Source organism: Chryseobacterium sp. FH1, from assembly GCF_000735135.1.
Taxonomy (GTDB): domain Bacteria; phylum Bacteroidota; class Bacteroidia; order Flavobacteriales; family Weeksellaceae; genus Epilithonimonas.
Window position 1 is genome coordinate 1,787,818 of the sequence record NZ_JPLZ01000006.1, and the last position, 57,671, is coordinate 1,845,488.

53 protein-coding genes (2 of these 53 only partly in view) are annotated in these 57,671 nt (G+C 37.2%); 41 read left to right on the plus strand and 12 right to left on the minus strand.

The features are described from left to right. On the plus strand, positions 1–439 hold the 3' portion of the coding sequence (locus IO90_RS15035) for a glucose 1-dehydrogenase (protein WP_034968285.1). It extends 353 nt beyond the left edge of the window; only the last 439 of its 792 coding nucleotides appear in the window; its start codon lies off the left edge, out of view; it ends in the stop codon at positions 437–439. Between the two features lie 253 nt (positions 440–692). Here IO90_RS15035 and IO90_RS15040 read toward each other — a convergent pair whose 3' ends face one another. After that, complete coding sequence (locus IO90_RS15040) at positions 693–2,297, minus strand: ice-binding family protein (RefSeq protein ID WP_081871830.1); 1,605 nt, start codon at positions 2,295–2,297, stop codon at positions 693–695. Positions 2,298–2,613: 316 nt separating this feature from the next. Between IO90_RS15040 and IO90_RS15045 the strand changes: the two genes are divergently transcribed. Next, positions 2,614–3,252 (plus strand): hypothetical protein, encoded by a 639-nt coding sequence (locus tag IO90_RS15045; RefSeq protein WP_034968288.1) that lies wholly within the window; start codon positions 2,614–2,616, stop codon positions 3,250–3,252. Positions 3,253–3,359: 107 nt separating this feature from the next. On the opposite strand, the gene IO90_RS15050 is transcribed toward IO90_RS15045, so the two are convergent. Next, on the minus strand, positions 3,360–3,905 hold the full coding sequence (locus IO90_RS15050; protein ID WP_034968290.1) for a hypothetical protein: 546 nt from the start codon (positions 3,903–3,905) through the stop codon (positions 3,360–3,362). A gap of 1,127 nt (positions 3,906–5,032) precedes the next feature. On the opposite strand from IO90_RS15050, the gene IO90_RS15055 reads away from it, so the two are divergent. The 18 genes from IO90_RS15055 (at position 5,033) to IO90_RS15145 (ending at position 24,309) form a co-directional block, all read left to right on the plus strand. Next, the gene (locus tag IO90_RS15055) at positions 5,033–5,596 is read left to right on the plus strand and encodes a metallophosphoesterase family protein (protein ID WP_034968293.1); all 564 of its coding nucleotides are present in this window, start codon (positions 5,033–5,035) and stop codon (positions 5,594–5,596) included. A 1,071-nt stretch (positions 5,597–6,667) separates the two neighbouring features. Then, positions 6,668–7,765 carry a slipin family protein gene (locus tag IO90_RS15065; RefSeq protein ID WP_034968297.1) on the plus strand — a complete coding sequence of 366 codons (1,098 nt, stop codon included), beginning with the start codon at positions 6,668–6,670 and terminating at the stop codon, positions 7,763–7,765. 200 nt (positions 7,766–7,965) lie between these two features. Next, positions 7,966–8,898, plus strand: coding sequence for a ring-cleaving dioxygenase (locus IO90_RS15070; RefSeq protein ID WP_034968300.1), 933 nt, complete (start codon positions 7,966–7,968; stop codon positions 8,896–8,898). A gap of 56 nt (positions 8,899–8,954) precedes the next feature. Beyond that, complete coding sequence (locus tag IO90_RS15075) at positions 8,955–9,248, plus strand: GNAT family N-acetyltransferase (protein ID WP_034968303.1); 294 nt, start codon at positions 8,955–8,957, stop codon at positions 9,246–9,248. Between the two features lie 26 nt (positions 9,249–9,274). Further along, positions 9,275–10,228: a VOC family protein gene (locus IO90_RS15080; protein WP_034969344.1), complete on the plus strand. Its 954-nt coding sequence runs from the start codon at positions 9,275–9,277 to the stop codon at positions 10,226–10,228. A gap of 1 nt (position 10,229) precedes the next feature. Continuing rightward, positions 10,230–10,850, plus strand: coding sequence for an alpha/beta hydrolase (locus IO90_RS15085; protein ID WP_034969347.1), 621 nt, complete (start codon positions 10,230–10,232; stop codon positions 10,848–10,850). 66 nt (positions 10,851–10,916) lie between these two features. Then, complete coding sequence (locus tag IO90_RS15090; protein WP_034968307.1) at positions 10,917–11,264, plus strand: hypothetical protein; 348 nt, start codon at positions 10,917–10,919, stop codon at positions 11,262–11,264. A gap of 114 nt (positions 11,265–11,378) precedes the next feature. Beyond that, the gene (locus IO90_RS15095) at positions 11,379–12,989 is read left to right on the plus strand and encodes a Na+/H+ antiporter (protein WP_034968310.1); all 1,611 of its coding nucleotides are present in this window, start codon (positions 11,379–11,381) and stop codon (positions 12,987–12,989) included. A 134-nt stretch (positions 12,990–13,123) separates the two neighbouring features. Continuing rightward, the gene (locus IO90_RS15100) at positions 13,124–13,435 is read left to right on the plus strand and encodes a hypothetical protein (RefSeq protein WP_034968312.1); all 312 of its coding nucleotides are present in this window, start codon (positions 13,124–13,126) and stop codon (positions 13,433–13,435) included. A 9-nt stretch (positions 13,436–13,444) separates the two neighbouring features. Continuing rightward, positions 13,445–14,029 carry a Crp/Fnr family transcriptional regulator gene (locus IO90_RS15105; RefSeq protein ID WP_034968314.1) on the plus strand — a complete coding sequence of 195 codons (585 nt, stop codon included), beginning with the start codon at positions 13,445–13,447 and terminating at the stop codon, positions 14,027–14,029. Positions 14,030–14,280: 251 nt separating this feature from the next. Next, a complete protein-coding gene (locus IO90_RS15110) occupies positions 14,281–15,156 on the plus strand; it encodes a pirin family protein (RefSeq protein ID WP_034968316.1) in 876 nt (291 codons plus the stop codon). Positions 15,157–15,301: 145 nt separating this feature from the next. Further along, positions 15,302–16,720, plus strand: a complete 1,419-nt coding sequence (gene gndA, locus IO90_RS15115; protein ID WP_034968318.1) for an NADP-dependent phosphogluconate dehydrogenase — start codon at positions 15,302–15,304, stop codon at positions 16,718–16,720. A gap of 10 nt (positions 16,721–16,730) precedes the next feature. After that, the gene (gene zwf, locus IO90_RS15120) at positions 16,731–18,212 is read left to right on the plus strand and encodes a glucose-6-phosphate dehydrogenase (protein WP_034969350.1); all 1,482 of its coding nucleotides are present in this window, start codon (positions 16,731–16,733) and stop codon (positions 18,210–18,212) included. Between the two features lie 18 nt (positions 18,213–18,230). After that, positions 18,231–18,947, plus strand: coding sequence for a 6-phosphogluconolactonase (pgl, locus tag IO90_RS15125; protein ID WP_034968320.1), 717 nt, complete (start codon positions 18,231–18,233; stop codon positions 18,945–18,947). Between the two features lie 496 nt (positions 18,948–19,443). Further along, a complete protein-coding gene (locus IO90_RS15130; RefSeq protein WP_034968322.1) occupies positions 19,444–20,133 on the plus strand; it encodes a hydrolase in 690 nt (229 codons plus the stop codon). Between the two features lie 68 nt (positions 20,134–20,201). After that, positions 20,202–21,974, plus strand: coding sequence for an amidohydrolase (locus IO90_RS15135; RefSeq protein ID WP_034968324.1), 1,773 nt, complete (start codon positions 20,202–20,204; stop codon positions 21,972–21,974). Between the two features lie 36 nt (positions 21,975–22,010). Continuing rightward, positions 22,011–23,381 carry an alginate export family protein gene (locus tag IO90_RS15140; protein WP_034968327.1) on the plus strand — a complete coding sequence of 457 codons (1,371 nt, stop codon included), beginning with the start codon at positions 22,011–22,013 and terminating at the stop codon, positions 23,379–23,381. A 184-nt stretch (positions 23,382–23,565) separates the two neighbouring features. Next, entirely contained in the window at positions 23,566–24,309 is a 744-nt protein-coding gene (locus IO90_RS15145; protein ID WP_034968330.1) for a M17 family peptidase N-terminal domain-containing protein, read from the plus strand. 100 nt (positions 24,310–24,409) lie between these two features. Here the strand turns inward: IO90_RS15145 and IO90_RS15150 are convergent, their stop codons facing one another. Together IO90_RS15150 and IO90_RS15155 are read right to left on the minus strand one after the other, a co-directional pair. After that, on the minus strand, positions 24,410–25,030 hold the full coding sequence (locus tag IO90_RS15150) for a methyltransferase family protein (RefSeq protein ID WP_034968333.1): 621 nt from the start codon (positions 25,028–25,030) through the stop codon (positions 24,410–24,412). 65 nt (positions 25,031–25,095) lie between these two features. Further along, positions 25,096–25,695, minus strand: a complete 600-nt coding sequence (locus IO90_RS15155; protein ID WP_034968336.1) for a Crp/Fnr family transcriptional regulator — start codon at positions 25,693–25,695, stop codon at positions 25,096–25,098. A 422-nt stretch (positions 25,696–26,117) separates the two neighbouring features. Between IO90_RS15155 and IO90_RS15160 the strand changes: the two genes are divergently transcribed. From IO90_RS15160 to IO90_RS15185, 6 genes are all read left to right on the plus strand, one after another. After that, entirely contained in the window at positions 26,118–26,984 is an 867-nt protein-coding gene (locus IO90_RS15160) for a helix-turn-helix domain-containing protein (protein WP_051878742.1), read from the plus strand. 128 nt (positions 26,985–27,112) lie between these two features. Next, positions 27,113–27,805 (plus strand): NAD(P)H-dependent oxidoreductase, encoded by a 693-nt coding sequence (locus IO90_RS15165; protein WP_081871831.1) that lies wholly within the window; start codon positions 27,113–27,115, stop codon positions 27,803–27,805. A 37-nt stretch (positions 27,806–27,842) separates the two neighbouring features. Beyond that, positions 27,843–28,448: an NAD(P)H-dependent oxidoreductase gene (locus tag IO90_RS15170; protein WP_034968338.1), complete on the plus strand. Its 606-nt coding sequence runs from the start codon at positions 27,843–27,845 to the stop codon at positions 28,446–28,448. Positions 28,449–28,534: 86 nt separating this feature from the next. Further along, entirely contained in the window at positions 28,535–29,512 is a 978-nt protein-coding gene (locus tag IO90_RS15175) for an SDR family oxidoreductase (protein ID WP_228374693.1), read from the plus strand. A gap of 68 nt (positions 29,513–29,580) precedes the next feature. Beyond that, the gene (locus tag IO90_RS15180; RefSeq protein WP_034968341.1) at positions 29,581–29,940 is read left to right on the plus strand and encodes a hypothetical protein; all 360 of its coding nucleotides are present in this window, start codon (positions 29,581–29,583) and stop codon (positions 29,938–29,940) included. 1 nt (position 29,941) lies between these two features. Then, on the plus strand, positions 29,942–30,841 hold the full coding sequence (locus IO90_RS15185) for a helix-turn-helix domain-containing protein (protein WP_034968343.1): 900 nt from the start codon (positions 29,942–29,944) through the stop codon (positions 30,839–30,841). Between the two features lie 67 nt (positions 30,842–30,908). On the opposite strand, the gene IO90_RS15190 is transcribed toward IO90_RS15185, so the two are convergent. The 3 genes from IO90_RS15190 to IO90_RS15200 all read right to left on the minus strand — a co-directional run bounded on the left by IO90_RS15190 (position 30,909) and on the right by IO90_RS15200 (position 33,261). Next, complete coding sequence (locus IO90_RS15190) at positions 30,909–31,667, minus strand: SDR family NAD(P)-dependent oxidoreductase (RefSeq protein ID WP_034968345.1); 759 nt, start codon at positions 31,665–31,667, stop codon at positions 30,909–30,911. An 83-nt stretch (positions 31,668–31,750) separates the two neighbouring features. Beyond that, positions 31,751–32,692, minus strand: coding sequence for a helix-turn-helix domain-containing protein (locus IO90_RS15195; RefSeq protein WP_034968347.1), 942 nt, complete (start codon positions 32,690–32,692; stop codon positions 31,751–31,753). 284 nt (positions 32,693–32,976) lie between these two features. Continuing rightward, entirely contained in the window at positions 32,977–33,261 is a 285-nt protein-coding gene (locus tag IO90_RS15200; protein ID WP_034968349.1) for a DUF3817 domain-containing protein, read from the minus strand. Positions 33,262–33,669: 408 nt separating this feature from the next. Between IO90_RS15200 and IO90_RS15205 the strand changes: the two genes are divergently transcribed. The 7 genes from IO90_RS15205 (at position 33,670) to IO90_RS15235 (ending at position 41,564) form a co-directional block, all read left to right on the plus strand. Then, the gene (locus tag IO90_RS15205; RefSeq protein WP_034968351.1) at positions 33,670–36,003 is read left to right on the plus strand and encodes a TonB-dependent receptor domain-containing protein; all 2,334 of its coding nucleotides are present in this window, start codon (positions 33,670–33,672) and stop codon (positions 36,001–36,003) included. Between the two features lie 2 nt (positions 36,004–36,005). Continuing rightward, positions 36,006–36,812, plus strand: coding sequence for a DUF4249 domain-containing protein (locus IO90_RS15210; protein ID WP_034968352.1), 807 nt, complete (start codon positions 36,006–36,008; stop codon positions 36,810–36,812). A gap of 348 nt (positions 36,813–37,160) precedes the next feature. Continuing rightward, positions 37,161–38,387: a hypothetical protein gene (locus IO90_RS15215; protein WP_034968355.1), complete on the plus strand. Its 1,227-nt coding sequence runs from the start codon at positions 37,161–37,163 to the stop codon at positions 38,385–38,387. A gap of 24 nt (positions 38,388–38,411) precedes the next feature. Continuing rightward, the gene (locus IO90_RS15220; RefSeq protein ID WP_034968358.1) at positions 38,412–38,972 is read left to right on the plus strand and encodes a LemA family protein; all 561 of its coding nucleotides are present in this window, start codon (positions 38,412–38,414) and stop codon (positions 38,970–38,972) included. Next, entirely contained in the window at positions 38,956–39,336 is a 381-nt protein-coding gene (locus tag IO90_RS15225) for a hypothetical protein (RefSeq protein ID WP_034968361.1), read from the plus strand. The genes IO90_RS15220 and IO90_RS15225 overlap by 17 nt, the downstream gene beginning before the upstream one ends. A 36-nt stretch (positions 39,337–39,372) precedes the next feature. Beyond that, on the plus strand, positions 39,373–40,542 hold the full coding sequence (locus IO90_RS15230) for a hypothetical protein (protein WP_034968363.1): 1,170 nt from the start codon (positions 39,373–39,375) through the stop codon (positions 40,540–40,542). Between the two features lie 320 nt (positions 40,543–40,862). Next, positions 40,863–41,564: a CoA transferase subunit A gene (locus tag IO90_RS15235; RefSeq protein ID WP_034968365.1), complete on the plus strand. Its 702-nt coding sequence runs from the start codon at positions 40,863–40,865 to the stop codon at positions 41,562–41,564. Positions 41,565–41,611: 47 nt separating this feature from the next. Here the strand turns inward: IO90_RS15235 and IO90_RS15240 are convergent, their stop codons facing one another. The 3 genes from IO90_RS15240 to IO90_RS15250 all read right to left on the minus strand — a co-directional run bounded on the left by IO90_RS15240 (position 41,612) and on the right by IO90_RS15250 (position 44,236). Beyond that, positions 41,612–41,818, minus strand: coding sequence for a type II toxin-antitoxin system YoeB family toxin (locus tag IO90_RS15240; RefSeq protein WP_262483379.1), 207 nt, complete (start codon positions 41,816–41,818; stop codon positions 41,612–41,614). Between the two features lie 47 nt (positions 41,819–41,865). Continuing rightward, complete coding sequence (locus tag IO90_RS15245; RefSeq protein ID WP_034968369.1) at positions 41,866–42,366, minus strand: hypothetical protein; 501 nt, start codon at positions 42,364–42,366, stop codon at positions 41,866–41,868. 82 nt (positions 42,367–42,448) lie between these two features. Beyond that, positions 42,449–44,236 carry an ABC transporter ATP-binding protein gene (locus tag IO90_RS15250; RefSeq protein WP_034968371.1) on the minus strand — a complete coding sequence of 596 codons (1,788 nt, stop codon included), beginning with the start codon at positions 44,234–44,236 and terminating at the stop codon, positions 42,449–42,451. Between the two features lie 87 nt (positions 44,237–44,323). On the opposite strand from IO90_RS15250, the gene IO90_RS15255 reads away from it, so the two are divergent. Then, positions 44,324–44,977, plus strand: a complete 654-nt coding sequence (locus IO90_RS15255; RefSeq protein ID WP_034968373.1) for a CoA transferase subunit B — start codon at positions 44,324–44,326, stop codon at positions 44,975–44,977. Between the two features lie 95 nt (positions 44,978–45,072). Here the strand turns inward: IO90_RS15255 and mgtE are convergent, their stop codons facing one another. Beyond that, the gene (gene mgtE / locus IO90_RS15260; protein WP_034968375.1) at positions 45,073–46,392 is read right to left on the minus strand and encodes a magnesium transporter; all 1,320 of its coding nucleotides are present in this window, start codon (positions 46,390–46,392) and stop codon (positions 45,073–45,075) included. Positions 46,393–46,504: 112 nt separating this feature from the next. Here mgtE and IO90_RS15265 point away from each other — a divergent pair, with 112 nt between their 5' ends. After that, the gene (locus tag IO90_RS15265) at positions 46,505–47,089 is read left to right on the plus strand and encodes a zeta toxin family protein (protein WP_034968378.1); all 585 of its coding nucleotides are present in this window, start codon (positions 46,505–46,507) and stop codon (positions 47,087–47,089) included. A 148-nt stretch (positions 47,090–47,237) separates the two neighbouring features. Here the strand turns inward: IO90_RS15265 and IO90_RS15270 are convergent, their stop codons facing one another. After that, complete coding sequence (locus tag IO90_RS15270; protein ID WP_034968381.1) at positions 47,238–47,792, minus strand: hypothetical protein; 555 nt, start codon at positions 47,790–47,792, stop codon at positions 47,238–47,240. Between the two features lie 131 nt (positions 47,793–47,923). Here IO90_RS15270 and polA point away from each other — a divergent pair, with 131 nt between their 5' ends. The 6 genes from polA to IO90_RS15300 form a co-directional block, all read left to right on the plus strand. Then, positions 47,924–50,758, plus strand: a complete 2,835-nt coding sequence (polA, locus tag IO90_RS15275) for a DNA polymerase I (protein WP_034968384.1) — start codon at positions 47,924–47,926, stop codon at positions 50,756–50,758. Between the two features lie 40 nt (positions 50,759–50,798). Beyond that, positions 50,799–51,068 carry a YciI family protein gene (locus IO90_RS15280; protein ID WP_034968387.1) on the plus strand — a complete coding sequence of 90 codons (270 nt, stop codon included), beginning with the start codon at positions 50,799–50,801 and terminating at the stop codon, positions 51,066–51,068. 583 nt (positions 51,069–51,651) lie between these two features. Then, on the plus strand, positions 51,652–52,377 hold the full coding sequence (locus IO90_RS15285) for an NUDIX hydrolase (RefSeq protein ID WP_034968390.1): 726 nt from the start codon (positions 51,652–51,654) through the stop codon (positions 52,375–52,377). 12 nt (positions 52,378–52,389) lie between these two features. Next, on the plus strand, positions 52,390–53,874 hold the full coding sequence (locus tag IO90_RS15290; RefSeq protein ID WP_034968393.1) for a xylulokinase: 1,485 nt from the start codon (positions 52,390–52,392) through the stop codon (positions 53,872–53,874). A gap of 112 nt (positions 53,875–53,986) precedes the next feature. Further along, positions 53,987–55,315, plus strand: a complete 1,329-nt coding sequence (gene xylA / locus IO90_RS15295; protein WP_034968396.1) for a xylose isomerase — start codon at positions 53,987–53,989, stop codon at positions 55,313–55,315. Positions 55,316–55,397: 82 nt separating this feature from the next. After that, positions 55,398–57,671, plus strand: the 5' portion of a protein-coding gene (locus tag IO90_RS15300) for a SusC/RagA family TonB-linked outer membrane protein (RefSeq protein ID WP_034968399.1). The gene runs 594 nt beyond the window's last position; only the first 2,274 of its 2,868 coding nucleotides appear in the window; its start codon is at positions 55,398–55,400; its stop codon lies off the right edge, out of view.

Here is a 57,671-nt window from a genome sequence, read left to right on the forward strand (position 1 = left end):
TCTTGGTGTTTATTATGGAATGAAATACATCATCCCGGAACTTAAGAAAAACGGAGGCGGAAGAATCGTAAATGTTGCTTCAGTTGGTGGGATCCGTGGTGTTGCAAATCAAACGGCTTATGTCGCTACAAAACATGCTGTAGCTGGAATGACGAAAAACGCCGCTTTGGAATATGGAAAATATAATATCCTCACCAATGCAATTGCACCTGGAGCTATTTTGACTCCGATGGTTGCAGAAGCTTTCAATCAAGTAAATCCACAGGACCCAAAAGCGGCGGAAGCAGAATACGCATCCAGAAACCCAACTAGAAAATTGGGTGATCCAAAAGATGTTGGAAATCTCGTAGCATATCTTTTAAGTGATGAAAACGGATACGTTTCCGGTCAAGTTATCGCAATTGACGGAGGTGAATCTAATATGTATGGTAATCCTTAGAATGGCTTTCAACTTTAATCTAAATATGATGTCTGCAGAATGTGGGCATCTTTGTTTGAAGTAGATCTTTATCAAACAAAAAAAGTCACGGATTTTAATCCGTGACTTTATATTAATTCATAAAGCAGTTTTACAACTCACTTAGTTTTTTTGATTTGTATTCCGTAGTAAACAATAAGAATAATGGCGGAAACAAATAATGCAAGATCGACTTCTGCTAATTGTACCAACATCGTTTGCTTAAGTCTGCTTTCTATGGTTTAGCTATAAGTTTACCAGTCTGTTGTTTACCATTTTTACCCTTCAATTGGTAGAAATAAGTTCCTGCAGGCAGTTTTGTCTGTATTGAATTTGTCTTACCAGTTAACTGCTTTTGTAAAACTATCGACCCGACTCCGTTATATATTGTCAAAGTAGAACCAGTTTCCATATCATTAGTATTGATATTCAGGACGGATGAGAATGGATTTGGATAAAAATTAGCTTGCTTGTTCGTACTAGAAGAACCAACTGCTAAGGTTGCTGGGTCACATCCTGCAGTCATAGTTGCATTGATGCTTGCCGTTGCCACAGCTCCAGTTGTGCTAAGAACACGACCTTCTATCACTGTACCTGTGTTAAGATTGATTGCGCCATTATTGCCAATTATAGTTCCTTTGAAACTTGCATAATCATTAAGACTGATAGCACCATCTACTTTCCAGAAGACATTTTTCGCAAGAGCACCGTTTATCAATTCAACAGAAGCGTAAGTGCTGGTTGATAATGCACCAACAATTTTGATTACAAACACTGCATCTGCATTTCCTTGAGCATCCAATATTACTTTTCCGTTTAGAACTGTTGCAGCATTTAAAAGATAAGTATGTGGTGTAAGCACAAGGTCTTGTCCGAATGCTGCTGGATAAAGCAACTCAATATCCGTAGGTAAGGTATTAAGATAAGTATAAACCGTGTTAAGGTCTAGTGCACATACTGCTGTCGCCTGATCTGGATTTGAGTGAATTGTTCCAGTCACGTTAAGCGCTTGAAAGCCAGTCGTCAATCCTACGTTAGATCCAATATCGCCTACAACCGTAGATACTCCGGTGTTTGTTACTGTGCCACTTCCGGTGAAAATGGTGAAACAGGCTACAGATCCCAGTGCTGGTGCTACTGGACCTGTTAATTCAGGAGATCCGCATCCAATTGGTTTTCTTATAGTCACACCAGAAACTGTCACTGCGCCAGTTGTTGAAAATGCACGCCCTTCCAGAGATACACCACTGTTTAGGACTATTGCTGCATTATTTGCGATTACAGTCCCCTTCATTTCTGTATTGGTTGCAAGATCTACAAGACCTTCTATTTTCCAAAAGACGTTACATGCGACTGCTCCGTTTGTAAGAATCACCTTTGATCCGGAAGTAGAGGAGAACGCACCTTGAATTTGGAAGATAAATACGGCATTTGGATTTCCTTGACCATCAAGTGTCAGCGTGTTGTCAAGTGAAGCGCCTTGTCCGATAGAGTAGGTTCCCGCCGTAAGTGTTTGCCCATTCCCCAAAAGCGGCGCGGGGAAAAAATTGGGTATCGCAGCGTTAAGTTGATTATAAGCGATGGTCAGCGCGGCGGCCGCACTTGCAGTTGAGCCATTAGCATCATTCATTACGCCATCTACATTTCCAAAATTGGTACTGGAGCCGTTGTTTGTCCCCACGTTTCCAGTGATGTGAGATAATCCGGTGTTGCTAACAGCGCCATTTGAGGAGAAAATTGCAAATTCGGATGACACTCCTAGTACAGGCGCTTGTGCTGTAAGTTGCGAAGTGAAAAAAATCGAGGTAGACATAACTACCATGCGTAAAAGTTTTTGCATAAAAACATTATTTAGATATAAAATTTAATTATTTCATATTTAAATTACTATGTTATAATCGTGCCAATATATTTTTATTGTTATTTTATTTGTAAGTAAATATGTTAATTGTTTGGTATAATTAATAGGAAATGTGTTTATTTTTACAAATAATTAAAATAAAATATCTGTTTAATTATTTAAATTTGTTAAATAAATTCAAATATTTATATAAATTTTTAAAAAAAAATGATATTAATGAGTGGTAGTCAATTTCTTACTGAAGTTTTCTCGCACGTTTTTTGTTATCTAGGATAATTATGTAGTATTCAATTTTATGAAAAAACTGATTTTAATGTGTGGTCTGTCTATCACTTTTTCCTGCCAAAAGGAGATCGATAAAAAAACGGATGTATCTTCGGATCTCATTACTTCGAAAGTCAATTCACATTCACTTAATTTAAATAAGGATTTATCAACGGTTGATGGTATCAAGCAAGAATATAATTTGGTCAATGCTCAACTGCTGGAGAGAAAGCTAGATTCTGTAGGTTTCAAATATGAATGCGCAGAGAAATCTGGCAGTGTGGTTTATTATTCTGAAAAAGGAAATTTGAAATTGATCAAGCATTTCCAAGCGGACAGCCATTTTTCTTCTACGGAGAATTATTTTATTAATGATGAGAAGCCTTATTTTATTTTCAAAGATGAAACAGTTTGGAGTTTTGCTGGCGGAACTGCCGATAAACCAGACACGAAAGATGATGTGACGGAAAAGCGTTTTTATCTTGTCGATAATAAAGCCATCCAATGTCTTGATAAAAAATATACTTTGAGATCCAATTCTTCAGACAATCCAAAATCAGAAAATGTTCCGAATAGGGAAATGAAAAATTGCTCAATTGCTGATTTGCAGAAAACTTTTGATTTGTTGGTGAAAAATAAGGATAAGAGAGGTGTTGGGAAATGTCTATGAGTAATTATCTCAAAAATTAATATTAATTTAAGATTAAATGGGTGAAATAACTAAGCAGTCTTGGGAAAGAGCAAAAAAATAATTCAACATTACTGCTATTCCTCATATTATTTTACCTTTTCCAATAGATAGAGCTTGCCTCCAGAGAAGGCTTGCTTTGGCATCAAACTGCCCTCCAAAACCATTGTTTTGCTATTGATGTCGATGATGGAAATGTAGTTGCTGGAGTTGAACTCGAGGTAGTTTTCTTTTTCTTTGGTCAAAGGATTTTTACCAAATTCGAAATCATATTTTTCCCAACTTTCTTTTTCTGTGTTGCAATGCACTGGCTTGTATTTGGATCGTTTGGAGTTGAAGATGATCTGGTCAAAACCGTCCACACAGTCACTATTGAAAGAGCTTTCGGGATTCTGATCCTGACTGAACTGTTCGAAAGAGCCATGATAAACGCCCACAATCTTCCAGGTACCATCTATTCTGTCCTTATCTATTTTTCCGTTGGCCTTGCTTACCGCCCAACTCACACCTTTTACAGTTCCCTTCACGGCTTTGTAACCCAATTTTGCAACGCCTGTCACAGCTTTTGTAGCAGTTGTGACGATACAGGATTGCAGAACAACTACAGCACAAACAGAAACTATTATTTTTCTCATAACATCAGCTTTTATGGTACGAATATAAGGTTTTAATTGGATTTTCAATACTAAATAATGAAGCGACAATGCTGATTTTCTTTAGCTTATGATGCATTTTAGTTTTTGCTTCACTCATTTTTTAGTAATAGTATTATCAACCTTTGAATCAGCTGGATACAACCCAAATTATCAAAATTATAAAAACTTGTATTATCTTTGCGCCAGTAAAATTATGACAATACACAGCACACATATCAATTCAAATCTATGCGACAGCCCTTCAGCAAAGGGACTATTTGGTCGTGAATTGATAATCTGGAATGAGTGAAAGGTGCTTGCTTTGAAAATTATTTACTGTAAACTCGTAAAAATTTATTCAAAATAATGCAGAAACGCCTCGATTATCGAGGCGTTTTTTGTGTTTTTAAAGCGGAATTATTTAGAATAAAAAAAAATAACTAAAGAATTGAAAATAATTTAATCAACAATGAAACAATAAGTAGATAATTAAGCGTGATAGGAAAACCAATGAGAGACAGTCATTTAGGGAATCAAGTATCTGTAGAATATTACGGACAGGAATTCTTTGTTCTAAAACTAAAATATAAGATGCTTATTATCAATAACTTAATAAAAAAATAAATTTGCGAGTTCAAAAAAAACATAATTACTTTGCAACCGAAAATTAAAAGCAACTGGTTTTTAAGATTCAACAAAAATATTAGTAAAACAAGAATAATAAAATGAAATATTCACAACACATATCTGATCAGTTTTCAAGACTACACGGACAAGATCCGAAAGGATGCGAATGTCTTCTTGCGAACGGGACTGTGGAGAAAAGGTGCTTATATCAATGGGTCAGCTAATGAACTGACACGTCAAAATATATCCAGCGCCTTCCAAAAGAGGTGCTTTTTTTATGGTCTATAACCACATCTCTTTTATTAGTGAATTTCGACAACTCAAATAACTCAAATGAGATGAGTTCCGAAGAAAAAACAACAGTCTGTCCAGCGCAGAAGTTCTTTATTTAAAACAAAAATACAGACAGACTTAGTTTTTCTTCATCAAGTTAAATGGAATTAGTTCGCGGAAATTCCATTATTATCTAGTCAAAATTTAAATTAATTAAAATCAAAACAATGAAAACAAATATATTCTTTACTGCAGACCATCATTTCGGTCACGCCAATATTATAAAATTCTCAGAAAGGTCTTTTGAGTCAATCGAGGAAATGAATGAAGAACTCATCAAACGATGGAATGAGAAAATCGGTAAGGATGATACCGTCTATCATTTGGGCGATATGAGTTTGGGAAAACCTGATTTCACCAAGGAGATTCTGAATCAAGTCAATGGGAAAATCCATCTGATAAAAGGCAATCACGAATATGCCGCACTTCGCGTTCCCGAAAGATTCGAGTGGATCAAGGATTATCACGAGTTGTATGTCGAAGATGAAGATGCGAATCTGGGCAAGCAAAAAATTACGCTTTTGCATTATGCAATGCGGACCTGGAATGGCTCACATCACGGAACTTGGCAACTCTACGGCCATTCGCACGGTACTTTGCCAGATGATGAATTAAGTTTGAGTATCGATGTCGGCGTTGATTGCCATAATTTTTATCCGATTTCTTATGAAGAAGTTAAGGAAATTATGAAATGTAAAAAGTGGACTCCGCCATTTGTACCGAGACATTAATTAAATATTTAAAATAATTTCATCTACGCAAATTGATTGCGCACTACCGCTTTTACTTTGCATCATCAATTAGAAATAATGCTAAAATCCAGCAACGGATTTTAGTCAAAATATCAGACAGGTCACGTTGAGCGTTTCGGTATATCGCCATTGCAGAAGGGTTTGTTGAGAAACATTAGCCATTTCTGTTCAGCTTGATTTGAAGGTTTTGAAGTTTGCCAAAAAACTTCCCATTTTCTATGTATGAAGGTTCGAATCCTTCCTGTTTTTGAACAGTAGCTAAACGGTATAGCAATAGATTTTTATGCGAGGGTTCGATTCCCTCTCTCAATTTAGGTTTGAGATAGCTCAGTTGGTCAGAGCCCTACGCTTTTAACGTAGGTTTTTGGAAATAGACTCAAAATCTGTATCCGACAGTCGAGTTTTTAAATGTTTTCTCATTAATAAAAACATTTACCACAGGAAAGTTCTGAAGTTTTTTCGGTTGTTAAATCAACAATTTGAAGAAGCTTGCAGGAAAAGATGATTTTGGAAAGACGAAGTTTTAGTTAGATAAACAATCGATTGTTGAATCTATATTTTTAAACTGAGATTTTAAAGTGAATAAATAGTTTTCTGCTCTTTAGCATTAATAAAGTTGACACCAAAAATCTGAGAGTTAGAAATCAAATTCAATATCAGGTTTTGAAGCAAATGAAGTTTTTCTGAACCGCTTTTCTTCCGCCATTTTTTGGATGAGAGAATTTCAGAATTTCCTTTTTTAATTAGAAATTTATAGTATATGAAAAAAAATAAACGCAAAGATTTAATTTAAAAACTGCACAAATTCAAGCGAGCAAAGACGGATGAATTCTTCATTGATGAAGCTAATAAATGAATTTTTTGAAATTCCTGAAATGCATTTAATAATTTCACGCTTCATCAAATCAATTTATTGATTTCTCTTCGCAGGCCTTAATTAAAGAGAGCTTAATTCAGTCTTTGCGTTTTAATTTTGCAGCGTAAAAAAAATATTAGTAAGAAATTTCATGCAATAAAATAAAAAAAAATAACACTAAAAAATAAAATGTGATGATAAGAAATGTACAAATTAAAGCATACCAAATCGGTTTGGTCTTCAAAAACCGAAACTTGACCGAAATTTTAAAAGAAGGTAACTACTGGATTTTCGGAAACAAATCTGTAGAGATTTTTGAAATGAAAACTCAGTTTAAAGCAGGAGAAGATTTGAATCTTTTGTTGAAAAATGAAAACTTTGCTTCAATGATTGAAGTCGTAGAAGTGAAAGACGGCGAAATCGTTTTAGTTTACGAAAACGAAATTTTCAAAGAAGTTTTGAATGTTGGTCAATACGCTTTCTGGAAAGGAATTTTGAACAGAGAATTTCAAAAAGTGGATTTGACGAAAGTGGAGATTACGGAGAATATTTCTAGAACAATTTTGGAGAATATCAAGTTGAAAACATTTGTCAGAAAGTTTGTCATCACCAATCAATACAAAAGTTTGTTGTTGATTGATGGTAAATTGACCCAGGTTTTGGAAGCTGGAACTTACTACTTTTGGAACAACGAAACTTCTGTCGAAGTCAAAGCCATCGATACGAGAATGCAACAAATGGAAATTGCAGGACAAGAACTTTTGACGAAAGATAAAGCGATGTTGCGAATCAATTTTTACGTGCGTTACCAAGTGGAAAACGTCGTAAAAGCCTTGATGAACAACAAAGAATACGACAAGCAATTGTATATTTTGATGCAGTTGGCGTTGCGGGAATTCGTTGGAGCCTTGACTTTGGATGAATTGTTGGTGAAGAAAGATTCTGTCGGCAAGGAAATTTTGGAAAACCTTGGTGCAAAAGCGGACGACTTAGGCTTGAAAGCTTCTGATGCGGGAATTCGAGATGTAATTTTGACTGGCGAAATGAAAGAAATCATGAACCAAGTCTTGATTGCCGAGAAAAAAGCACAGGCCAACAGCATTATGCGTCGTGAAGAAACGGCTTCCACAAGAAGTTTGCTCAACACCGCAAAATTGATGGAGGAAAACGATACATTATGGAAATTAAAAGAAATGGAATACATGGAGAAAATTGCCGATAAAATCGGTGATATCACAGTTTCCGGAAACAGCAACATCGTTTCTCAGTTGAAGGATATTTTCGCAAGATAGATTTGGTGAAAATGTGCAATTAATAAATTTAAAGACCAACTCGTCATTGAGTTGGTTTTTTGTTTTTAGCATCAAACTATTTGTGAATAATAGTTGAAAGAAAATAAATATTACAATTTTTCTCATTTATTAAACTAGTTAAATGTCCAGCATTTTCCATCGTCCTAAATTTGTCATATCAAAATTAAAAAATAGACAAAATGGAAAATAGAATCTTAGGATTGCACCACATCACAGCAATCGCAAACAATGCAAAAAGTAATCTTGATTTTTACACACAGGTCTTAGGATTGAGACTTGTCAAAAAAACCGTCAACTTCGATGACCCTGGAACTTATCATTTCTACTTCGGAAACGAAGAAGGAACACCTGGAACAATTTTGACTTTCTTTCCGTGGGAAGGCATCGGAAAAGGAACAAACGGTTCCGGTTTGGCAACTCACATCGGATATTCCGTTCCAAAAGGTAGCCTGGAATTTTGGACAAACAGATTGAAACAATTCAATATCAATGTTGAAGAAAGCGAAATATTTGGTGAAAAATTGATTTCATTCAAAGACCTGGATGGTCTGCAATTACAGTTCATCGAATCTTCGACTCCCGATGACAGAAAGATCTGGACAACCGATGACATCAAGGATGAAAATGGACTGAAAGGTTTCCATAATGTAACATTGACTCTGAAAAGAGCGGAACCGACTATCAAAGTCTTGACTGATATTCTTGGATATGATCTTCAAAAACAAGACGGACAGCGATACAGATTTGCAACTGATGCGATAGAAACCGCAAAACTGATCGATATTATTGAAGATGACAAACTTTCTGTAGGTAGAAATGCAGCCGGAACAAATCATCACATTGCTTTTCGTGTAGCAAATGATGAGATCTTGATGGAATATCGTGAAAAAGTAATGTCAGCTGGACTGAACATCACTCCGAAGATCGACAGAGATTATTTCTACTCTTTATATTTCCGTGAGCCAGGTGGCATTCTATTCGAAATTGCAACTGAAAATCCTGGATTTACCGTAGACGAACCATTGAATGAATTGGGGCAAAACCTGAAACTTCCCAAACAATACGAAGCAATTCGAGCAAAAGTAGAAGAAGCGTTACCTAAGTTATCATAGGTCATTACAAAATTTTAAGAAACAAAATATCTTAGCACTAATTAATAAATTATAATATGGAAACAACGAAAGTGGTCTTAGGAAATGCACGAGGGGAGATTCAGCTTTTCTCAGATGGCAACAAAGCCGGGAAAATGGATATTTCGATCATCAAAGATAGATTGACAGTCTACCACACGGAGGTCGATGATGAATATGCAGGAAATGGTTTTGCAAAACTATTATTGGAAAAACTTGTTTCATACGCAAGAGAAAATGATTTGAAAATTGTGCCCTTATGCCCATATGTTCACGCACAATTCAAACGCAGTCCGGAAGAATACGCCGACGTTTGGTTAAAAGAAAATTAAAACCTTCTAATACAAATAAAAAAATTATGGCACTTATCACAGGATTGCATCACGTTACCGCGATCACAGGCGACGCGCAGGAAAATATAGACTTTTACACAGGATTTCTAGGACTTCGATTGATAAAGAAGACCGTCAACTTTGATAATTCGGATGTATACCATTTTTATTTCGGGGACGAAGTTGGAACTCCCGGAACAATTATGACAACATTCCCTTATGGAAAAGGTTTGGCGAACGGCAGACACGGCAAAGGAATGCTGAATACTACCGCCTTTTCAATTTCAATGGATGCTTTAGATTATTGGCTGGAACGATTAGACAAATTTAAGATTCCTTACAAACAAGCACAGCAGAGGTTTTCGGGAGAGGTCTTTATCTATTTGGAAGATTTTGACGGATTGGGTTTGGAATTGGTTTTCAATGAAAAAGACGACCGAAAAGGTTATGATAATGGATTTATTCCACAGGATTTTGCCATCAAAGGTTTCCATCACGTTGAGATTTGGGTTGATGCTTATGAAAGAACTGCCGCACTTTTGACCACGCAGATGGACCATCAATTAATTGCTGAAAGCTCTGACAGATTCAGATTTGGCACGGAAGACAAACCCGGAAAATATGTCGATTTGCTTTGCACTCCCAATTCTCTGAAAGGTTTGGCGGGGAGAGGAACGGTGCATCACGTTGCTTTTGCCACTCCCGATGCACAGTCACAATTGGAGATGATTGAAAGACTAGACAAGTTCGGTTTGCAGCATACGGAAGTTAAGGATCGAAAATATTTCACTTCCATTTATTTCAAAGAGCCCGGCGGTGTTTTGTTTGAAATTGCTACTTCAGGACCTGGTTTTGACATTGATGAAGAATTGGCTTCATTAGGTGAAGATTTGATGTTGCCGGAACAGTTTGAAGAAAACAGAGGACACTTGATAAATGTTCTTCCAAAAATTAATTATCCAACAGAAAAATTTAGATAAAATGAGTCATACTTTAGATATAAAAACAGGTGGAAAATCATTGAATGAAGTTGAAAAAGTTTTGATAATGATTCACGGCAGGGGCGGAAGCGCACAGGATATTCTGAGCTTATCTCAACATTTGAATGTAGATGGTTATGCTTTGTTAGTGCCACAGGCAACGAATGGAAGTTGGTATCCCTTATCATTCATCGCTCCGGTTGAGCAAAATGAGCCTTGGTTATCATCAGCCATTGAAACAATCGGAAAAACAGTTAAGACTGCTTTGGATGCAGGAATTAAAGCTGAAAATATTTACTTTTTCGGATTTTCCCAGGGTGCGTGTTTGACATTGGAATTTTTAGCAAGAAATGCTCAAAGATTTGGTGGGGCAGTGGCAATTATTGGTGGTGTGATTGGCGATAAAATCAACCGTGAAAATTACAAAGGCGATTTTGCTCAAACCCCGATTTTCCTGGGAACAAGCAATCCTGATTTCCACGTTCCGGTTGAAAGAGTGTATGCAACAGCGAATATTCTGAAAGAAATGAATGCTGATGTCACAGAAAAAGTTTACTTAAATTTCGGACATTCCATCAATGAGGAAGAAATTGAATTGGCGAATTCTATTATTTTTAAATAATTTATAGACACGAATACACGAATAAAAATTGAATAAATATTTGTGCATTCGTGGCAAAAAAAAAGTATGAAAATCACAAAAATATTCAGCGACGAAAACGGCGAATCTCATTTCGAAGACATCGAAATTCCGTTAATCAATCAAGGCGAAATTGGATTTTTATCCGAAGATATCAATGTCAGAAAACTGCAATTCAGAAAAGTTTCCGCTGATTATGATTACGATTTTCATCACGCTCCGCAAAAGCAATATATCATACTTCTGGACGGAGGCGTGGAAATAGAAACTTCACTTGGAGAAATCCGGAAATTCCAGACAGGAGAAATTCTTTTGGTAGAAGATATTTCAGGAAAAGGCCACAAAACCAAAAACCTTGAAGAAAAGGAAAGAACTTCACTCTTTATACATTTATAAAAGATAAAAGATAAAAGATAAAAGATAAAAGATAAAAGATTTTTAGTAATCCCCAATTGGAAAGTCCTACATCCAGCATCTGACACCTGACATTCAACCTCTAAAAAAATAACTATGCACGAAGATTTACTACTCATACTTGGACTCCTGTTGGTCGTAATGCTACTGGTAATGCTGGCGCAACGCATCAAAATTGCTTATCCCATATTTTTGGTACTGGCAGGATTGGGAATCAGCTTAATTCCAGGTGTTCCTGTTTTGAAACTAGATCCGGAAATTATTTTCCTCATCTTTTTACCGCCATTATTATACGAAGCCGCTTGGTATACCTCTTGGAACGATTTCTGGAAATGGAAACGCACCATCGGATTACTGGCTTTTGGATTGGTTTTCCTGACTTCTATTGTCGTAGCTTTTGCTTCACAGGCGTTGATTCCGGGATTCACTTTGGCAATGGGATTTTTGTTGGGCGGCATTGTTTCGCCACCAGATGCGATTGCAGCGACCACTGTTTTGAAAGGTTTGAAAGTTCCCAAGCGAACGATTGCAATGCTGGAAGGCGAAAGTCTCATCAATGATGCTTCGTCACTGATTGTTTTCAGGTTTGCTTTGGCAGCCGTGATGACCGGCGTATTTTCTATGCAGGAAGCGACGGGACAATTTTTCTTAGTTGCAGGAATGGGTGTTGTGGTCGGAATTGCAGGTGCTCATATTTTCTACGCTATCCACAGATTTTTGCCGACAACACCAGCAATTGATGCAGCTTTGACGGTGATGACGCCGTATATTTTATTTCTTTCCGCAGAACATTTTCATTTTTCAGGAGTAATGGCGGTGGTGAGTGGCGGACTGTTTATGTCGTTCCGTTCGCACGAAATCTTCAAAACAGGAACCACCAGAATCAATATGACGGGCGTCTGGAATACACTGATTTTTGTGATGAATGCCTTGGTTTTTGTCTTAATTGGATTGGAACTTCCCGACATTGTCGATAGATTGGGCGAGACTTCTTTAATGGATGGAATTAAGTATGGCTTAATTATCAGCTTAATAGTCATTGTGGTTCGTATGTTGTGGATTTATCCTGTGGCACACATTCCGAGATGGTTGAGCAAAAAAGTGCGTAAAGACCCAAGTCCGGGTTGGAAAAACCCGTTGATAATTGGTTGGGCAGGAATGCGAGGCGTGGTTTCTCTGGCAACGGCTTTATCGATTCCGGTGATGATGAATGAGCAGTCAGAATTTCCGCAAAGGAATTTGATTATCTTTATTACGTTTGTGGTGATTTTTGTGACTTTGGTTTTTCAAGGTTTGACGTTGCCTTTGATTATTAAATTGACCAAGATTGGTGAGATTGATAATATTTTGCCTTCCCACGAGCAACAGGCGAGTATTCAAATCAGGCTGGATAATCTTGCGGTGAACCGACTGAATGAAAAATACCAGTCCAATCTGGAAACGAACAGCCTGGTGGAAAATTTTAAACATACCATAGAAAACGATATTTCGCAACAGCAAAGTCATCTTGAGTCTTTGGAAATGTGCACCAACAGACGAAATGATTTAAATGAATACCACGAAATTATGCTGGATATTTTCGCGTTGCAGAGAAAAGAATTGTTCAAAATAAAACGTGAAAACCAGTTCAGTGAAGATGAGGTCAGAAAAGCAGAATCACAACTTGACCTTAATGAACTGAAAATTACGGGTACCAAACATTTATAATGCAGACCAAATCCCTAGCCCCGATAGGAACGGCATCTTTTTTTTGCGGTTGGGGAATTGGCGGCGGAAAAAAAAGATACAGTGGATAGCGGGATTAAGCTCCTGAAAATTAACTTCAATACAACAAATATCAAATGGAAAGCTTAAATTTTTTAGTCATTGGGAAAAATCAGGAAATCCTTGATACCTTAAAAAGAATTATCGAAAATAATGAAGGCTGGAAAGCAGAAATCAAAAATGATGAGACGGTCTGTTATGATTATATTAAAGAAAATCAGGTAGATATTGTGCTTTTGAGTTCCGGTTTAGATGAGGAATTTGAAAATGAAATAAAGATATTTTGCCAGAATCTGGACAAAGATGTGAAGGTTATCGACCATTACGGCGGTGGAAGTGGGCTTTTGAAGAATGAAGTTTACAGTCTTTTTCCTAATTTGCAACCGTAAAATAAATCTATGTTCCAGAATATCATTAAAAACCTCTCCAGATTTGTCATATTGACACCAGAAGAGGAAAAAATCTATGAAGATCTATTAACACTCCAAAAGTTTCCAAAGAAAACGCTATTGTTGCGAGAGGGTGAGATCTGTCAATTCGAAGGATTTATAAAAGAAGGCTGTGTGCGTACCTACTATGTGGATGAGAACGGTTTTGAAGTGACGCTTTTGTTTGCTGTGGAGGACTGGTGGATCACCGATCTTGCATCGTTCAATAGTCAGACGCCATCCAGGGTCTTTATCGAGACTTTGGAAGATACAGAGATCTACATTCTCAATCCGTCAAGCAAGGAGGAATTGATGCAGAAGGTTCCTAAGTTTGAAAGAGCATTCCGTCTGATGATGCAGAAATATGTGGTAACCCTTCAAAATCGCCTGATCAACACGATCTCTCAACCGGCCACTGATCGCTATCTCGATTTCATAAAGGTCTATCCGACCATTCCTCAACGTGTTGCACAATACTACATCGCCTCATATCTTGGTGTCTCGAAAGAGTTTGTGAGCACGATCAGAAAACGTCTGGCGACGAAAGAAAAATAAAATACATACTCAAAATTCCCCTCCAATGGAGGGGTGGCGAAAATTCAAAGAATTTTTGACGGGGTGGTTTGTACATAGCGTGTAAACTACCCCGTCTTTTTGTTTCACAAAAATCCACCCCTTCAGAGAAGGGGGAATTTTCGCTCCATATTTTTTTTGCTTTAAATGTATTTATTAAACTAGTTAAATGCACAGCAATTTCCATCACCATAAATTTGTCCTATCAATAACGAATAAATAACAAAACAGATATGGACAGAAAAGATTTTTTAAAGAAAGGATTACTCGGAACAGGAATGTTTGTAGCAACCGCATCATTGGGAAATACAATGAAAAATGAGATTGACGAAATCGAACCTTTGGAACCAATCGGATACAATCATTTACCGAATACCGATTCAAAAATTAAAGACAATTCTGTGATTCACAAAGCGGATTCCAGAGGGAAGGCAGACCACGGCTGGTTGGTGAGCAATCACACGTTCAGTTTTGCGAATTATCACAATCCGGAGAGAATGCACTTCGGTGTTCTCCGAGTTTTGAATGATGATAAAGTGGAGGCGGGAAGAGGCTTTGGAACACATCCGCACGACAATATGGAGATTATCAGCATTCCGTTGGAAGGCGATTTGGAGCACAAAGACAGTATGGGAAATTCTGCGATTATCAAGAGTGGAGATATCCAGGTTATGAGTGCCGGAACAGGAATTATGCACAGCGAATTCAATAAAAATAATGACAGTTTGGTGAAGTTTCTTCAAATTTGGGTTTATCCAAATAAAAGAAACGTGACACCCCGATATGACCAAATTACTTTAGACAAATCAAAAGGACAGAACCAGTTCCAGCAGATTCTTTCTCCAAATGCTGATGACGAAGGCGTTTGGATTCATCAGGATGCTTGGTTTCACTTAGGAAACTTCGAAAATAATGTTGAAACCAATTATCAAATCAAGAAAAAAGGAAACGGTGTGTATGCTTTTATTTTAAAAGGAAGCGCAGAAATCGAAGGACAAAATGTTGAAACAAGAGATGGTTTCGGAGTTTGGGATATTGCAGATCTTAATATCAAATCAACATCAGAAGGCACAAAAATTTTATTGATGGAAGTTCCGATGACGATGTAGTATAAATAAAATATTCTCAATTATTTATCGGTTTTCGGTTGATGATGACTAAGCTATCGATTGAAAGAAAATTTCGCATAATTTTTTTACTGCTATTCATTTCCGTAAATTTGATCTATAAAAATAAAATAAATCTTAAGTAAGAATGGAAAAGTATAATTATGGAGTCATCGGTCTCGGAGTCATGGGTAGAAATCTGCTTTATAATATTGCTGATAATGGTTTTTCTACAGCAGGATTCGATTTGGATGAGGAGAAGGTAAGAGAGCTTCACAATGGAGCAACTCCAGGAACTTCTGTTACAGGAACAGCTTCTTTGGAAGATTTTGTGTCAGCATTGGAGAGCCCTAGAAAAATTATTTTAATGGTTCCCGCAGGCAAACCGGTAGATGCTGTTTTAGAAAGCATTATACCATTACTTAGCCCAAAAGACATTGTAATTGACGCAGGGAATTCTTATTTCAAGGATACCGAAAGACGTATTGCTGATTTGGCATCTAAAAACCTTCATTTTATGGGAATGGGTGTTTCAGGTGGTGAACAAGGTGCGAGAAGAGGCCCAAGCATAATGCCTGGAGGTGATTTGGAAGCTTTTAAATTAATACAGCCCATGCTGGAATTAATTTCAGCAAAAGTTAATGGTGAAGCCTGCACAGCTTACATGGGCAAAGGTTCTGCCGGAAACTATGTGAAAATGGTTCACAACGGTATCGAATATGCCATTATGCAATTAATTAGTGAGGCTTACGATCTGTTGAGAAAGGGGGCAAAACTAAGCACTGATCAGTTATACGAAGTTTTTAAAAAATGGAACGAAGGAGAAATGAATTCTTTCCTCATTGAAATCACCAGAGATATTTTCAAACAAAAAGATGATTTGACAGATGGTTTTCTTGTCGATCAAATTTTAGATAGAGCCGGAGCAAAAGGAACAGGAAAATGGACCTCTGAGCAGGCAATGGAAATCGGTGTCTCAATCCCGACAATCGACATTGCTGTAACTTCAAGAATTTTATCTGCTTATAAAGATGAGCGTATTAAGGCGTCTCAATTATATATCAAAGAAGAAGTTGCCACTCCTGAAAACATAGAATTGTTTATTAAAGAAGTTGGCGATGCATTATATTTGGCAACTTTGATCAGTTATGCTCAAGGTCTTGCATTGCTGGTGAAAGCTTCTGAAGAATACAAGTTTGATATTCCTTTAAAAGACGTTGTCAAAATCTGGAGAGGCGGTTGTATTATACGTTCTGTCTTGTTGGAAAAATTCTACACAGCTTATACTGAAAATCCAAACTTGTCTAATATTTTATTGAATAGAGAAATTTCTGAAATCGTAAAATCTAAAGTTAAACCGTTGCGAAATACTGCGTCGTTTGCTGTTTCAAACGGAATCCCAAGTTTAGGAATCCAATCAGCTTTAGGCTATTTTGATGCATACTCAACAGATACTTTGCCGGTAAATCTTATTCAGGCTCAGCGTGATTATTTTGGGGCTCACACGTATCAACGGATTGACCAGGAAGGTATTTTTCACACATTATGGAACACCGAAAATATTTAAATTTCAGAAAATGAGCGACAATACAATCTTGCACCCAACGACTATCGTAATTTTTGGTGCGACTGGAGATTTGGCCAAAAGAAAGCTTTTTCCTGCGTTTTATAATTTATATGTGGATGGCAGAATGCCAAAAGGCTTCAATATTCTAGCTTTGGGAAGAGCTGAGAATACAGATGAAAAATTTAGATCCTATGTCAAAGAAAATTTGGAGAGCTTTTCGAGAAGAACTGTAACATCCGAAGACTGGGCTGGCTTCCAGGCACACATCACCTATTTTCAACATCAGTTGGATGATGTGGACTCTTATCAGAATTTGTATGAGAAACTGGGAGATTTTGATAAAGTTTATGGCGTGAGAGGAAATAGACTTTTCTATCTGTCGATCGCTCCTAATTTTGTTTCGGTAATTTCAAATCATCTTAAAAATACAGCCATAGCTTCTGACTCGGATAAAGACCGAATTATCATAGAGAAACCTTTCGGACATGATAAAGCATCTGCCATCGAACTGAATGATCTGCTCTCACAGACCTTTGAGGAAGAACAGATCTACCGGATCGACCATTATTTAGGAAAAGAAACCGTTCAGAATATTTTGGCATTCAGATTTGGAAATTCCATTTTTGAACCTTTATGGAATCATAGACATATAGAATCTGTTCAAATTACCGTTGCGGAAGAGGTCGGCGTAGAGACGAGAGCCAGTTTTTACGAACAGACCGGCGCTTTGCGTGATATGATCCAGAACCATCTTTTGCAGATACTTTGCATGGTTGCAATGGAACCGCCCATTTCATTGGAGTCTGGCGAAATTAGAGATCGTAAGGTTGATGTTTTAAAATCAATCCGTAGAATCTCACCCGACAAAGTTGACCATTATGCAGTGAGAGGTCAGTATGGAAAAGGAAAGGTAAATGGTGCCAAAGTAAATGGTTACAGGCAGGAAGAAGGCATTGCACCTGATTCAAACACAGAAACCTTTGTCGCTATCAAATTTTATTTAGATAATGAAAGATGGGAAAATGTTCCTTTCTACGTTCGTACCGGAAAGAAGATGAAAGAAAAGCATTCTTACATTACAATCCAATTCAAACCGCTTCCTCATTCTACATTTTCAGAAAGTAAATCTCTTCTGTCAGCTAATAGATTGGTGATCAATATTCAGCCACAAATGGATATCAGGCTACAGTTCATGTCAAAAAAACCTGGACTTTCATTGGAATTGAAACCTGTCGAAATGATCTTTGACAATTTTGCCTGTCAGACAGATACACCCGAAGCTTACGAAACGCTTTTATTGGAAGCTCTTGTTGGAGATCTTACCTTGTTTATGCGTTCGGATCAGGTAGAAGAGGCGTGGGATGTTGTGAAAACGATTCAGGAAACTTGGGAAAAAATCACAGATTCTTCTTTTCCGAATTATGAAGCAGGAAGCTGGGGACCTGACGACAGCGACGCTTTGGTGGAAAGACAAGGTCATGAATGGGTTTAAAATCTAATAAAAATTAAAATGAATATTACAATATTTGATACTCTGGAAACTTTGTACAAAAAGTCAGCAGATACTTTTGTAGAGCTTTCAGAAAAAGCCATCCGAAAACAAGACAAATTTGTGGTTGCATTAAGTGGCGGTTCTTCGCCGAAAGCCATTTTCAACTTATTGGCGACTGAGGAATATGCGAATAAAATAGAGTGGAGCAAAGTATTTTTTTTCTGGGTAGATGAAAGATGGGTTTCTCTCGATGATGAAAAAAGTAATTTTAAAATGACTTTAGAAACGCTTTTGGATAAAGTTCCAGTAAACAAAAACCAGGTTTTTCCGATGTATAAAGCCGGAACGGAACCTGAGGATTATGCCAAGGAATATGAAGATCAAATCAGAAATGTTTTAGGAGCTGACGGTATTTTCGATTTTATTCTTTTGGGAATGGGTGATGATGGTCACACAGCTTCACTATTTCCAGGCGAAGCAGTTTTAAAGGAAAAAGAAAAATGGGTCTCAGCTTACTATCTGAAATCTCAGGAAATGTTTAGAATCACACTCACAGAACCAGTCATTAATAAAGCGGAGAATATTTTGGTTATTACATTCGGTAAATCAAAAAAACACGCTTTAAATGAAGTTTTAAATGGAGAATACAATCCCCAATTGTATCCGCTTCAGTTAATTGAAAGGAAAGAAGGATTTCAACTTTTTACTGATAAAGAGACAAGTGTTGAACTATAGATTGTTTGTTTAAAATGAATTGTTAAACTAGTTAAACGCTAGATATACTTTTTCATCATAAATTTGTCATATCATTATTTTAAAAAAAAATAAAAATTATTAGAAAAAGTGATCAACAATTATAATATATAAAAATTAAACAGTCACTTTTACGAGAGTGAAATATTTATAAAAATAGGCTTGGATTTTATTATCTGAGCCTATTTTTTTTGTTTTAGACTAAATCTTATTTTAAGTTTTTATTTAATTTAAATAATTGATTATTAATATTTTAATGTACTGTTTGAATTATTTTTTATCGATTTGAAATATCTGTCTATAATGAACAATAGAAAAGATTAAAATTTTTTTCCAGAAATGTAATTTATTAAACTAGTTAAATGTACAGGGTTTCTCATCGCCGTAAATTTGTCATATCAAAATCAAACAAATACTAAAACAGATTTTGAAAATCAATCTAACATTATAACAAAATAACATTTAAAAATTAAACATTATGAAAAAGTTAATCTTAACATTCGCAACAGTAGTATTATCAGTATCGGCATTCGCTCAAAAAGCAGGAACTTCAATGCTAAACCCTACGAACCACGCTTTGGTTTTAATCGACCACGAAGGACAAATGGCATTCGCAACAAAAAGCATCAGTATGGAAGAGTTAAGAAACAATGTAGCATTAATTGCAGGCGGTTCAAAAATCTTCAATATTCCAACTGTGGTAACAACAGTAGCAGAAAAATCTTTTGCAGGACCTGTTTTCCCGGAAATCTCAGAAGCTTATCCTGAAGCAACAAGCGGATATGTAGATAGAACGACGATGAACACGTGGGAAGATTTGAATGCTCACAAAGCGATTACAGGAAAAAACAAAAAGAAACTGGTTTTGGCTGGTCTATGGACGAGCGTTTGTATCGTAGGTCCGGCTTTATCGGCCATCGACGAAGGTTATGAAGTGTATGTGATTACAGATGCTTCGGGTGATATTTCAAAAGAGGCTCACGACCAGGCGGTTACAAGAATGGTTCAGGCTGGTGCACATCCAATTACATCTGTTCAGTATGTTCTTGAATTACAGAGAGATTGGTCAAGAAAAGAAACGTACAAACCAGTCAATGACTTAATGAAAAAATATGGTGGTGCTTACGGATTAGGAATTCAGTATGCTCAGGATATGCTTAAACACTAATCAAATTTCAACAGTGGCAGGTTGAAAACCGACATGCCATTTTTCTTCAAACCATTAAAAAGTACATTATGAAACCACTCCATAAAATTCTATTCTCATTCGTCCTTGGTGCCGGATTATTCAATGCTCAGAAAGCAGATTTAATTGTAACCAACGGGAAAATCACCACAATGGATGATAAAAATCCAGAAGTTCAGGCTGTTGCCATTAAGGACAACAAAATTTTCCAGACTGGAACAAATGCCCAGATTTTAAAACTAAAAGGAAGCGCTACAAAAATCATTGATGCCAAAGGAAATCGAGTGATTCCGGGATTATTTGACAGTCATTTGCACGTGATTCGTGGCGGAAGATTTTACAATACAGAACTTCGCTGGGATGGTGTGAAAACTTTGAAACGAGCTTTGGAAATGCTGAAAGAACAAGCTCAGAGAACACCAAAAGGGCAGTGGGTAAGAGTAATTGGTGGCTGGAATGAATATCAGTTTGAAGAAAAAAGACTTCCGACTTTGGCAGAAATCAACGAGGCGACAGGTGATGTTCCCGCTTTCGTAATGTATTTGTACGGAAAAGCGTGGTTGAATAAATCAGGTTTGGAACAATTAAAAATCACTGGTGAAACGCCAAATCCGGCTCAGGGTTTAATTGAAAAAGACAGCAATGGTGACCCGACAGGTCTTTTGGTTGCAGAGCCAAACGCATTTATTCTATACTCAACTTTGGCAAAATTGCCTGAGCTAACCGAAGCGGAAAAAGAAAATTCCACATTGCAATATATGACCGAACTGAATCGTCTTGGAGTGACCGCTGTGATGGATGCAGGCGGTGGTTTTCAAAATTTCCCAGACGATTACGGAACAACGGATGCTTTAAATAAAAAAGGAAAAATCACAGTTCGTCTCCCTTATTATCTCTTTGCTCAGAAAAAAGGTTCTGAATTAGCAGATTACACGAAATGGACAGGAATGGTAGACATCGATGACCACGGGCACAACGACCACAACGGAATTGATTATCACGTAGAAGGTGGTGGCGAAAATCTGGTTTCGGACGGTGCTGATTTTGAAAATTTCCTTTTCCCAAGACCCGAATTGCCTGCAACAATGGAAAAAAGTATGAAAGAAGTCCTAAGTCTTTTGGTTAAAAAAAGATGGCCTTTCAGAATCCACGCCACCTACAACGAAAGCATCACAAGATTCTTAAACGTCATCGAAGAAGTAAATCAAGAAACACCTTTGAACGGATTGGTTTGGTTTTTCGACCACGCAGAAACAGTTTCTGAAGACAATATGAAACGCATCAAAGCTCTAGGCGGAGGAATTGCTGTGCAGCACAGAATGGCTTATCAGGGTGAAAGTTTCATCCACCGTTATGGTAAAAAAGCAGCGTTGGCTTCTCCACCCGTAAAGAAAATGCTGGAGATGGGAATTCCGGTAGGATTAGGAACAGACGGAACCAGAGTCGCAAGTTATAATCCGTGGGTGGCTTTGTACTGGATTACTTCGGGAAAAACCTTGGGCGGAACTCAGGTGATGGCCAAAGAAAATGCTTTAGACAGAAAAACAGCGTTGTCGCTTTCCACTTTTGGAGGATATGAATTGATAAAGGATTATGAAAAAGGAAAAATCAAAAAAGGATATTTTGCTGACCTTGCGATTTTGGATAAAGATTATTTCAGTGTTGATGAAGAACAAATCAAAGACATCACTTCAAAACTAACTATCGTTGACGGAAAAGTTGTTTATGGAGACGAAACTTATGAAAATGTTGCTCCGGCTTCACTTCCTGTTCTTCCAGAATGGTCTCCTGTAAAATACTACGGAGGGTATCAGACCAAATAATTCATCATCCATTCTTGGAATCTCAAACCTAAAACAATGAAAAAGCTGATTAAAATATTATTGATTGTTCAAATCATCCTTCCGACGATAGTTTCGGCACAATTTAAATTAATGAGGTTTGATGAAGATTATTCCACTTACAAAGATTCTGCTGACACATTTTACAATTCCATAAAATACATTCCGCTTTCCGAAAAAAACAGTGATAAATATTTATCGTTAGGCGGAGAAGCTAGAGCTGAGTTTGTTTATTTTGAAAATGAAGACTGGGGAAGACTGGGAATCGGAAGCAATCCGTTTTTCATCCAGCGATACACGATTCACGCAGATTTGCATTTAGGTTCACGAGTAAGAGTTTTTGGACAGTTGAGAAGTGCCTGGGAAAACGGCAGAAAAAACGGACCGAGACCAATTGATGAAGACCATTTGAATGTTCAGAACCTTTTCATAGACGTCGATGCTATTAAAAATGAAAAAGAAAAACTCACCGTTCGTGCCGGAAGACAGGAGCTGGACTACGGAAGTGGAAGACTGATTTCTGTGCGCGAAGGTCCCAACCTGAGACTCTATTTTGACGGACTGAAACTGATGTACAAAAGAGGGAACTTCAAATCGGATGCTTTTATGATGATGGCGAGTGAAATTGGCACCGGAGTTTTTGACAACAAACCTTCAAAATCGGTCAATCTTTGGGGAAGTTACAACACTTTGGTTCTTCCGAAAAGCGGAAATCTGGAATTCTATTATTTGGGAATCCATCGTAAGGAAACCCGTTTTGAAGATGGAATAGGAGATGAGACAAGACATACTTTGGGTGGAAGATTTTACAGGTACGGGGGCGGATTTATTTACAATTTTGAAGGCGCCTACCAGTTTGGAAATTTCAATAAAGGAAATATCAGCGCGTGGACAGCCTCTGCAGATATCGGATATATGTTCGAAAACGTAAAAGGAAAACCGACCATCAATCTTCGAAACGATTACATTTCCGGAGACCGAAACAGAGAGGACGGAAAGTTGGGAACCTTCAATCCATTGTATCCAAAAGGTGGTTATTTCGGATTCAATCCGCAAATCGGACCTGTGAATTTGATTGATGTTCATCCGTATGCAACGGTTGATTTGAACAGCAAAATGACGGTGCAGGCTGATGTGGTTTTCAACTGGAGATATTCTACGCAGGACGGCGTTTACAGACCGAGTGGTTCTTTAAACCTGACTTCGATGAACTCCAAAAAGAAATACATCGGAACGGCTTTCCTTGGAAGCTTTAATTATAAAGTCAATAAATCTTTCACTTTCAATACAGGCATTCAGTACTTCAAAACAGGTGAATTTGTGGATGATATTATTGAAAATGACAAAGACGGATTGTTTATTAATTCAAGAATTGTTTATAAGTTTTAACGAATTAATTCGAAAATTTGAGAATGTGTTAATTTGAAAATTTCATTCAATTAATTATCCCACATCAAGAACAATTTTTACTTCTAAGACTACCTTTGAATAACATTTAAACAATATTAAAATCAACAAAATTATAATCAGCCAAAAGCCAATCGCTAAGAGCTAAAAAAACAAAAAAAATATTATGAAAAATACACTAAGAAACACGATAAGCAAATCATTATTAATCGCTGGATTAGCAATATCTACTCTCACGTTCGCACAAACAACAACAGCCAATTCATCTGCAACGCCGGCAAAAGTTGGAACAATGAAAAATTGGGGTTCAGTGGATGGAATTTCTATGATTGGATTGGTTCAGGGGCCATCTTCTGCCGACGCCCAACTGCAGGTTGCCTGTGTTTTTGAATATACAGATAACGACATCCACAGCGCTCAGGCATTGCCTGCCAACTTAAACGGATTGGTTCATTTGGATGACGCTTTGAAGGGTGAATTTACCAACATCAGACAATCAGGTCAGTTCAAAGGACATTCTTTGGAAACCTTATTGATTTCGACAAAAAAAGGTTCTCTGTCTGCGAAAAAATTATTGTTGATTGGTTTGGGCGACAGAAACAAATTTACACCGGAATTGATGACATCGGTGGGAGAGGTTGCTACTCGTGAAGCTATGAGATTAGGTGTGACTAATTTTGCTTTTGCCAGCGACCTTAAAGATGCGGGAATAGATTCTCCCACTGCTCTCGTTGCAGGAAATGTGGTGAAGGGTGTTGTGAGTGCCAACCGCTCTGAAACGTATCTGAAAGAACACAATCTTTCCAAAACTAAGAAATTAAAAAAAGTATATCTGTTGGCTGGTCCGTCTTTCTTTGAAGTTGCAGGTGGCGGAATCCAGACTGCGATTGCGGAAGTGAATAAGAAGTAATTTTGTAATAGAAAGTGAAGGTGAGAGAACCGGTATTTGTTTAAATGCCGGTTCTTTTTATTTACAATAATACTTTGTTACTAAAATTCGATTCCAAATATTACCAAAGCTTAGGAAGAAGTCTGTTGGTTTTTTCTTTATATGTTGCAAAACCTGCGTGTCTAGACATTGATTGGTCTTTTTTGCCCATATTGATAAAGAAATATCCAACCCAGAAAGCCAATACAACCAGTGGAATCCAATGCCAGGCGACGAGAGCAAATGAGCCGTATATCAATATTTCGCCTAAATAATTAGGATTTCTCGTGCGTGCAAAAAGTCCGTCTTCAATTAATCCCTTCTGAATTCTTAAAGTATAAAACTTTTGGGCGTCACCTACATAATGGAGAAAAATTCCCATTGTATAAATAGCTGGAGCCAGCCCGAAAACCCAAACGGGTACATTGGTATGTTCAGAAATAAGCAGGTAAGGTGCGATGTAATAACCAGCCAATGGCAAAAATGGTGTCAGAAGTCCTGTCATAATAGATAATTTCTGTTCAAATCTTTTGTCGGGAAATAGTTTTTGTTTGAGGAGCCAGAGAATGGTGTAAGTGCCGTGCAATCCGAGATATAAAAAAGCGGGCGCACTCCAGTTGTTATAAGTCCACATCAGTAATAAGACGATGGGACTGACTAAAATTTTATGCAGGTTAATCACTGCATTGACAGTTGTTTTCATTTATTTTTTGTTTCTACAAAGGTCATCCTTATAGAAACCTGTTCACTGACACATATGTTACAAAATTACAATCCGGCTATTTTTTTTCGAATCCGGCTTAATGATGGTCGTTCAATTCCGAGATAAGAAGAAAGATGAGTCAAAGGAATCCGGTTAAAGAGTTCAGGATTTTGTGTGATAAATTGAATATAACGCTGTTCTGCCTGGTCAAACTGGAAACTCTCTACTCTGCTTTGAAGCATTTTCAATATTTCCTCTGCCATCAATCTGCCATAACGCTCGAATCCGCTAAACTTTTTATAACCGTTTTGCATATGCTCATAAGGAAGCGTGATAATGGTGCTAGGTTCCAGACATTGAAAATAATATCTGCTGGGCAGTTGATTGAGCAACGAGGGATAATCGGTTACGTACTCATTTTCTTTTGCAAACAAAATCGTGATTTCGTTCCCTTTATCATTGATGTAATATGCTCTGACAAGTCCGCTCGTTAAAAATCCAAGCTGATGATTCTTTTTCCCGGCTTCCATATACATTTCTTTAGATTTAAAATGCTGAACGCTCAATCCGCTTTCCAGATATTCCCATTCCTCTTCAGAACATTCGGGATGAATGCTAAGGATGGCTTCTTTATAAATACTAAATTCCTCCGGCTGTTGAATCATTGCTTTGGATATTGAATGAGTGATTTTGTGTAGTTGATTCGCTTAAAAAACTTATTGATGAATCTGCAAATTATCGATCAATCGATTTTGAATTGTAAAATTAGTTTTTAAAACCAAAATATTTGTTGATTGGTCCGCCTTTATTTGACGTATTGGATGGCGATATTCAAAATGTGATTAATGAAATGAATAAGAAATAGTATTGAAAATTTAAAAAACACCGTCAACTTGGTCAATCCTCGATAAAGAAACATTTATTATTAGCACTAATCCTTTCTGATTGGCAAAAAACAGCTCTGAAATTTCTATAAAGTAATATTGCTAAATCCATTTCATAGCTGACAATTTCAAATTATTTGGTAAGCTAGAATTGTAATTAGTAAATTTTAGATCTGATAAGTTCATTTTTATAAATTAGCAAAATGAAAATCTACAAAGACTTCGCTACTTACAATCAGGAAATTGGTTTATCAAAACCTTTGGATCATGATATCGATGTTGGGTATTACGATCCGCCAAAGATTATCATCAGTTCAAAACCCGTTATTGTCGATTTTTACAGAATTTCAATCAAAATTAAGTACAAGAGAAAATCGACGCCTGACATTGAGCCGGTTTCTGCGGTATTCTTTAATACACCGGATTTAATTATCGAGCCGGGTTGGGATGCAGAGCCCACGTTTAGCGGAATGTACTTACAACTCTCGAAAAAGATCATCGAAGAAAACAGATTTTTGTTCAAAACCTATTTGGATTATGGTCAACACGAAGCTTTGTATTTAACCGACGAAGAAGTGGAGGAGGTGAGTGCCGTTTTCAGGTTGATGATCAAATATTATCAAAGTGAGATAATACATTTTGGAGTCTTGCTTTCTTATGTCAATGTGATGCTTTCCTTGGTAGAATCTTTTTATAAAAGACAATTTTCGACAGATACCAAACAGTACAACCGCATCGTGACAGATTTTCAGCAAAGTCTGATTGATTATTACAATCAGCCTGTAAAACAGCTTCCCAGTGTTCAATACTTTGCAGACCAATTAGGCTTAACGGCAAATTATCTGGGCGACATCGTAAAACATTTCACAAAGAAATCAGCTTTGGAAAACATCCACGAATTTGTCATTAAGAAAGCTAAAGAATTACTGCTGGAAAATGAAAACATGAACACGACCGAAGTGGCTTATGAACTGGGTTTTGAATATCCCAATTACTTTTCGAAATTTTTCAAAAAGCAAGTAAAGCTTACACCAAAAGAATTTCGATTGCAAGCAATGAGTAGAAATTAAATAATCAAAAATACCTTCACAAAAGGTGTTTTTTAATTATCAGTAATTTGTTTCTTTTTTTGTAGTAATCTGTTTCCGTGACGTGAGATATCAGGTTTTAATTTTGTGTAATCATTTTAAACAAAAATATGAAGGCAAAAATAATACTGATAAGCATTTTGACATTGTTATCATTCGGTACAAAAATCAATGCACAAAACAAGTCCGCAAAAGATAGCGCAAAACAGCAAACCGTACTGCTCATCAATGCACATTTAACGTACAAAGGCTTTTCGGAAGGCAAGCTGAACATGGCTTTTTACGACCAGGCCAAAGCATTTTTTATATCTCAAAATTTCAAAGTTTTAGAAACGAAAATTGAGAATGGTTACAATGTGGAACAAGAAGTGGAAAAACATCTGCAAGCCGACATCATCATTTTGCAAACTCCCGTGAAATGGGAAAATACACCCTGGATTTACAAAAAATATGTGGATGAGATTTTCACCAGTGCAATGTTCAGTCAAAAATTTCTAACCGGCGACGGTCGCTCAGAAACAGACCCAACGAAGCAGTATGGAACTGGCGGAAAAATGTATGGGAAAAAGTTTCTCCTTTCTGCCACTTGGAATGCGCCGGAAGAAAGTTTCAACAATCCCAAAAATCCGCTTTGGAAAGGTAAAACTGCGGATGATGCGCTGTTTAATATCGTTGCAAACTATTCGTTCGTTGGCTTTGAAATACTTCCTGGACATTATTGCTATGATGTTTTCCACAACAAACAAATCAAAGAAGATTTAGAAAATTATCCAAAATATCTGAAGAAAATTTTGGGGCTGTAAAATTAAAATCAATTAAAAATATTCAAATAAAATCATAATGGATTTAGGAAAAAAAGTACTCTTAATCAATACCCATTTAAATTATCCCAACTGGAGCGAAGGCAAACTGAATGACGCTTTTCACAAGAAAGCAAAAGAGTTTTTCTTATCAAAAGATTTTGAAGTTTTAGAAACGAAAGTAGAAGTCGGCTACGATGCAGATGAAGAAGTGGAAAAACATTTGCAAGCCGACATTATCATTCTGCAAACGCCTATCAACTGGTTTGGTGCACCGTGGATTTACAAAAAATATGTGGATGAAGTTTTTAACAGCGGATTGCTAAGTGCAAAATTTCTTTCAGGTGATGGCAGAACTCGTGAAGACCTGACTAAACAATACGGAACCGGCGGAAAAATGCAAGGTAAAAAGTTTATGGTTTCCTCAACTTGGAATGCGCCCAAAGCCAGTTTCGGTGATCCGGAGCAATTGCTTTTTGAAGGAAGAAGTACGGCTGATGCTCTTATTCCAATCACAAGTAATTACCGTTTTTGCGGAGTTGAAATTGTGGCAGATTATAACTGTTTTGATATTTTTAAAGATGGCGATATTGCAGGAACTTTAGAAAATTATCCGAGGCATTTGGAACATGTTTTCGGGTTGTAAAGAAGATAATATTAAAATCAGAAGTTGAAATTTTAACTTCAACTTCTGATGGAAGATATTCCACTTTGACTACAATATTCAGAATTTTGGCTACATCTGTAGATTATTTCCTGGCCATCTTTGCACTAACAAAAAAATATACAAAAATGCAAAAAAAATGGACAACAGCTAATATTCCTCAAAAAAACGATGGTTTGGCTGTAATTACAGGCAGTACAGAAGGTATAGGGTTTGAAGATGCGTTGGCATTATCATCAGCAGGATGGAGCGTGATCGTAATGGGGCGCAATTCTCAAAAAGGAGCCGATGCAATTGCCAGAATCCAACAAACGAACCCAAAGGCAAAAGTGAGTTTTGAAAAAATAGACCTTGCAGACTTGTCATCAATCAAAGCATTTGCGTCGAAAATGATTTCAAAAGGTGAAGCCATCGATCTTTTGATTAACAATGCAGGGGTAATGACACCACCAAATAGGCTCGAAACTGCAGATGGTTTTGAGTTACAATTCGGAACAAATCATCTTGGTCACTTTGCATTGACAGCGCAACTGTTGCCGTTGTTACGTAAATCATCTGATGCTCGTGTAGTTACTGTCTCAAGTATAGCCAATCGTGAAGGAATAATTAGTTTTGATGACCTTCAATCCACATCGGCTTATGCTCCAGGCAAAGCGTATAGTCAGGCAAAATTAGCCAACCTTATGTTTGCTTTAGAATTGCAAAGGCAAAGCGAAAAGCACAATTGGGGCATCACAAGTATGGCCACCCATCCAGGTGTTTCCCGAACAAATTTATTGATTACCGGTTCAGGGCGATGGAGTGTCGCAGGAATGGCGAGAACTTTTCTTCCATTTTTGTTCCAGCCCTCTGCACAGGGAGCTTTGCCAACATTATATGCCGCTACTTCTCCTGAAGCTATAGGAGGTGTGTATTATGGACCAGACAAAATGAGTGAGACAAGGGGATTTCCAGCTAGGGCAACAATACCTGGACAAGCAGAGGACTTAAATGTATCTTCAAAATTATGGGAGATTTCGCAAACGCTTACTCAGGTTAATTTTTAGTAAATTGCTTTTAAAATCTCTTAAAGGAGAATCTTAAATCCTTCAAATTGTAATTAAAAAAACAAAAAATGGTAAAAAGTATAATTTCTGCAGTTTTATTAGCAGTGTCGGTCTTCTTGGCAGTCAAGCATGGTTGGGACACGCTCAATTACAAAAAACATCCCGAATCTTTAAAAATGATGAATGAACTCGGTATTACGGAAACAATGATTCCTTTTTTTGGAGGATTGACTTTGCTAATCGGTATTTTGTTGCTCATTCCCAAAACATTTTTTCTAGGCAATATGTTGAATGCAATTTCCATCGTCATCATCATGGCGCTGGCGGTGAAAGCAGAGAATTTCAAAATGGTATTGATGGAAATTCCTTTTCTAATCATGCCTTTGGTGTTGATTTGGTTGAAATATCCATTTGTTAAAACTGTTTAAAATGCAACCATATCGAGTTAAATCCATCACAGACATTCACCGAATAGCCGGAATTGAAAAGCCTAATCATCCATTAATCAGTATTGTAGATGTTTCGAAATTCAGCAATGAAACTAATGTGAACGCAGTTGTTTTTGATTTTTATGCCGTCTCGTTGAAGCGTGGTTGCGACAATCTATTGTACGGTCAGCAGAAATATGATTTTGATGAAGGTTTGATGGCGTTTATGTCGCCCGGACAAATTTTGCGTGGCGAAGAGAGTGGGGTTCCGCCCGATATGACAGGTTGGATGATGTTTATTCACCCTGACTTTTTGTGGAACACAGCTTTAGCAAAAAAGATAAAACAGTATGAATACTTTGGTTATGCCACCAACGAGGCTTTGTTTCTTTCCGACAAAGAAGAAACGATGATGAACGGCATTATTGAAAACATTCGCAACGAGTACAATGCTAATATTGATAAATTCAGCCAAGATGTAATTATTGCTCAATTGGAATTACTTTTTACTTATGCACAACGTTTTTATGAGCGTCAATTCATCACACGGAAAATCACAAATAATCAGATTTTAGGTAAGCTGGAAGATGTTTTGGAAAAGTATTTCAACAACGAAGATTTAGCATCGGAGGGTTTACCGACCGTACAATTCGTCGCAGATTCATTGAATATTTCCGCCAAATATTTAGGCAGTTTATTGAAACAATTAACAGGAATGTCTACCCAACAGCACATCCACGAAAAGCTGATTTCAAAAGCCAAAGAAAAATTGTCCACTACCGAACTCTCTGTTTCAGAAATCGCTTATGCTTTGGGATTTGAACATTCGCAAAGTTTCAGCAAATTGTTTAAGACAAAGACCAAGCAAAGTCCATTGGAATTCAGGGCTAAATTTAATTAAGAAAATCAAAAAATCCCATTCAACAAATTAGTAGAATGGGATTTCTAATACTTTATATCAGATTCAATTAAATTCTAAATCCACCAGAAACCTCTATTCTCTGCGCATTAATCCATTTCGAATCATCTGAACAAAGAAATGCAACAACGCTTCCGATATCATCCGGCAAACCAACTCTACCTAAAGCCGTTTGCGAAGAAACCAACTGGTTGTAATCTGCACTGTCACGAACAGCACCACCACCAAAATCTGTTTCAATTGCACCTGGAGCGATAGAATTAACTCTGATTTTTCTGGCTCCCAATTCCACAGCTTGGTATCTTGATAATGAATCAACCGCTGCTTTCATCGCGCCGTAAGCAGAATATCCTGCAAATGAAAATCTTGCTAATCCTGAAGACGTGTTCACAATACTGCTTCCATCATTCAATAATGGTAATAATTTTTGAGTCAGGAAAAACGGTCCTTTGAAATGAATGTTTGTCATCGCATCCAAGGTTTCCTCAGTCGTAGTTTCGAAACTCTCATTGATTCCGATTCCTGCGTTGTTCACCAATGCATCCAATTTTGCAGATGCAAATTGAGTGTCCAATACTTGCTTAACTTCCGTTACAAATTGGTCGAAACCTGCAGTTGATGAAATATCCAAAGACAATGCGAAAGCTTTTTGTCCAATCGTTTCAATTTCTTTCACCACTTCGTCCGCGAACTCTTTTTTGGTTTGATAAGTTAAAATGATATCAAATCCTTTCTTTGCCAATGCTAAAACTGAGTCTTTGCCCAATCCGCGACTTGCGCCCGTTACTAATGCTATTTTACTTGCCATTTTTTTTGTTTTAATTAATGATACAAAGTTGAGAAATTACCGACTTTTTGTATTTGCATAAATCAAATGAAATTTTGTAAAAATCAAACAATCGATAATTCCCTGAAATGTTGTGGGGATTGCTTGCTGTGTTTCTTAAAGAAATTTGAAAAGTGAGCAACTTCCTCAAAACCTAATGTGAAGGCAATTTCCGAAATATTCCATTGTGTTTGGATGAGCAATAATTTAGCCTCTTGAAAAACCCGGCTTCCGATAATTTCACCCGTCGTTTTTCCTGTGGTGTCTTTTAAAACTCTGTTCAAATGATTGACGTGAACACCCAAAATACCAGCAAAATCTGCCGGAGTTTTCAGTTGTAAAAGATGGCTGGTATTTTCAATTGGAAATTGTCTTTCTAATAATTCGATGAACAAAGATGTAGTTCTGGTAGACGCCGTTTTGGTATTTTCAACAGCACGAATGGGTGTCAATTTCTGTCCGAAATGAATCAATTCCATTAAATAAGTCCGCAACAAATCATATTTATAAACATAATCAGATTGAATTTCTTCGTGCATTTTTAGAAAAACCGCTTCAAATTTTTGAAATTGTTCTGTCGAAATTTGAAAAACAAATTCGCTATGTGGAGAGAAGACAGGAAGGTTATCTATTTCAAATCCTGTTTTGGAACTAGGTGAAAAATCTTTGGTGAATACACAAAAATGTCCAGACTGTTCTGTATCGAGGTGCGTGTAATTGTACGGAATTTTTGGAGAAGCAAACAACACGGCGCAATCTTCAATATCAACCGTTTTATCTGCATACTCCACTTTGTTTTTGCCTTTAATCAAACTTATTTTGTAATAAGTTCTTCGGTTGTAAGGTATTCCTGTTTTCGATGAGCAAGTTTTGGAAATCTCCGAAATATCAAAAACATTGAAGTGGCCAACATCTTTATTGATATTATCGTTCAGAAATTGATTGATATCCGGACAGCTTTCGCCCAAAATATCCTTATAAAATTCTTTGATTGTAATTGAGTTCATCGTGTTGTAAAATCAAATATACGAGATTTGAGGATAAGATTTACAAATCAAATACAGAAACGAGATTAGATTGATTCAAACATCTTCTGCCGACAAACTATTAGAAGAAGTAATCTTATTGAGAAGAATTGTGCAAGCACAAGATGTGAATGTCTATCTTAATTTTAATTCATCATGATTGGACAGTTGTTTTCGTTGGTTTACCGCCAGGACCTTTGGAAATTTGTGCTTTAATGTTGTAGTAAAATCAGAAAGATATTTCAATAATATTTCTTCCGCCTTTTTTATTCTGGATATTCCTGCGCCAACTTTTTGTCAAGATAAAAAGGAACGAATGGAAGAACTGAAGCTATTAGATAAATCCCGATTCGGATCAATCCCCAACGGTATTTTATTGATGCCAAGACCAGAAAAACAAAAAAGACCAAAAACAAAATCCCGTGGATCCATCCAAAATATTTTACAGCGTCTGGAATATTAAAAAAATATTTTAATGGCATTGCAATGAAGAGCAAAATCAAGTAGGAAATACCTTCTATCACAGCTGTTTTTCGATATAGATTGATCATTTTAATTATTTAAGAATTTCTTGGTTTCAGATTCTGATTACAATAATAATTTATTTCAATGGAATAGGCAACAGAGCAGTTTTAGTTAGTGTCTGAAAACTACTTTTGAAGCATTCAATTTTGACGAAAATTTTAATTTTGTGATAAGAAAATACGTAGAGACTATTTAAATTAACATTATAGAGTTTTAACCACATAGAAATATTTAAAGTCACTAAGTCGAAAGCTAAGTTCTATTTTATCTTTTTACTGCAAATTTTACTCTTTTTGTATGTTTCTATGTGGGTTTTATTTTTTATGCAAACTCTTAATTATAAAGCTATTTCTTGGTTTAAATTTCCATTAATCCCTTTGCAGATGTGGATTTTGAGGATTGAAAATTATATCTTTACTGCGTAATACACCCGAATGCAGATATCATCCTTTAAAATTGCGACTTCCATTGGCGCAATTTGTTTTAGCTCCGTCCTTTTTGCACAGCAGAATTTCTCGGTGAGCGGTACGATTAAAGATCAAAGAAATGGCGAATTACTAATCGGTGTGGCTGTAAAAGTTGCCGAAGACCCCACGATTTCCATCACTGCCAACGAGTATGGTTTTTACTCTCTTTCCCTTCCGAAAGGTTCTTACACGTTGATGATTTCGAATCCTGGTTTTAAAGATTTTCAGCAGATTATTAATGTGGAAGAGAACTTGAAACTCAATATCTCATTAAGTCAAGAAGAAGAGGAAAAGACTTCTAACATCGATGAAGTCGTCATTTCTGCCGTGAAAAAAGACAAAAATCTTTCCACCGCGCAGATGGGAACGGAAACCTTGAGCATCAAACAAATTGAAAAACTGCCGGTTCTTTTCGGGGAAAAAGATGTGATGAAAACGATTCAACTTTTGCCAGGAGTCAAAAGCAATGGCGAAGGAAGCAGTGGTTTCAGCGTGCGAGGTGGCGCAACCGACCAGAATTTGATTTTGCTTGATGAAGCTCCGGTTTACAACGCCTCACATTTGCTCGGATTCTTCAGTACTTTTAATAGTGATGCGTTGAAAGATGCGAGTATTATCAAAGGAAACAGTCCGGCGCAATATGGTGGCAGATTGTCATCGGTTTTGGATGTGAAAATGAAAGACGGAAACAACAAAGACTACAATGTCACAGGAGGAATCGGTTTGATTAGCAGTCGATTGAGTGTTGAAGGTCCGATTCAAAAAGAAAAATCTTCATTCATCGTTTCCGGAAGACGAACTTACGCCGATGTTTTTTTGAAGGCGACCGATGATTTTAAAGACAGCAAACTTTATTTCTACGATTTGAATTTAAAAGCGAATTATCAAATTAATGATAATAACCGATTATATTTATCGGGATATTTTGGGCGAGATGTTCTAGGTTTAGGCGATACTTTTTCCACAGATTGGGGAAATACGACGGCGACTTTGCGTTGGAACAGCATCATCAACAGCAAGTTGTTTTCGAATACATCATTCATTTACAGCAACTACAATTACAATGTCGCTCTCAGTAGTAACGACAATACTTTCGGACTCGATTCTCAGATTGAAGACTGGAATTTGAAACATGATTTCACTTGGTTTGCAGGGAACAAACATTCAGTTCGATTTGGTTTGCAGTCTATTTACCATACGATTTCTCCGAGTAGTGCAAGCGGAACCAGCGTGAGTAGTTTTCCGAGAAACCCGAGATATTCCTGGGAAAATGCTTTTTATATTAATGATGATTTCAAAGCGACCGATAAGTTGACCATCAATTATGGATTGCGACTTTCGATGTTCAGCGTTTTGGGTGGCGACACTTTTAACACCTATGAAAACGGAACCATCATCGATTCCGAATTTCTGGAAAAAGGAAAATTCGGAAAAACTTATGTGAATTTGGAGCCAAGAATCACAGCGAATTATAGAATTAATGAAGTCAGCAGTGTGAAAGGTGGATTTTCTCGAAACACGCAAAATCTCCATTTATTAAGCAACAGCGGAAGCGGAAATCCAACCGACCAATGGATTGGAAGCAGTTACACGGTAAAACCTGAGATTTCTGACCAAATTAGCGCAGGTTACAGCCGAAACTTCAACAACAATAATTATGAATTGAACGCGGAGATTTATTACAAATCAATGCAAAATCAAATCGATTATAAAAACGGCGCTCAAATCACTTTTGACACCGCTTCAGATGTTGAAAGCGAGTTGTTGTTCGGAAAAGGAAGAGCTTATGGCTTGGAATTGATTGCCAAGAAGAAAAGCGGAAAACTGACAGGTTGGATTTCCTACACGTTGTCAAAAACGGAAAGAAAAATCAACGGAATCAATGATGACGAATGGTACAACGCCAGACAGGACAAAACCCACGACCTCTCTGTTGTAGCGACTTACGAACTGAATCCGAAATGGTCTCTCTCAGGATTGTTTCTCTACAGCACAGGAAATGCCGTCACGTTCCCAACCGGAAAATATGAACTGAACGGACAAACGGTTTTCCAATTCAGCAATAGAAACGCCGACAGAATGCCAGCGTACCACAGAATGGACATCAACGCTACGTACGAACCCGTTTCCAACAAGCGTTTCAAAGGTTCTTGGTCGTTTGGCGTTTACAATATTTATGGCCGACAAAATGCGTACACCATCAATTTTGAAGATAACCCAGACAATCCAGGAACGACGAGAGCAATGCAGACCTCCTTGTTCCGATGGGTTCCGAACATTACTTACAATTTCAAATTTTAACTATGAAGCATTTATTATTAATCATATTATCCTTATTTCTAATCGTTTCTTGTGAGAAGGAAATCAATCTGGATTTGGAAGACCAAAGTGGAAAAATCGTCATCGAAGGAAATATCACAGACCAAGCCGGACCTTATTTTGTGAGAATTACAAAGTCAGTTGCCTTCACTCAAAGTAATGAATATCCAGCGATTGCAGATGCGCAAGTGACGTTGAGTGATGACCTCGGACAAACCGAAATTTTAGATTATGCAGGAAACGGATTCTACCAAGCTTTCAATTTCCAGGGACAACCTGGGCGAACTTACACTTTGAAAATCCTCGCAGAAGGAAAAGAATACATCGCACAAAGTACAATGCCGGAAGCGGTAGAATTTGAAGGTTTGGAACAGGATTCTTTTCTCGTAGCCGGAGAATTGAGTTACACACTTTTACCGATTTTTACCGACCCGCCAGCTTTGGGAAATCGTTACCTTTTCCGTTATTCTGTCAATGGTCGTTCTAAAACTAATTTCTTAGAATTCTCGGATAACGTGAACAACGGATTGCCAAACCAACGGCCATTATTATTACCGAATGACGACGAAGACGGAAGCGTAAAAGTAAAACCAGGCGACGAAATCATAGTTGAAATGAATTGTATTGATGATAAAATTTATACCTATTTTTCTGCATTGCTTCAGCTTTCCGGTGGAGGTGGACCTGGCGGAGGAATTACGCCGACCAATCCGCCAAGCAACATCAGCAATGGTGCGTTGGGCTATTTTTCGGCACATACAGTTCGAGTAAAAACGGCAACCATAGAGTAGTAGCAATTGTTTTCGTTAGAGCTTGTATAAAATTATAAGAAAATAAAATTTTCAAAGCATTTTTCTTTTCGCCAATCCTAAAGGGCGGAAAAACGCATTGAAAATGTCATCAAAATTACTCCCTTTAGGGCCGGGGAAATAATTTTGATGAAATTTAAACAGGCTCTCTAGCTTAATTTAAAAATTTTTAAAGTCTTTTTCCATTGGGAAGGACTTTTGTTTTTCGTGAAAACTTTGCTGACTCGATATTATTTTTAAATCAAAAACGTGAAATCGTCAAATGTTTTGTTAAATTAGTGAAAACAAAATGGCAGTAATTTTGAAATAGCTAAAATGTGATACAAATCTATGGGTGAATTTACAGAGTTTTACAATAATTTGGCGATTGACAACGGGCTTCTGATGATGCTAATGGTGATGAGTGGTTTCGTAGCCATTTTCCACACTTTTATTCTCATCGGATTGTATGAAATCAACCTTAGACCCAAATGGATTTTCTTTGTTTTAAATCCTGCACTAGTTGGACTCAGTTCATTTTACGATAACAAACTTCCTGCGCTTATCGCCATTGTTTTGTTCTTGTCGGTTTTTGTTTTGGGAATTGTCGGGATGATTTATTCAGCCATTAGAAGTGGTTGGCAAAATTCCAAAGAAGAGGATGAACGCCGAAAGAGAACGGGCGAAAAACCGCTTCCACTTTGGAAAAAGATTGTGATGACGCTTTCAGGATTATTAATCATCGGATTTGTTTTCAGTTTGGGCGTTCCGTATTTCATTATCATCGTCTTCATCATTGTTCCATTTTTAGGCTCATTAAAACCGAATAATAAAAAGAGATTTTACAAATACCAGCGCACTTTGCCAACTGCAAATATCAGGTCTGTGGCAATGGGTTTGGCGGAGATTTCGGGTAAAGTGAAGACCATCGAGCCAATGGTTTCGAGGATTGGAAGCAAACAATGCATCGGTTTTCTTCATACCATCGAAAAGGTTTCTACGGACGAAGACGGGAAAGATTCTTACTCATTGGAATCATCGGAAACGATTTGCAAAGCATTCTATCTTCAGGATTCGACTGGACAAATCAAAGTTGTGGCGGATAATCTTGAGTTCATTGATTTTGAAATTGATGAGCGATATCAATCCTCGATGAAGCGCTACACGCAGTATTTGCTTAAGGAAGATATGGAAGTTTTGATGATTGGAAAAGCTGGCGTAAAGGAAAATAATGAACCAGTTTTCGTGAAAGAAGAATTGAAAGATGTCTTCGGTATTTCACCGATTGAAAGTGTTGAAGACTACAACACGATGCGTCCGATTATCCAGTCTGCCGGATATTTCATCTATTTTTGGGTGATTCTGATGGCGCTGATTTTCTTAACGCCGGTCAAACTTGGGAATAATGGAATTGAAATTGGGAAAATCAGATTCAACTTGCCATTTCAAAATTCAAAACCTGTAAATTCGGTGGATGATTTTTATGATAATGTTTATGATAGTTATGAGAAACCAGAACCTGTTGAAAATATTTATGATGAGGCCGAAGGTGCAAAAGCTGTAGAAGCACCAGAATAAATTAAACCAAAGAAAAACAAAATTATGATACAGATTTTAGCTTACGTCATCATCGGATTGGTCGTTTTAGGATTGCTGAACGTCGTCGTTTCCATTTACAACAGACTCGTGATGCTCAACAACAATGTGGACAAATCCTTCGTGAACATCGATGTTTTATTGAAACAAAGAGCAGACGAAATTCCAAATCTCGTAAAAGTCGTGAAAGAATCGATGAGATTCGAAGAGTCATTGCTGACCAAATTGACAGATTTGAGAACGAAATATCTCAACGCAACTTCTGCCGAAGAAAAAGTGGAGCTTTCCAATCAAATGCAAACACAGCTGAAATCAATTTTTGCGGTTGCTGAAAACTATCCGGACATCAAAACGAGTCAGAGTTTCCAACTGCTTCAAAATCGGGTTTCGCAAATTGAAGATGCGATTGCGGACAGAAGGGAATTTTACAACGAAAGTGTTACGATGTACAATATCGGCATCGAAGAATTTCCAAATCTCATCCTAGCGAAAATAATGCTGTACAAGAAAAAACAGCTTTTACAAATCTCGGAACAAGAAAAAAAATACGATGGAGTTACCTTTTAGTTTCATAGAAATTCTTCGACATATCGAATCTGAACCTGGGGTTTTGGTGGCGTTTTCAGCGTTTCATCCATTTGCGTTGTTGCTTCTCACGATTCCGCTTTGGCTCTTCAAAAAATTAGGGATTTACACACCAAAGGAAACGACCGGGATTTTTGGTTTTTCGGTGATTGTGATTTTGATGGTCGGTTGGCTTCTGGGTTTTGTTTCGCAGATTTTGTTAATGTTTATGGGCGTTCAAGGAATGAAGATGTTGTTGATTTACATTTCGATGTATTTCTGCATCACGGGTTTTGTGATTGTAAATGCGAGAGGTCTTCAGAAGCAATTTGATAGAGATATGTTGAAAAAGAAAAAGTTAGCCTAATCGAGTTTTATTTCATTGATTTTAAATTAATTATAAATGAAAAAATCAGGAATTGTTGTCATTGTGATTTTGGTACTTGTGCTATTATTTGTTGATAGATGCACAACGATCAATTTGACTACTGCCGATATTTTCCGACCGTCAACATATGATGATTTTAAAGAATTGCCCAAACGTCCTCAGTCCAAAAACTACGAAATTGTCCCTGCCAAAGGAACTTTCCCTATTTTATATAATCCGTCAAGTAACGAATTCTACCTTCGAAATGGACAAGGTTTGACCAAATATGATGCGCTAGGAAACGTTATGATTTCCAATGATTTAAAGGCGGAAGAATTCACCTCGGTTTTTGATTTCCTCAATTTTGTGCCTTACGTTTTTGCAAAGAATGGTGTTTATGATTATTCCGGCAAGAGATTAATTTACAATAAGTTTTCAAAAATTGTGAATTCTGAAAATGAATTGAATGACAAGGATTTCAAATCCATTTTCGAGACCAACTATCGCAATGCAGATCTGGTAATCTACGACAACAATAGAAATGTGAAAAGGAAAAGGGAATGTTTTCCAATGTATTTCAAAATAAAAGACGACTGGATTCTTATGTTTTCACAAAAAGGAGATTACAGATTTTCACATCAACAAAACGGCGAAATAGAGAATGATACCATCGGTCAAGTTGATTTTATCGGCTTTCCTGCAAAGTTTTCCAGACAACGTTTGACGGTTTTGAAAGATGCAGAAAATGGGATTTTTTCCATCAGTCAATTGGGAATGGAAGCCATCAGCGACAAATATCTTGATACCTATTACACGCAAATCCTGAAAGAGAGAAAAGAGGACTATCGAACCGATGATAAGTTCAAATTACTTTCGTACAAAAAAGACGAGTATTATTCCAGTGGAAATTTTTTCAATCTGCCGAGTTGGGTAGCGCCATCGTTCATGCTTACAGGCTTTTTCAGATTGACCTACCAAAATGAAAATTTGTATTTCACAGAAAAAGCACTCAAATTGAATGGAGATGGAAAAGTCAAAAACGACCTTTCCATTTATGAATTACCTAAAAAATTCAGGACAAAATCAAAAGTAGCATTTCTGCTTTATTCTTTGAATGTCGGCGGTTACACGAATGACAGCACAAATGTTGTCGAGCCAATTATCAAAAACGCTGGATTGTATCTCGTCAAACCGAAAAGGAAATAGGTGGACTAACTCAATTATTTGGGCGCCTTTATCCGCCCGGAGTTTATCCTGAGCTTATCAAAGGGTTCCCTCCCGATTTTGCATCGGGAGGGAACCCAGGTCGGGGCGCGCTTCGCAAAATAGGAAATTTTGTTTTTATACTTTCAGCCATCCAATCAATTTCTGATTTATCAAATAATTAATGTTCGATAATAGTGTCTGGCTGAGCGGAGTCGAAGCCTACTCGACAAATATCATCTTTTCTCTATTTTCTCTCCTCTACTCAAGCGGATTTTTTTATATTTATGAACTAAGAAACTGAAAGACAAAAACTCAATTTTATGATTGATAAAAGAGTGAAAAACGCCCAAGAAGCGGTAAAAGATATAGAAAGCGGAATGACGATAATGCTCGGCGGATTCGGACTTTGCGGGATTCCTGAAAATTGCATCACAGAATTGGTCAACAAAAACGTGACAGATTTGACCTGCATTTCCAACAATGCCGGCGTAGACGACTTCGGATTGGGATTGCTTTTACAGAAAAAACAAATCAAAAAAATGATTTCGTCCTACGTTGGCGAAAACGCAGAATTCGAGCGCCAAATGCTCTCCGGCGAATTGGAAGTAGAACTCACGCCACAAGGCACACTTGCCGAAAAATGCAGGTCAGCACAAGCCGGAATTCCCGCATTTTACACGCCAGCAGGTTTCGGGACAGAAGTGGCGGAAGGCAAAGAAGTCAAAGATTTTGATGGGAAACCACACATTCTGGAACACGCCTACAAAGCAGAATTCTCCATCGTAAAAGCCTGGAAAGGCGACCACGCAGGAAACTTGATTTTCAAAGGGTCAGCCCGTAATTTTAATTTTCCAATGGCAGGCGCAGGAAAAATCACGATTGCAGAAGTGGAAGAGTTGGTAGAACCAGGACAATTGGACCCGAACGAAATCCACATTCCTGGAATTATGGTTCAACGGATTTTCCAAGGCGAGAATTATGAGAAGAGGATAGAGCAGAGGACTGTGAGGAAGAGAGATTAAAAAACAAACCCGTTTCATTATAAAATGAAGCGGGTTTGTTTTATGATTTACTCGTCATCGTAATGATCTAAAGATTGGATTAGCGTTACAGAAACTTCTTCTTCTTCTTCAAATATTTCATATACAAATCGGTCTTTTTTATTCACTTCTCTGCTCCAGACTTCGCCGTGGTAATATTTCAGTTGTTCTGGCGAGCCTGCTCCAGTGCGTGGATGTTCTTCCAATTCGATGAGAAAAGTTTGCACCTTTTCCATCTCCAATTTTCTGCCCGATTTCTTTATGGCTTTCAAATCCTTCAAAGCTAATGAACGAAAATATCTCTGTTATCTTTAAATTTGTCATTTTGATATTGACTTTCATATGAAATCAATTTTTCAGTTAGTTCATTAGTTTGATTTCGAAATTTTTGTAATTTATCATCCTCACATATTTCCATAATATTTTTAATCCAAAGTGACTTATTTCTTTTTGATTCTGTGAAATGATATATTTTTTTATAACCTTCATTTAAATGAATAGTTAAATTTTTAAGAGCTAATGCTCTTTCGTAGTTTTCATTTGTCTTCAAATATAGATTACAATCTGAACTTATTTCTAGCCAACTAATTGATAAAAAGGTTGAGAATTCTAAAAGTTTTTTTATTTCATTTTCATATTTTACAAGAGTAATTATTTTTTTGTCATAGAGTTGATATTGATTATATACATTTTCTAGTAAATTTTCAAATTTTTTAACGCTAGTACCAATTTGCTTTAAAACTTTTTCTTTAATTTCTTCTGGGAAAATATTATAATCAACCATTTTAATAATTTTTTATACTATAAGTAAAGATTAAATATACATTTTTTAAAATCAAATTATTTTTAAGACAAGAAAATATTCTTTAGTTTTTCCTCTCCCCGATCTGCTGTCTCCACATCGCATAATACAAACCTTTTTCTGCAATCAGATTGTCGTGCGAACCCATTTCTATGACTTGTCCGCGCTCCAAAACGTAGATTCTGTCGGCGTGCATTATGGTGCTCAATCGGTGTGCGATTAGAACGGTGATTTGTTCTTTTTGTTCAGAAATATCTTTGATAGTGGTTGTGATTTCTTCTTCCGTGATGCTATCCAACGCAGAAGTTGCTTCATCAAAAATCAACAAATGTGGTTTTCTCAACAAGGCTCTGGCAATGGCAATTCGCTGTTTTTCGCCACCGCTTAATTTCAAGCCACCTTCGCCGATTACGGTTTCGATTCCTTTTTCGGCGCGTTCCAATAAGCCTGTGCAACTTGATTTTTTCAAAGCCATTTGGATGTCAACTTCTGTAGCGTCGGGACTTACGAAGAGAAGGTTTTCTCGGATGGTTCCTGCGAAAAGTTGCGTGTCTTGCGTCACAAAACCGATTTGATTTCTCAATTCATCAAAATCGAATTCCTTCCCATTGATTTCATTATAAAAAATATTCCCTTCCTGAGCGCGATAAAGTCCCACCAGAAGTTTCACCAACGTACTTTTCCCGGAACCACTTGGTCCAACGAAGGCAATCGTTTCGCCATTTTTGACATCAAACGAAATATTATTCAAAGCTTTGTATTGTGCAGATTGATGCTTGAAAGAAACGTGCTTGAATTCCAGTTCCTCAATCGCACCAATTTGTTTTGGCGTCAAAGGTTTTTCTTCCACTGGTTTTTTCATCAGGTTATCGAAGTTTTTCAACGACGCTTCGGCTTCACGATAAGAAATAATGATGTTTCCAATCTCCTGCATCGGACCGAAAATAAAGAATCCGTAGAACATCAATGACAGATATTGTCCAGGCGTCACGATGTTTCTGAAAATCAAATATAGAAGCGTCAACGTAATCAATTGTTGAAGGAAATTGACCATTGTTCCTTGGATGAAACTTAATGAACGGATGCTTTTGACTTTCTTCAGTTCAAGTCCGAGGATTTTGTAGGTGTTGTTATTCAGACGTTTAACTTCTTGTTTTGTTAATCCAAGACTTTTTACGATTTCGATATTTCTCAAACTTTCCGTCGTGCTTCCCGCCAAACTCGTGGTTTCAGTGACAATCGTTTTTTGAATATTTTTAATTCTTTTGCTTAATAGATTTGTGATAAAAGCAATGAGAAAGATTCCAACCACATAAACCGGCATTATCGACCAATGCAAACGAATCGCATAAACGGAAACGAAAATAATACTCACCAAAATTCCAAAGAAAATATTAATGAAATTGGTAATAAACTTCACCGAATCTTCTCTAACCTTTGTCAAAATCGATAAAGTCTCGCCACTTCTTTGGTCTTCAAATTCCTGATAAGGCAACGCCATCGAATGTTGCAGACCATCCGTGAAAATATTCGCCCCAAATTTTTGCGTAATCACACTCACGACATAATCCTGAAAAGCTTTGGCAATACGACTTATCATCGCGGTTCCAATCAATAATCCAAGGAAATAAAACGCGCCGTGGAAAAGATCATTCCCGTAAAGAAATTGATTCAGGTTTCTGGGCATTAATTTTTCTTTATCGAAAAAGTTGGGATGTGTGACCAATTGGTCGAGAATATTTCCTGTGATAGCGGGCGCAAACAAAGAAAAAACCTGATTGATAGTTGCTAAAATTAGGGAAGTAATCAACAACCATTTGTGAGGTTTGAGATAGTGTAATAATGTCTTCATAATAATTGGTGCAAAATTACTGATATAAATCTGAAGCATTTCTCTGTAAACCTAATTTTATATATATTGCAGTAATAAGTTTTTACTATGTTGACCAAAGAACAAATCGCACAGCGCATCTCCAAAGAAGTGAAAGACGGCTACTATGTAAACCTCGGAATCGGCATTCCGACATTGGTAGCAAACTACGTCCCAGACAATCTTTCCGTAGAATTCCAAAGTGAAAATGGTGTTCTCGGAATGGGACCTTTTCCATTTGAAGGTGAAGAAGATGCAGACCTTATCAATGCGGGAAAACAAACCATAACGATTCTGCCTGGCGGTTCTTTTTTTGATTCGGCTTTCAGTTTTGGGATGATTAGAAGTCAAAAAGTGGATTTGACAATTCTCGGCGCAATGGAAGTTTCCGAAAACGGCGATATTGCCAACTGGAAAATCCCAGGCAAAATGGTGAAAGGAATGGGTGGCGCAATGGATTTGGTAGCGTCTGCAGAAAATATCATCGTCGCAATGATGCACGTGAACAAAGCTGGAGAATCCAAGATTTTAAAGAAATGTACACTTCCTTTGACAGGCGTTAATTGCGTCAAAAAAGTAGTCACTGAATTAGCGGTTCTGGAAGTGACCGACAAAGGTTTCAAACTTCTGGAAAGAGCGCCAGGAATTTCGGTTGACGATATCATCAAAGCAACAGAAGCTGAGTTGATTATCGAAGGTGAGATTCCAGAAATGCAGTTTTAATATTGAAAGTATTAAAATTCATCGAGTTCTACAAAATACAAATCCCCAACAAAAAGAAAGTGTCGATAGTTAATATTGATAACACATTAAAATTTTTAGAGCAATTTACCAGTCAAGAACATTCCGGCAATTGTAAAGTAAATGATTAATCCTGTTACATCCACCAGCGTTGCTACAAACGGAGCAGAAGATGTTGCAGGATCCAGTTTCATTCTTTTCAAGACAAATGGGACCATAGATCCTGAAATAGTTCCCCAAAGTACGATCAGCATTAGAGAAACGCCAATACTCAATCCGATGAACATCCAATGTTCACCATAATTGAAAAATCCTATTTGTTGCCAAAATGCAATTCGCATAAACCCGATCATTCCGAGAACGCTTCCCAACAGAACGCCGGTGATGATTTCTTTTTTCATCACGTACCACCAATCTTTTAAACCGATTTCCTGTAAGGCCATTGCTCTAATGATAAGCGTCGCAGCCTGTGAACCCGTATTTCCGCCACTTGAAATAATCAATGGAACAAATAATGCCAAGACAACCGCTTTCTGGATTTCATCTTCGAAATGTCCCATTGCAGAAGCTGTCAACATCTCCGAAAAGAAAAGGACAATCAACCAAAACCCACGCTTCTTTACCATTTCAAAAATAGAAGTCTGCGTGTAAGGCATATCCAAAGCGTCCAAACCTCCAAATTTCTGGATGTCTTCCGTATTTTGTGATTCAATTTGATCTAAGATGTCATCAATAGTTACGATTCCAACCAAAACACCATTTTCTGTGATGATCGGCAATGCACTTCGGTCATATTTCTCAAAGTACGGAACTGCGTCTTCTTTGGAAGTTGTCGTGGTAATTGCCACAAAATGATCATCAGTCAGCTCAGAAATCAATTGATCTTCGTCAGCCAATAGAAGAGAGCCGATTGTAATGTCATCAATCAAAATATTCTTTTCATCAACGACATAAAGGAAGTTAAGCGTTTCAACTTTTTTCCCCACCTTTTTGATTTGTTGAAGACAACGTTTCACAGTCCATTCCTTACGGATTTGAACGTAATAAGGCGTCATCAAACGTGCAATAGAATCGGCTTCGTAACCCAAAAGTTTCAAAGCAACTCGTCTTTCTTGCGGATTCAAAAGGTTGATAGAAGACTTGATCAATTCATCCGGAAAATCCTCGAAAAGTTGAGTTCTGTCATCGGGTGACATTTCATTCAAGATGTCAGAAACCTCGTGGCTGGCAATGCTTCGAATCGTTTCTTCCTGAAAATCAGGGTCGAAGTGTGAGAAGACGTCTGCTTTTTCAGATTTCGGTAGTTTCAGAAATTGCAACAAGCGTTCCTTCACTGGCAATTTGCTCAGTGATTCGGCAACGTCGGCTGGATTTAATATGATTTCTGGATTCTCGATCTTCTAGGATTTTTGAATTGCAAAAGTATTAAAATCTGAAAGAAATCCTTTAGAAATAGATTAATATAATGTGAAATAAAATGATTTGATTATAATTTGTAAATTTGCGACAATGGATGACAAAAAGTTGTACATAATCGCAGGTTGCAATGGAGCAGGTAAAACTACCGCATCATTTACGATTTTACCTGAGATTTTGGATTGCAAAGAGTTTGTAAATGCTGATGAAATTGCAAAAGGGCTGTCTCCATTTCAACCAGAAAAAGTTTCTTTTGAAGCTGGTAGAATAATGTTGAATAGAATTAATGAATTGCTTTCTGAAGATGAAAATTTTGCCTTTGAAACTACTTTATCCACAAAGAGTTACAAAAGTAAAATCATTGAAGCGAGGGAAAAGGGCTATCGTGTAACATTATTATTCTTTTGGCTTCAAAATACTGAATTGGCTAAAGAGCGTGTGAAAATACGGGTTTCAGAAGGCGGACACAATATTTTACCCGAAGTAATCGAAAGAAGGTACATTAGAGGAATCAAAAATTTATTCGAAATTTATCTTCCAATTGTTGATGGTGCATTAATTTTTGACAATTCAGAAGGTCAGCATCAATTTTTAGCAGAGAAGCAAATTGATGGTTTATTAAATATTGTAAATCAAGAAAAGTTTAACCTTTTAAAAAATTACTATGACAACGATTGAAATTCAAATTGCCGAAAAAAATAAGATTTTAAAAGGACTCGAAAAAACCTACGAAAAACTCCTAGAATTCAAGAAATCAAAAAACAGCGAATTGGTTGTTTTGAGAGATAATAAAATTGTTAAAATAAAGCCTGAATAGATTTTATCTTTAATACCTCAACTCCTTATTCATTTTTCTAATCGCACCTTTGGTCCCGATAATCACAGAATTGGAAGCTGATCCCAATAATCTGCCGTTGCCTTTGTACGTGTCATAAGAAGTTTCCATTATGAAATGTCCTTTGGAATCATACAGCTTCATACTCACAATCACTTGATTTGAAAAGACATACTTTCCAAAACCAACTTTGAAATACTTCACTTTTGGAACCACGGCTACATCCGCATTGTTGTTTTCGCAGATTTCCTTGATGGTTTTTGTGTCCACATCATCGAATGACATTGGCGAATCTACCTGAAGATATTTTACATTTCCGAGCGATCTCATTTTGTCGGATGTTGCGCTGTAAAAAGCATTGTAAGTTGGCTCCTTGATTTCAGAAATGTCAGGAAAGACTTCTGGATTGAAATAGAGTATGGTTTTTATCTTCGAAACTTTGACGTCTTTATTTTTGTAATGCAAAGCGTCTCCGTAATTTGCGCAGGAAATCAGGAGAGTTGATACATAGAAAGTTAAGAAAAGAGGGAGTAGAGTTTTTTTCATTTGCTTGGTGCAAAATTACAATCAAATTTTTATATTACAATATAAATTTTAAGATTTTTTAACAAATTAAAATCACGCTAATTTTATGCCATTCAACAGATAATCATCACATTTTTATTACTTTTGTTTTTATGACTTCAACAGACAAAAGATTATATCTCATAGATGCTTACGCAATGATTTTCCGTGGCTTTCATGCAATGTATAAAAATCAAAGATTCACAACCTCGGGCATGGAAACAACGGCTATTTTTGGGTTTATGAATTCTTTAATTGAACTTATTAGAAAAGAAAAACCAACACATCTTGCTGTCGTTTTTGATGTGGGTCAGGCTAGCATTAGAACAAATGATTATGCAGAATATAAGGCTAACCGAAGCGAAACTCCAGAAGCTATCAGATTTGCTATTCCCTATATTTATCGAATTCTCGAAGCAATGCATATTCCCTATCTTGGTGTAGAAGGTTATGAAGCAGATGATGTAATTGGTACAATTGCATGTAAAGCTGAAAAAAAGGATTATAATATTTTTATGGTAACACCAGACAAAGATTTTGGACAACTTGTTACAGATAAAATTAAAATATACAAGCCGGGATACAAGGGTGGCGACATAGAAATCCTTGGGATTGAAGAAATTAATGCTAAGTATGAGATAGAAGACCCAAAACAAGTGATAGATTATTTGGCGATGATGGGAGACGCTTCTGACAACATTCCTGGTCTTGAAGGTGTTGGTGCAAAAACGGCAATGAAATTTCTAAAAGAATTTGGATCAATAGAAAATCTCTTGGAAAACACGCATACTCTAAAAGGAAAAATGAAGGAGAAGGTGGAAGCCAGCGCAGAACGTGGACTTCTATCCAAGAAATTGGCAACGATCATCTGTGATGCGCCTATCGAATTTATTGAAGAACAATATGATCTCGATATGCCTGATTTCGATAAAGTGAAAGAGATTTTTGATGAATTAGAATTCCGAAGATTATACGAAAATCTTTACCGCGCATTCTCAAACAAAGAATATGTGGAGGAATTGATGGAAGTTGAAAATCCTAATGATGGGAAAGTTGAAACTTCCAGCGCGCCAAACAAAAATGGAATGATGGATATGTTTGCCACGTTCGAACAGCTGGATCAGGCAACTACCACAAAATCAAACATCGAAGGCAACGACCATCTTTATCAACATATCAATGATCCAAAAGCGCAGAGAATTCTTTTAAGCAATCTCCTCAAGCAAAAAGCGGTTTGTTTTGATACGGAAACTACTTCGCTTAATGAACTGGAAGCAGAACTGATCGGGATGAGTTTTTCGTACAAAAAAGGCTTGGCTTATTATATTCCAATATCTGAAAATAGGGAAGAAGCCCAAGAAACCATTGAACTTTTTCGACCGTTTTTTGAAGCCGAAGATGTTTTGAAAATTGCTCACAATTTAAAGTACGATGCTAAAGTTCTTCAGAATTACAATATTGATGTTAAAGGCAAGATCTTTGACACGATGATCGCGCATTACCTTCTGAATCCCGACGGCCGTCACGGAATGGATTATCTATCGGAAATGTACCTAGATTACAAACCGGTTTCCATCGAATCACTCATCGGTAAAAAAGGAAAAAACCAATTGACACTTCGTGAAGTGGATATCGAAACGCAAACAGCTTATGCAGCGGAAGATGCGGATGTGACGTTTCAATTATATGAATTGTTTGCGCCACAATTGGCCAAAGAAAATCTGGAAGAATTGTTCTACAATGTCGAAATGCCGTTGATGCGCGTTCTTGCGAAGATTGAATTGACAGGTGTAAAATTAGATAACAATTGGTTGGCGCAAGAAAGTATTGATTTGGAAAATGATCTTCGCGTTTTAGAATCCAAAATTTTCGAATTGTCTGGAGAAAATTTCAATATGAATTCTCCGAAACAGCTGGGCGAAATTCTTTTTGATAAAATGCAATTGGATCCGAAAGCGAAAAAAACCAAAACTGGACAATACGCAACTTCGGAAGATGTCCTTCAAAAATTGTCTTCGAAACACGAGATCATTGCCTCGATTTTGGAATACAGAACTTTGCAGAAATTGAAATCAACTTATGTTGATGCGCTACCAAGTCAAATCGATAAAAAAGATGAACGTGTTCATACTACTTTTGCTCAAACAGTTGCAGCTACAGGACGTTTGGCAAGTGTGAATCCGAATCTTCAAAATATTCCGATCAGAACTTTAAGAGGACAACAAATTCGTGGTGCTTTTGTAGCTGACGAAGGAAAAAAGATCATCTCCGCCGATTATTCTCAAATTGAATTAAGACTAATTGCTGAGATTTCCGGCGAACAAAATATGATTGCTGCTTTCCAAAACAATGAGGATATTCACGTGTCCACAGCAGCGAAGTTGTTTGATATTCCGTTGGAAGAAGTGACCAAAACCCAAAGAGGTCAAGCGAAAACCGTGAATTTCGGGATCATTTATGGTCAAGGTGCTTTTGCCTTAGCCGAACAGACCGGACTTTCCAGAACCGAGGCGAAAAAGATGATCGATTCTTATTATGAATCTTATCCGCGTTTGAAAGAATATATGGCAGAGCAGGTCAAGAAAGCGCAGGATCAAGGTTATGTGCAGACGATTCTTGGAAGGAAACGCCATTTGAAAGATATCAATTCCAGTAATTTCGTGGTAAAAGCCCACGCCGAAAGAAACGCTGTAAATGCGCCAATCCAAGGAAGTGCCGCTGATATTATCAAATTGGCGATGATAAAAATCGATGAAGAATTAGAAGCTCAAAACCTTCAGACCAAAATGCTTTTGCAGGTTCACGATGAATTGCTTTTCGAAGCACCAATTGATGAAGTTGGCGTTGCAATGTCATTGATCAAAAAAGAAATGGAATCTGCCTTTGAGACGACAGTTCCTTTGCTAGTTGAAGTTGGTGTTGGGAATAATTGGCTGGAAGCGCATTAATTATAGTATATATTTTATCTTTAATTAAAAACAAACAAATATGAAAGCAGTAGTATTTTACGAGCACAACACCGAGAAATCTATGGATGAATTTATGGCCGTTTTTCCACGTCACGAAACGTTCGAAGCGGAGTTTTTGAAGTCCGGGAAGGTTTTGGGAACAGGCGCTTTTGCAAATCCTGGAGAAGGTGCAATGGCCATTTTTGTGGACAAAGAATCTGCAGAAGAGTTTGTAAACGGTGATCCATTTGTGCAAGAAGGTTTGATTGCAAAGGTGACCATCCGAGAATGGAATGATGAGTTAGCTTGATTCTGACCAATATCTCTGAAACTACCTTTATAAATCGGTAATAATTTTACTCTTATAGCATCATTTGTTATAAGAGTTTTTTTATTTCTAATGTAGAAGTTCTCTATAATTCATTCATCATAAAATAACAAGTTCAATATTTTTGTGATTTAAAAATCGGAAAGAAGAATTCTGGAATATGGATTTCACACGATTTTTAATTGTGGACTGACATTTTTTACTTTTTGTGTTAACATTTAGTAAAAAAAGCAAATGCTAAATGCGTGATTTATGACAAAAAACATACTTCGTTTCTTAAATTTTAAAAAATAAATCGGGAAAAATTAAAATTTTGTTATCATAATAATTAGTTAAAATAATCTCGTTTTTCGATCTTCATTTTAATTTATTAAATGTCTAAGCACTAACACATTCGCTTTGATATATCATCATTATCACGATAAGCTTATCATAAAACATACATCATTCTTATCATATAAAATCGATATGTAAAAGATTGATATATAGTACTTAATGAAAATTTTATTTTTTTTTCTCGATTCTATTTTTATATTTGTGATGTTACGTAAATGTTAACAATCAAATGAATCCAGAATTTATACATACCTATGTTTCTGTTGACTGTGTGGTTTTCGGTTTTGACTATGAAAATAGACTGAACATTTTGTTGGTACAGCGCCACGTGGAAAATATGCCGGTTGACAGTCAGAAAAAATTGCCAGGAAGTTTGATCTTTAGTGATGAAGATGTAGATGACGCAGCGAATAGAGTGATGTATGAACTGACTGGAATCAAAAAGATGGTTCTAAAACAATTCAAATGTTTCGCAGATCCTGCCCGCGCCAGCAATCAAAACGACATCAAATGGATGGGAACGGAGTACAAACATAATATTGACCGAATCATCACTGTAGCGTATCTCGCGCTCTGCAAAATAGACCACAAGATCAACAGTTCAAAATATGATACTGTAGATTGGCATCCGATAGACAAAGTTCCACAGTTGCCTTTTGATCACAACAAGATCATCAGCGAGTCTTTGATAGAAATCAGAAAATGGATGGAAACAGATTTCTCCATCATCTTTGAACTCTTGCCAAAGAAATTCACGATAAGAATGCTGTATCAGCTTTACAGCGCCGTGAGCGAAAAACAAATTGATATCAAGAATTTTCACAAGAAGATATCATCATTCAGTTACATCATTCAGTTGGAGGAGATCGAGCAAAATGTTTCCCATCGCGCTGCAAGATATTACAGGTTTGATCCTAAGATTTATAAAAAGACCCACAATAAATTAATTAAATAAGTTTCAAGAATTATGTATTTGTTAGGATATGATATCGGCAGTTCTTCTGTAAAAGTTTGTCTCATAGAGGCTTCCAGTGGGAAAATTGTAGCTTCTGATTTTTCACCGAAAAAAGAGATGAAAATAACCGCCATCAATCCAGGTTGGGCGGAGCAGAATCCTGCTGACTGGTGGACAAACCTAAAGTTGGCACATCAATCCGTAATGTCTCACGCCAATATAGGTGCAGAAGACATCAAGGGAATTGGGATCACTTGGCAAATGCACGGATTGATCTTGGTAGATAAAGACCAGAATCTGCTTCGCCCGTCCATCATCTGGTGCGACAGTCGCGCAGTTCCTTACGGTGAGAAGGCTTTCAAAGAAATTGGGGAAGAAAAATGTCTCTCTCATCTTTTGAATTCACCTGGAAATTTTACCGCTTCCAAATTAGCTTGGGTGAAGGAAAACGAGCCAGATATTTTTTCTAAGATTGATAAAATAATGTTGCCCGGAGATTACATCGCAATGAAACTTTCCGGCGAAATAGGAATTACAGTAGAAGGACTTTCCGAAGGAATTTTTTGGGATTTCAAAAACAATTGTATCTCAGAAGACGTCATCAACCATTACGGAATTCCGAAAAGCTTTTTCCCTGATATCGTTCCAACATTCGGCATACAATCTACAGTTTCCGCTTCTGCCGCAGAAGAATTGGGATTGAAAGTAGGAACACCGATTTCCTACAGAGCCGGCGATCAACCGAATAATGCTTTGTCGCTCAATGTTTTCAATCCGGGCGAAATAGCTTCTACAGCGGGAACTTCTGGCGTTGTTTACGGTGTTTTGGATCAGTTGGATTATGATAAATTATCCAGAGTCAACACATTTGCACACGTGAATCATACCGAGGAGCAAATGAGATTAGGCGTTTTGCTTTGCATCAATGGGACAGGAATTCTCAATTCTTGGTTGAAACACAACTTTGCCACTTCATTATCATCTTATGGCGATATGAATGAGCTTGCATCGCTTTCCCCAATTGGTTCCAAAGGTTTGAGCATTATTCCATTTGGAAATGGCGCAGAAAGGGTTTTGGAAAATAAAGATACAAGATGTTCAATCCACGGGATCAACTTTAATATTCATTCAAAAGGTGATGTTCTCCGCGCGGCGCAGGAAGCCATTGTTTTTTCTTATGAATACGGGATGAACATTATGAGAGATATGGGAATGGACATCAATGTCATCCGTGCAGGAAACGCGAATATGTTTTTAAGTTCCATCTTCCGCCAGTCATTGGCCAGTGTGAGCAATGCAACGATCGAGCTTTATGACACAGATGGTGCAGTTGGCGCGGCAAGAGCCGCAGGAATGGGAATCGGTTTTTATGAAAATTCCAAAGAAGCATTTTCTTCATTAGAAAAAATTGCAGTGATAGAACCAGAATCAGAGAAAAGAGAACAATACTTAGAAGCTTACGAGAGGTGGCAAGATCATCTTAAGGAAATTATTTAATCCAAAAAAAACATAACGAATTATATTCACTTACTGACACGAAAAAATCAGTGAGGAAGGGATTTTATATTCAAAATTAAAAGAGAATTAATCAAAAATAAATTAAATAAATATGAACATTTCAAAAGAAACAAAAGCATTTTTTCCAGGTGTTGAACAAATCAAATTTGAGGGTAGAGAGAGTAGAAATCCATTGGCATTTCGCTATTATGATGCAGACAGAACTGTGATGGGGAAACCAATGAAAGAATGGATGCGTTTTGCAATGGCCTGGTGGCATACCTTGTGTGCAGACGGGAGCGACCCATTTGGAGGACCAACGATCCACCACCCTTGGAGCCAAGGAACGGACGCCGTTTCCAGAGCTAAGTACAAGATGGATGCAGGATTTGAGTTTATGCAAAAAATGGGATTCGGATATTACTGTTTCCACGATATCGATCTTGTCGATCCAGCGGACAACTGGAAAGATTATGAGAAAAATCTACAAGCTGTTGTGGAATATGCCAAAGAAAAACAAGCAGAAACCGGAATCAAGCTTCTTTGGGGAACGGCCAATGTTTTCACACACGAGAGATATATGAACGGCGCTTCTACCAACCCAAACTTCGATGTTGTGGCTTGCGCAGGAACTCAGGTTAAAAATTCTATTGATGCCACAATTGCGCTTGGCGGTGAAAATTATGTTTTCTGGGGTGGAAGAGAAGGTTACATGAGTCTTCTTAATACTGATATGAAACGTGAGAAAGAACACCTTGCCCGTTTCCTTACAATGTCTCGCGACTATGCAAGAAGCCAAGGTTTCCAAGGAACTTTCCTCATCGAGCCAAAACCGATGGAGCCTACAAAACACCAGTATGACTACGATGCAGAAACCGTAATCGGATTTTTGAAGAGTCACGGGTTGGAAAATGATTTCAAGTTGAATCTTGAGGTAAATCACGCGACTTTGGCAGGTCACACTTTCGAGCACGAGCTTCAGGCGGCGGTAGACGCAGGAATGTTGGGAAGCATAGATGCGAACAGAGGCGATTATCAAAATGGTTGGGATACAGACCAGTTTCCAATCGATTATTTTGAACTAGCTCAGGCTTGGTTGGTGATTCTTCCAAGTGGTGGCTTGGGTTCTGGCGGGGTGAACTTCGATGCGAAGATCCGTCGTAACTCTACAGATGCAGACGACTTATTCATCGCTCACGTTGCTGGTATGGATGCTTTTGCAAAAGGACTTTTGGTAGCTGCTGACATTTTGGAAAATTCAGATTACAATAAACTGAGAACAGAAAGATATTCATCATTTGATAATGGTAATGGAAAAGCTTATGAAGAAGGCAGATTAACTTTGGAAGACTTACAAAAGATTGCACACGCATCCGGGGAACCAATCCCGAAAAGTGGCAAGCAGGAACTCTTTGAAGCACTTGTGAATATGCATATCTAAAAAATAATAAGAGCGTTGATTGATTTAATGTTAATGATATCGGCGCTTTTAGAAAAACCTAACTTAAAATCAATAAATTATTATGAATAGATTTAATTTTACCAAAAACAGAGCTGCAATATTTTTTGCGATGGCTTTGTTGCCAACTACATTGGCCTATTCTCAAAGTACAAATGATACCGTTGCAAATGAAAGTAAGATAGAGGAAGTTGTAGTCATTGGATATGGTACTCAAAGAAAAGAAGCTGTCACAGGTTCTGTGGTTTCTGTCGGCGGAGATGTGGTGAGAGAAGTACCTTCTGCCAACGTTTCTCAGGCATTGCAAGGTAGAGTTGCGGGAGTTGATATTTCTCAAAGTTCTTCCAAACCTGGAGCACAAACACAGATAAGAATACGTGGAGAGCGATCTTTAAGTGGAGGAAATAATCCATTAATTATTTTGGATGGAATTCCGTTTGCTGGATCTTTAACCGATATCAGCCCTAGCGATATCAAAAGTTTGGATATTCTTAAAGACGCATCTGCAACATCAATCTACGGATCTAGAGGAGCAAATGGTGTTATCATCATCACAACTACAAAAGGAACAAAAGGGCAAAAAGCAAAACTGACCTATAATACTTTCACAAGTGTCAATGAGGCTTTTGGGAGATATCCAATGATGGACGGGCCAAAATTTGGTGAATTGAGACGTTCTGCTAATTTATTTACTAATGGTGTAGATGAATCTTACGATAACAATACAGATTGGCAAAAGCAACTTTACCGTGGCGGATATACTACCAATCACGATATTGGAATCACAGGAGGTACGCAAGGTGGCGGTTATTTCTTTGGATTAGGATACTTCAAAGAGCAGGCATTACTACCAGGTCAAAGTTACGAGCGATATTCTCTAAGAGGTTCTGTAGATCAGGAGATTGGGATTTTTAAATTCGGAATTTCAACCAATTCTAACTATTCTGTGAATTTGGGAAACAATTTAGGTCTTTTCGGGGCACTATCATCCACTCCTTTACTTAGCGCAAATCCTGTAAATGCAGATGGAACACCAAAAGTAAGAGGAGGTGTAACTTTAGGTGGACAACAATGGTTATACACGAAAAATAACATCAATTCTCTAGGAGACAGATGGATTGATAAAGATGTAGCTTTCAGTTCTTATAATAACATTTATGGGGAAATGAGCATCCCTGGAATCAAAGGTTTGAAGTACAGAAGCAACATCGGTTTGAATGTTCGTTTTACCAATAACGGAGATTATAGAGGTCGAGGCGTTTTCAGTAATAGTCCAGATGAACTTTCATTCGCTAGCATTGCCAATTCTATGATGACGCATTGGGTATTTGAGAATTTGTTAACCTACGATAGAAATTTTGGAAAACACAAAGTTAATGTCGTTGGATTATATTCTACGGAGCAAAATGCTTATCACGGATCCAACATCTCTGCGAGAGATATTCCTTCTGATGCTTTCCAGTTTTACAATTTAGGTCACGCACCTCAGGATAAAATAGCTATCGATCCTAGATATCAAGGTTATGAGAAAACCGGTTTGCAATCTTTGATGGGACGTGCGATGTATTCCTACGATAACAAGTATATGATCTCAGCATCTGTACGTTCAGACGGTTCTTCCAGATTGGCACCAGGATACAAATGGCACACATATCCAGCGGTTTCTGTTGGTTGGAACGTTGCTAATGAATCATTTTTACAAGATTCCAAATTAATAAACCAATTGAAGCTACGTGCAGGTTACGGTGAAACTGCAAATCAGGCTATTGCGCCTTACTCAACTTTAGGATCTTTGCAAACACGTCCTTATAACTTTGCAGATACTTATGCAACGGGTGTTTATGTGAATTCTCTTCCAAACCCTAAATTGGGATGGGAGTTTTCCTCCACCTATAACTATGGTGTAGATTTCAAAATGTTTAATAACAGATTATCTGGTACATTTGAATATTATCTAACAAAAACCAAAGACGTTCTTTTCTATGTGCCACTTCAGCCAACATCTGGTGTTGATGGATATGCTTCTAACATTGCATCTATTGAAAACAAAGGTTTTGAGGTTTCTTTGAATGGACTTATTTTCGATAATCCAGACGGTTTTAGTTGGGAATTAGGAGGGAATATTAGTGTAAACAACAATATGATTACGTCTCTTGCTTCAGGATTTGACAGAGACGAGGGTAATATGTTCTTTGTTGGCCATTCAATCAATTCAATCTATGACTATCAGAATATTGGACTTTGGCAACAAGGAGATCCGTATCTTAATATTTTGGAGCCAGGAGGAAATGTCGGTATGATTAAAGTTCTTTACACTGGCGGATACAATGCGGATGGA

Excerpts from the sequence above, each read along its gene's own strand:
- IO90_RS15200 (WP_034968349.1), bottom strand. The coding sequence starts at position 33,261 with ATGATCAATCTATATCGAAAAACAGCTGTGATAGAAGGTATTTCCTAC.
- IO90_RS15255 (WP_034968373.1), top strand. The coding sequence starts at position 44,324 with ATGTTGACCAAAGAACAAATCGCACAGCGCATCTCCAAAGAAGTGAAA.
- zwf (WP_034969350.1), top strand. The coding sequence starts at position 16,731 with ATGAGCGACAATACAATCTTGCACCCAACGACTATCGTAATTTTTGGT.
- IO90_RS15205 (WP_034968351.1), top strand. The coding sequence starts at position 33,670 with ATGCAGATATCATCCTTTAAAATTGCGACTTCCATTGGCGCAATTTGT.
- IO90_RS15290 (WP_034968393.1), top strand. The coding sequence starts at position 52,390 with ATGTATTTGTTAGGATATGATATCGGCAGTTCTTCTGTAAAAGTTTGT.
- IO90_RS15160 (WP_051878742.1), top strand. The coding sequence starts at position 26,118 with ATGAAAATCTACAAAGACTTCGCTACTTACAATCAGGAAATTGGTTTA.
- IO90_RS15220 (WP_034968358.1), top strand. The coding sequence starts at position 38,412 with ATGATACAGATTTTAGCTTACGTCATCATCGGATTGGTCGTTTTAGGA.
- IO90_RS15040 (WP_081871830.1), bottom strand. The coding sequence starts at position 2,297 with ATGCAAAAACTTTTACGCATGGTAGTTATGTCTACCTCGATTTTTTTC.
- IO90_RS15145 (WP_034968330.1), top strand. The coding sequence starts at position 23,566 with ATGAAAAATACACTAAGAAACACGATAAGCAAATCATTATTAATCGCT.
- IO90_RS15095 (WP_034968310.1), top strand. The coding sequence starts at position 11,379 with ATGCACGAAGATTTACTACTCATACTTGGACTCCTGTTGGTCGTAATG.
- IO90_RS15195 (WP_034968347.1), bottom strand. The coding sequence starts at position 32,692 with ATGAACTCAATTACAATCAAAGAATTTTATAAGGATATTTTGGGCGAA.
- IO90_RS15075 (WP_034968303.1), top strand. The coding sequence starts at position 8,955 with ATGGAAACAACGAAAGTGGTCTTAGGAAATGCACGAGGGGAGATTCAG.
- IO90_RS15235 (WP_034968365.1), top strand. The coding sequence starts at position 40,863 with ATGATTGATAAAAGAGTGAAAAACGCCCAAGAAGCGGTAAAAGATATA.
- IO90_RS15080 (WP_034969344.1), top strand. The coding sequence starts at position 9,275 with ATGGCACTTATCACAGGATTGCATCACGTTACCGCGATCACAGGCGAC.
- IO90_RS15250 (WP_034968371.1), bottom strand. The coding sequence starts at position 44,236 with ATGAAGACATTATTACACTATCTCAAACCTCACAAATGGTTGTTGATT.
- IO90_RS15215 (WP_034968355.1), top strand. The coding sequence starts at position 37,161 with ATGGGTGAATTTACAGAGTTTTACAATAATTTGGCGATTGACAACGGG.
- IO90_RS15285 (WP_034968390.1), top strand. The coding sequence starts at position 51,652 with ATGAATCCAGAATTTATACATACCTATGTTTCTGTTGACTGTGTGGTT.
- IO90_RS15165 (WP_081871831.1), top strand. The coding sequence starts at position 27,113 with ATGAAGGCAAAAATAATACTGATAAGCATTTTGACATTGTTATCATTC.
- IO90_RS15135 (WP_034968324.1), top strand. The coding sequence starts at position 20,202 with ATGAAACCACTCCATAAAATTCTATTCTCATTCGTCCTTGGTGCCGGA.
- IO90_RS15230 (WP_034968363.1), top strand. The coding sequence starts at position 39,373 with ATGAAAAAATCAGGAATTGTTGTCATTGTGATTTTGGTACTTGTGCTA.
- IO90_RS15265 (WP_034968378.1), top strand. The coding sequence starts at position 46,505 with ATGGATGACAAAAAGTTGTACATAATCGCAGGTTGCAATGGAGCAGGT.
- IO90_RS15065 (WP_034968297.1), top strand. The coding sequence starts at position 6,668 with ATGATAAGAAATGTACAAATTAAAGCATACCAAATCGGTTTGGTCTTC.
- IO90_RS15240 (WP_262483379.1), bottom strand. The coding sequence starts at position 41,818 with ATGGAAAAGGTGCAAACTTTTCTCATCGAATTGGAAGAACATCCACGC.
- IO90_RS15050 (WP_034968290.1), bottom strand. The coding sequence starts at position 3,905 with ATGAGAAAAATAATAGTTTCTGTTTGTGCTGTAGTTGTTCTGCAATCC.
- IO90_RS15245 (WP_034968369.1), bottom strand. The coding sequence starts at position 42,366 with ATGGTTGATTATAATATTTTCCCAGAAGAAATTAAAGAAAAAGTTTTA.
- IO90_RS15270 (WP_034968381.1), bottom strand. The coding sequence starts at position 47,792 with ATGAAAAAAACTCTACTCCCTCTTTTCTTAACTTTCTATGTATCAACT.
- IO90_RS15185 (WP_034968343.1), top strand. The coding sequence starts at position 29,942 with ATGCAACCATATCGAGTTAAATCCATCACAGACATTCACCGAATAGCC.
- IO90_RS15105 (WP_034968314.1), top strand. The coding sequence starts at position 13,445 with ATGTTCCAGAATATCATTAAAAACCTCTCCAGATTTGTCATATTGACA.
- IO90_RS15190 (WP_034968345.1), bottom strand. The coding sequence starts at position 31,667 with ATGGCAAGTAAAATAGCATTAGTAACGGGCGCAAGTCGCGGATTGGGC.
- IO90_RS15155 (WP_034968336.1), bottom strand. The coding sequence starts at position 25,695 with ATGATTCAACAGCCGGAGGAATTTAGTATTTATAAAGAAGCCATCCTT.
- IO90_RS15055 (WP_034968293.1), top strand. The coding sequence starts at position 5,033 with ATGAAAACAAATATATTCTTTACTGCAGACCATCATTTCGGTCACGCC.
- gndA (WP_034968318.1), top strand. The coding sequence starts at position 15,302 with ATGGAAAAGTATAATTATGGAGTCATCGGTCTCGGAGTCATGGGTAGA.
- pgl (WP_034968320.1), top strand. The coding sequence starts at position 18,231 with ATGAATATTACAATATTTGATACTCTGGAAACTTTGTACAAAAAGTCA.
- IO90_RS15070 (WP_034968300.1), top strand. The coding sequence starts at position 7,966 with ATGGAAAATAGAATCTTAGGATTGCACCACATCACAGCAATCGCAAAC.
- polA (WP_034968384.1), top strand. The coding sequence starts at position 47,924 with ATGACTTCAACAGACAAAAGATTATATCTCATAGATGCTTACGCAATG.
- IO90_RS15180 (WP_034968341.1), top strand. The coding sequence starts at position 29,581 with ATGGTAAAAAGTATAATTTCTGCAGTTTTATTAGCAGTGTCGGTCTTC.
- IO90_RS15045 (WP_034968288.1), top strand. The coding sequence starts at position 2,614 with ATGAAAAAACTGATTTTAATGTGTGGTCTGTCTATCACTTTTTCCTGC.
- IO90_RS15130 (WP_034968322.1), top strand. The coding sequence starts at position 19,444 with ATGAAAAAGTTAATCTTAACATTCGCAACAGTAGTATTATCAGTATCG.
- IO90_RS15210 (WP_034968352.1), top strand. The coding sequence starts at position 36,006 with ATGAAGCATTTATTATTAATCATATTATCCTTATTTCTAATCGTTTCT.
- IO90_RS15085 (WP_034969347.1), top strand. The coding sequence starts at position 10,230 with ATGAGTCATACTTTAGATATAAAAACAGGTGGAAAATCATTGAATGAA.
- IO90_RS15090 (WP_034968307.1), top strand. The coding sequence starts at position 10,917 with ATGAAAATCACAAAAATATTCAGCGACGAAAACGGCGAATCTCATTTC.
- IO90_RS15280 (WP_034968387.1), top strand. The coding sequence starts at position 50,799 with ATGAAAGCAGTAGTATTTTACGAGCACAACACCGAGAAATCTATGGAT.
- IO90_RS15100 (WP_034968312.1), top strand. The coding sequence starts at position 13,124 with ATGGAAAGCTTAAATTTTTTAGTCATTGGGAAAAATCAGGAAATCCTT.
- IO90_RS15140 (WP_034968327.1), top strand. The coding sequence starts at position 22,011 with ATGAAAAAGCTGATTAAAATATTATTGATTGTTCAAATCATCCTTCCG.
- IO90_RS15225 (WP_034968361.1), top strand. The coding sequence starts at position 38,956 with ATGGAGTTACCTTTTAGTTTCATAGAAATTCTTCGACATATCGAATCT.
- IO90_RS15150 (WP_034968333.1), bottom strand. The coding sequence starts at position 25,030 with ATGAAAACAACTGTCAATGCAGTGATTAACCTGCATAAAATTTTAGTC.
- IO90_RS15170 (WP_034968338.1), top strand. The coding sequence starts at position 27,843 with ATGGATTTAGGAAAAAAAGTACTCTTAATCAATACCCATTTAAATTAT.
- IO90_RS15110 (WP_034968316.1), top strand. The coding sequence starts at position 14,281 with ATGGACAGAAAAGATTTTTTAAAGAAAGGATTACTCGGAACAGGAATG.
- xylA (WP_034968396.1), top strand. The coding sequence starts at position 53,987 with ATGAACATTTCAAAAGAAACAAAAGCATTTTTTCCAGGTGTTGAACAA.